Annotated in this window: 54 protein-coding genes and 5 tRNA genes (1 of these 59 cut by a window edge); 25 read left to right on the plus strand and 34 right to left on the minus strand. The window is 61.9% G+C overall.

The features are described from left to right. Positions 1 to 288 precede the first annotated feature (288 nt). The 3 genes from cls (at position 289) to ACFE8X_RS04710 (ending at position 3,562) form a co-directional block, all read left to right on the plus strand. Positions 289 to 1,740, plus strand: coding sequence for a cardiolipin synthase (cls, locus tag ACFE8X_RS04700; RefSeq protein WP_375450301.1), 1,452 nt, complete (start codon positions 289 to 291; stop codon positions 1,738 to 1,740). A gap of 12 nt (positions 1,741 to 1,752) precedes the next feature. Further along, entirely contained in the window at positions 1,753 to 2,469 is a 717-nt protein-coding gene (locus ACFE8X_RS04705; protein WP_375450302.1) for an alanyl-tRNA editing protein, read from the plus strand. Between the two features lie 73 nt (positions 2,470 to 2,542). Beyond that, entirely contained in the window at positions 2,543 to 3,562 is a 1,020-nt protein-coding gene (locus tag ACFE8X_RS04710) for a hypothetical protein (RefSeq protein WP_375450303.1), read from the plus strand. On the opposite strand, the gene ACFE8X_RS04715 is transcribed toward ACFE8X_RS04710, so the two are convergent. The 5 genes from ACFE8X_RS04715 to ACFE8X_RS04735 form a co-directional block, all read right to left on the minus strand. Continuing rightward, the gene (locus tag ACFE8X_RS04715; RefSeq protein ID WP_375450574.1) at positions 3,559 to 4,659 is read right to left on the minus strand and encodes an amino acid ABC transporter substrate-binding protein; all 1,101 of its coding nucleotides are present in this window, start codon (positions 4,657 to 4,659) and stop codon (positions 3,559 to 3,561) included. The genes ACFE8X_RS04710 and ACFE8X_RS04715 overlap by 4 nt on opposite strands. A gap of 73 nt (positions 4,660 to 4,732) precedes the next feature. Beyond that, complete coding sequence (locus ACFE8X_RS04720; RefSeq protein WP_375450304.1) at positions 4,733 to 5,530, minus strand: amino acid ABC transporter ATP-binding protein; 798 nt, start codon at positions 5,528 to 5,530, stop codon at positions 4,733 to 4,735. 2 nt (positions 5,531 to 5,532) lie between these two features. After that, complete coding sequence (locus tag ACFE8X_RS04725) at positions 5,533 to 6,672, minus strand: amino acid ABC transporter permease (protein ID WP_375450305.1); 1,140 nt, start codon at positions 6,670 to 6,672, stop codon at positions 5,533 to 5,535. 9 nt (positions 6,673 to 6,681) lie between these two features. Further along, positions 6,682 to 7,872: an amino acid ABC transporter permease gene (locus ACFE8X_RS04730; RefSeq protein WP_375450306.1), complete on the minus strand. Its 1,191-nt coding sequence runs from the start codon at positions 7,870 to 7,872 to the stop codon at positions 6,682 to 6,684. Between the two features lie 122 nt (positions 7,873 to 7,994). Continuing rightward, the gene (locus ACFE8X_RS04735) at positions 7,995 to 9,011 is read right to left on the minus strand and encodes a transporter substrate-binding domain-containing protein (protein WP_375450307.1); all 1,017 of its coding nucleotides are present in this window, start codon (positions 9,009 to 9,011) and stop codon (positions 7,995 to 7,997) included. Between the two features lie 227 nt (positions 9,012 to 9,238). Here ACFE8X_RS04735 and metC point away from each other — a divergent pair, with 227 nt between their 5' ends. From metC to ACFE8X_RS04755, 4 genes are all read left to right on the plus strand, one after another. Further along, entirely contained in the window at positions 9,239 to 10,453 is a 1,215-nt protein-coding gene (metC, locus tag ACFE8X_RS04740) for a cystathionine beta-lyase (protein WP_375450308.1), read from the plus strand. Between the two features lie 55 nt (positions 10,454 to 10,508). Continuing rightward, positions 10,509 to 10,585, plus strand: a tRNA-Pro gene (locus ACFE8X_RS04745). Positions 10,586 to 10,647: 62 nt separating this feature from the next. Beyond that, complete coding sequence (locus ACFE8X_RS04750) at positions 10,648 to 10,953, plus strand: ETC complex I subunit (protein WP_375450309.1); 306 nt, start codon at positions 10,648 to 10,650, stop codon at positions 10,951 to 10,953. A 98-nt stretch (positions 10,954 to 11,051) separates the two neighbouring features. Continuing rightward, complete coding sequence (locus ACFE8X_RS04755; protein WP_375450310.1) at positions 11,052 to 11,915, plus strand: TraB/GumN family protein; 864 nt, start codon at positions 11,052 to 11,054, stop codon at positions 11,913 to 11,915. Between the two features lie 38 nt (positions 11,916 to 11,953). Here ACFE8X_RS04755 and ACFE8X_RS04760 read toward each other — a convergent pair whose 3' ends face one another. The 8 genes from ACFE8X_RS04760 to ACFE8X_RS04795 form a co-directional block, all read right to left on the minus strand. Further along, complete coding sequence (locus ACFE8X_RS04760) at positions 11,954 to 13,105, minus strand: Gfo/Idh/MocA family protein (protein ID WP_375450311.1); 1,152 nt, start codon at positions 13,103 to 13,105, stop codon at positions 11,954 to 11,956. 11 nt (positions 13,106 to 13,116) lie between these two features. Then, a complete protein-coding gene (locus ACFE8X_RS04765) occupies positions 13,117 to 14,169 on the minus strand; it encodes a sugar phosphate isomerase/epimerase family protein (RefSeq protein WP_375450312.1) in 1,053 nt (350 codons plus the stop codon). A gap of 142 nt (positions 14,170 to 14,311) precedes the next feature. Next, positions 14,312 to 15,454, minus strand: a complete 1,143-nt coding sequence (locus ACFE8X_RS04770; RefSeq protein WP_375450313.1) for a Gfo/Idh/MocA family protein — start codon at positions 15,452 to 15,454, stop codon at positions 14,312 to 14,314. Between the two features lie 5 nt (positions 15,455 to 15,459). Then, positions 15,460 to 16,209, minus strand: coding sequence for a sugar phosphate isomerase/epimerase family protein (locus ACFE8X_RS04775; protein ID WP_375450314.1), 750 nt, complete (start codon positions 16,207 to 16,209; stop codon positions 15,460 to 15,462). Positions 16,210 to 16,389: 180 nt separating this feature from the next. Continuing rightward, positions 16,390 to 17,478, minus strand: a complete 1,089-nt coding sequence (locus ACFE8X_RS04780) for an ABC transporter ATP-binding protein (RefSeq protein WP_375450315.1) — start codon at positions 17,476 to 17,478, stop codon at positions 16,390 to 16,392. A gap of 5 nt (positions 17,479 to 17,483) precedes the next feature. Beyond that, complete coding sequence (locus tag ACFE8X_RS04785) at positions 17,484 to 18,347, minus strand: carbohydrate ABC transporter permease (RefSeq protein ID WP_375450575.1); 864 nt, start codon at positions 18,345 to 18,347, stop codon at positions 17,484 to 17,486. A gap of 58 nt (positions 18,348 to 18,405) precedes the next feature. Then, on the minus strand, positions 18,406 to 19,233 hold the full coding sequence (locus tag ACFE8X_RS04790; protein WP_375450576.1) for a carbohydrate ABC transporter permease: 828 nt from the start codon (positions 19,231 to 19,233) through the stop codon (positions 18,406 to 18,408). Between the two features lie 290 nt (positions 19,234 to 19,523). Further along, positions 19,524 to 20,759 carry an ABC transporter substrate-binding protein gene (locus ACFE8X_RS04795; RefSeq protein WP_375450316.1) on the minus strand — a complete coding sequence of 412 codons (1,236 nt, stop codon included), beginning with the start codon at positions 20,757 to 20,759 and terminating at the stop codon, positions 19,524 to 19,526. Between the two features lie 223 nt (positions 20,760 to 20,982). Here ACFE8X_RS04795 and ACFE8X_RS04800 point away from each other — a divergent pair, with 223 nt between their 5' ends. The 3 genes from ACFE8X_RS04800 to ACFE8X_RS04810 all read left to right on the plus strand — a co-directional run bounded on the left by ACFE8X_RS04800 (position 20,983) and on the right by ACFE8X_RS04810 (position 22,992). Continuing rightward, positions 20,983 to 22,020: a LacI family DNA-binding transcriptional regulator gene (locus ACFE8X_RS04800; RefSeq protein ID WP_375450317.1), complete on the plus strand. Its 1,038-nt coding sequence runs from the start codon at positions 20,983 to 20,985 to the stop codon at positions 22,018 to 22,020. Between the two features lie 81 nt (positions 22,021 to 22,101). Further along, positions 22,102 to 22,178, plus strand: a tRNA-Arg gene (locus ACFE8X_RS04805). 118 nt (positions 22,179 to 22,296) lie between these two features. Beyond that, positions 22,297 to 22,992: a hemolysin III family protein gene (locus ACFE8X_RS04810; RefSeq protein ID WP_375450318.1), complete on the plus strand. Its 696-nt coding sequence runs from the start codon at positions 22,297 to 22,299 to the stop codon at positions 22,990 to 22,992. A 3-nt stretch (positions 22,993 to 22,995) separates the two neighbouring features. On the opposite strand, the gene ACFE8X_RS04815 is transcribed toward ACFE8X_RS04810, so the two are convergent. Together ACFE8X_RS04815 and ACFE8X_RS04820 are read right to left on the minus strand one after the other, a co-directional pair. Further along, positions 22,996 to 23,481, minus strand: coding sequence for a DUF192 domain-containing protein (locus ACFE8X_RS04815; protein ID WP_375450319.1), 486 nt, complete (start codon positions 23,479 to 23,481; stop codon positions 22,996 to 22,998). Between the two features lie 9 nt (positions 23,482 to 23,490). Next, positions 23,491 to 24,090: a cold-shock protein gene (locus ACFE8X_RS04820; RefSeq protein WP_375450320.1), complete on the minus strand. Its 600-nt coding sequence runs from the start codon at positions 24,088 to 24,090 to the stop codon at positions 23,491 to 23,493. 180 nt (positions 24,091 to 24,270) lie between these two features. On the opposite strand from ACFE8X_RS04820, the gene ACFE8X_RS04825 reads away from it, so the two are divergent. The 4 genes from ACFE8X_RS04825 to ACFE8X_RS04840 all read left to right on the plus strand — a co-directional run bounded on the left by ACFE8X_RS04825 (position 24,271) and on the right by ACFE8X_RS04840 (position 25,598). Continuing rightward, positions 24,271 to 24,687, plus strand: coding sequence for a VOC family protein (locus ACFE8X_RS04825; protein WP_375450321.1), 417 nt, complete (start codon positions 24,271 to 24,273; stop codon positions 24,685 to 24,687). A gap of 148 nt (positions 24,688 to 24,835) precedes the next feature. After that, positions 24,836 to 25,306: a YcbK family protein gene (locus ACFE8X_RS04830; protein ID WP_375450322.1), complete on the plus strand. Its 471-nt coding sequence runs from the start codon at positions 24,836 to 24,838 to the stop codon at positions 25,304 to 25,306. 70 nt (positions 25,307 to 25,376) lie between these two features. Further along, positions 25,377 to 25,451: transfer RNA gene (locus ACFE8X_RS04835), tRNA-Glu, on the plus strand. 72 nt (positions 25,452 to 25,523) lie between these two features. Next, positions 25,524 to 25,598, plus strand: a tRNA-Glu gene (locus ACFE8X_RS04840). A 132-nt stretch (positions 25,599 to 25,730) separates the two neighbouring features. Here ACFE8X_RS04840 and ACFE8X_RS04845 read toward each other — a convergent pair. The 5 genes from ACFE8X_RS04845 to ACFE8X_RS04865 form a co-directional block, all read right to left on the minus strand. Next, on the minus strand, positions 25,731 to 26,873 hold the full coding sequence (locus ACFE8X_RS04845) for a class I SAM-dependent methyltransferase (RefSeq protein WP_375450323.1): 1,143 nt from the start codon (positions 26,871 to 26,873) through the stop codon (positions 25,731 to 25,733). Between the two features lie 300 nt (positions 26,874 to 27,173). After that, positions 27,174 to 28,964 carry a single-stranded-DNA-specific exonuclease RecJ gene (gene recJ / locus ACFE8X_RS04850; RefSeq protein WP_375450324.1) on the minus strand — a complete coding sequence of 597 codons (1,791 nt, stop codon included), beginning with the start codon at positions 28,962 to 28,964 and terminating at the stop codon, positions 27,174 to 27,176. A 55-nt stretch (positions 28,965 to 29,019) separates the two neighbouring features. Continuing rightward, the gene (locus ACFE8X_RS04855) at positions 29,020 to 29,481 is read right to left on the minus strand and encodes a cupin domain-containing protein (protein ID WP_375450325.1); all 462 of its coding nucleotides are present in this window, start codon (positions 29,479 to 29,481) and stop codon (positions 29,020 to 29,022) included. Positions 29,482 to 29,544: 63 nt separating this feature from the next. Further along, complete coding sequence (gene glpX / locus ACFE8X_RS04860; RefSeq protein WP_375450326.1) at positions 29,545 to 30,531, minus strand: class II fructose-bisphosphatase; 987 nt, start codon at positions 30,529 to 30,531, stop codon at positions 29,545 to 29,547. 30 nt (positions 30,532 to 30,561) lie between these two features. Continuing rightward, positions 30,562 to 31,902, minus strand: a complete 1,341-nt coding sequence (locus ACFE8X_RS04865; RefSeq protein ID WP_375450577.1) for a homoserine dehydrogenase — start codon at positions 31,900 to 31,902, stop codon at positions 30,562 to 30,564. Between the two features lie 313 nt (positions 31,903 to 32,215). Between ACFE8X_RS04865 and ACFE8X_RS04870 the strand changes: the two genes are divergently transcribed. Further along, positions 32,216 to 32,446 carry a plasmid stabilization protein gene (locus tag ACFE8X_RS04870; RefSeq protein ID WP_375450327.1) on the plus strand — a complete coding sequence of 77 codons (231 nt, stop codon included), beginning with the start codon at positions 32,216 to 32,218 and terminating at the stop codon, positions 32,444 to 32,446. Continuing rightward, complete coding sequence (locus tag ACFE8X_RS04875) at positions 32,443 to 32,859, plus strand: type II toxin-antitoxin system VapC family toxin (protein WP_375450328.1); 417 nt, start codon at positions 32,443 to 32,445, stop codon at positions 32,857 to 32,859. Before ACFE8X_RS04870 ends, ACFE8X_RS04875 begins: the two co-directional genes overlap by 4 nt. 2 nt (positions 32,860 to 32,861) lie before the next feature. Here ACFE8X_RS04875 and ACFE8X_RS04880 read toward each other — a convergent pair whose 3' ends face one another. Beyond that, a complete protein-coding gene (locus tag ACFE8X_RS04880; protein WP_375450329.1) occupies positions 32,862 to 34,073 on the minus strand; it encodes an LL-diaminopimelate aminotransferase in 1,212 nt (403 codons plus the stop codon). A gap of 419 nt (positions 34,074 to 34,492) precedes the next feature. Between ACFE8X_RS04880 and ACFE8X_RS04885 the strand changes: the two genes are divergently transcribed. Beyond that, entirely contained in the window at positions 34,493 to 35,797 is a 1,305-nt protein-coding gene (locus ACFE8X_RS04885) for a glycosyltransferase (protein WP_375450330.1), read from the plus strand. Positions 35,798 to 36,306: 509 nt separating this feature from the next. On the opposite strand, the gene ACFE8X_RS04890 is transcribed toward ACFE8X_RS04885, so the two are convergent. The 5 genes from ACFE8X_RS04890 to ACFE8X_RS04910 form a co-directional block, all read right to left on the minus strand. Continuing rightward, on the minus strand, positions 36,307 to 37,686 hold the full coding sequence (locus ACFE8X_RS04890) for a dicarboxylate/amino acid:cation symporter (RefSeq protein WP_375450331.1): 1,380 nt from the start codon (positions 37,684 to 37,686) through the stop codon (positions 36,307 to 36,309). A 177-nt stretch (positions 37,687 to 37,863) separates the two neighbouring features. Next, positions 37,864 to 38,496 carry a hypothetical protein gene (locus ACFE8X_RS04895; RefSeq protein WP_375450332.1) on the minus strand — a complete coding sequence of 211 codons (633 nt, stop codon included), beginning with the start codon at positions 38,494 to 38,496 and terminating at the stop codon, positions 37,864 to 37,866. Between the two features lie 240 nt (positions 38,497 to 38,736). Next, positions 38,737 to 39,219, minus strand: a complete 483-nt coding sequence (gene rpsI / locus ACFE8X_RS04900) for a 30S ribosomal protein S9 (protein ID WP_375450333.1) — start codon at positions 39,217 to 39,219, stop codon at positions 38,737 to 38,739. Position 39,220: 1 nt separating this feature from the next. Further along, on the minus strand, positions 39,221 to 39,685 hold the full coding sequence (rplM, locus tag ACFE8X_RS04905; protein WP_375450334.1) for a 50S ribosomal protein L13: 465 nt from the start codon (positions 39,683 to 39,685) through the stop codon (positions 39,221 to 39,223). Positions 39,686 to 39,858: 173 nt separating this feature from the next. Next, positions 39,859 to 40,926 (minus strand): COX15/CtaA family protein, encoded by a 1,068-nt coding sequence (locus tag ACFE8X_RS04910; protein ID WP_375450335.1) that lies wholly within the window; start codon positions 40,924 to 40,926, stop codon positions 39,859 to 39,861. Positions 40,927 to 41,002: 76 nt separating this feature from the next. Between ACFE8X_RS04910 and ACFE8X_RS04915 the strand changes: the two genes are divergently transcribed. After that, entirely contained in the window at positions 41,003 to 41,221 is a 219-nt protein-coding gene (locus ACFE8X_RS04915) for a DUF2842 domain-containing protein (RefSeq protein WP_375450336.1), read from the plus strand. Here ACFE8X_RS04915 and ACFE8X_RS04920 read toward each other — a convergent pair. Beyond that, positions 41,218 to 42,261 (minus strand): polysaccharide deacetylase family protein, encoded by a 1,044-nt coding sequence (locus ACFE8X_RS04920; protein ID WP_375450337.1) that lies wholly within the window; start codon positions 42,259 to 42,261, stop codon positions 41,218 to 41,220. The two genes, ACFE8X_RS04915 and ACFE8X_RS04920, sit on opposite strands and share 4 nt — an antisense overlap. Positions 42,262 to 42,279: 18 nt before the next feature. Beyond that, entirely contained in the window at positions 42,280 to 44,628 is a 2,349-nt protein-coding gene (locus ACFE8X_RS04925; RefSeq protein WP_375450338.1) for a Wzz/FepE/Etk N-terminal domain-containing protein, read from the minus strand. Positions 44,629 to 44,777: 149 nt separating this feature from the next. On the opposite strand from ACFE8X_RS04925, the gene ACFE8X_RS04930 reads away from it, so the two are divergent. The 4 genes from ACFE8X_RS04930 (at position 44,778) to ACFE8X_RS04945 (ending at position 49,340) form a co-directional block, all read left to right on the plus strand. Next, on the plus strand, positions 44,778 to 45,326 hold the full coding sequence (locus tag ACFE8X_RS04930; protein WP_375450339.1) for a polysaccharide biosynthesis/export family protein: 549 nt from the start codon (positions 44,778 to 44,780) through the stop codon (positions 45,324 to 45,326). Between the two features lie 3 nt (positions 45,327 to 45,329). Continuing rightward, the gene (locus tag ACFE8X_RS04935; protein WP_375450340.1) at positions 45,330 to 46,463 is read left to right on the plus strand and encodes a glycosyltransferase family 4 protein; all 1,134 of its coding nucleotides are present in this window, start codon (positions 45,330 to 45,332) and stop codon (positions 46,461 to 46,463) included. A 70-nt stretch (positions 46,464 to 46,533) separates the two neighbouring features. Beyond that, positions 46,534 to 48,057, plus strand: coding sequence for an undecaprenyl-phosphate glucose phosphotransferase (locus ACFE8X_RS04940; protein WP_375450341.1), 1,524 nt, complete (start codon positions 46,534 to 46,536; stop codon positions 48,055 to 48,057). After that, the gene (locus ACFE8X_RS04945) at positions 48,054 to 49,340 is read left to right on the plus strand and encodes an O-antigen ligase family protein (RefSeq protein WP_375450342.1); all 1,287 of its coding nucleotides are present in this window, start codon (positions 48,054 to 48,056) and stop codon (positions 49,338 to 49,340) included. The genes ACFE8X_RS04940 and ACFE8X_RS04945 overlap by 4 nt, the downstream gene beginning before the upstream one ends. Here the strand turns inward: ACFE8X_RS04945 and ACFE8X_RS04950 are convergent. After that, positions 49,333 to 50,304 (minus strand): phosphotransferase enzyme family protein, encoded by a 972-nt coding sequence (locus ACFE8X_RS04950; protein WP_375450343.1) that lies wholly within the window; start codon positions 50,302 to 50,304, stop codon positions 49,333 to 49,335. The genes ACFE8X_RS04945 and ACFE8X_RS04950 overlap by 8 nt on opposite strands. A 66-nt stretch (positions 50,305 to 50,370) precedes the next feature. Then, positions 50,371 to 50,447: transfer RNA gene (locus tag ACFE8X_RS04955), tRNA-Pro, on the minus strand. 141 nt (positions 50,448 to 50,588) lie between these two features. Here ACFE8X_RS04955 and ACFE8X_RS04960 point away from each other — a divergent pair. Further along, the gene (locus ACFE8X_RS04960) at positions 50,589 to 51,569 is read left to right on the plus strand and encodes an NAD-dependent epimerase/dehydratase family protein (RefSeq protein WP_375450344.1); all 981 of its coding nucleotides are present in this window, start codon (positions 50,589 to 50,591) and stop codon (positions 51,567 to 51,569) included. On the opposite strand, the gene ACFE8X_RS04965 is transcribed toward ACFE8X_RS04960, so the two are convergent. After that, positions 51,566 to 52,306: a FadR/GntR family transcriptional regulator gene (locus ACFE8X_RS04965; RefSeq protein ID WP_375450345.1), complete on the minus strand. Its 741-nt coding sequence runs from the start codon at positions 52,304 to 52,306 to the stop codon at positions 51,566 to 51,568. The two genes, ACFE8X_RS04960 and ACFE8X_RS04965, sit on opposite strands and share 4 nt — an antisense overlap. A gap of 95 nt (positions 52,307 to 52,401) precedes the next feature. Continuing rightward, positions 52,402 to 53,397: a substrate-binding domain-containing protein gene (locus tag ACFE8X_RS04970; RefSeq protein ID WP_375450346.1), complete on the minus strand. Its 996-nt coding sequence runs from the start codon at positions 53,395 to 53,397 to the stop codon at positions 52,402 to 52,404. Between the two features lie 272 nt (positions 53,398 to 53,669). On the opposite strand from ACFE8X_RS04970, the gene ACFE8X_RS04975 reads away from it, so the two are divergent. Both ACFE8X_RS04975 and ACFE8X_RS04980 read left to right on the plus strand, forming a co-directional pair. Further along, on the plus strand, positions 53,670 to 54,410 hold the full coding sequence (locus ACFE8X_RS04975) for an ATP-binding cassette domain-containing protein (RefSeq protein ID WP_375450347.1): 741 nt from the start codon (positions 53,670 to 53,672) through the stop codon (positions 54,408 to 54,410). A 4-nt stretch (positions 54,411 to 54,414) separates the two neighbouring features. Beyond that, on the plus strand, positions 54,415 to 55,413 hold the full coding sequence (locus tag ACFE8X_RS04980; RefSeq protein WP_375450348.1) for an ABC transporter permease: 999 nt from the start codon (positions 54,415 to 54,417) through the stop codon (positions 55,411 to 55,413). A gap of 6 nt (positions 55,414 to 55,419) precedes the next feature. Here the strand turns inward: ACFE8X_RS04980 and otnC are convergent, their stop codons facing one another. Together otnC and otnK are read right to left on the minus strand one after the other, a co-directional pair. After that, positions 55,420 to 56,076 carry a 3-oxo-tetronate 4-phosphate decarboxylase gene (gene otnC, locus ACFE8X_RS04985; RefSeq protein WP_375450349.1) on the minus strand — a complete coding sequence of 219 codons (657 nt, stop codon included), beginning with the start codon at positions 56,074 to 56,076 and terminating at the stop codon, positions 55,420 to 55,422. Further along, positions 56,069 to 56,392 carry the 3' end of a 3-oxo-tetronate kinase gene (otnK, locus tag ACFE8X_RS04990; protein ID WP_375450350.1) on the minus strand. The gene runs 945 nt beyond the window's last position, so only the last 324 of its 1,269 coding nucleotides appear in the window; its start codon lies beyond the right edge, outside the window; the stop codon is at positions 56,069 to 56,071. The genes otnC and otnK overlap by 8 nt, the downstream gene beginning before the upstream one ends.

Below are 56,392 nucleotides of genomic sequence, written 5' to 3' on the forward strand. Positions count from 1 at the left end.
CTGACAACCAGCCGGATGACGGCTCGACCTGCATCGGACACACTGTCCCAGGCAGTCGGGCTGGAGCATCCAATCCGAAAGGGCGGCTGCTCGATGCGCACGTGTAAAATCCCGTCGCATGCGGCGAGCCGCTGTCTCGCACTCTAAACCAAACCCATGAGGCGCGTCTCGCCGCATGCCGTTTGACTGCCATCCAACCGCCCGGCAATCCCGCGCGGCGCTTCGCTCTGGCCTTTGCCCGCCCATACACCGCTGCTATAGGAAAGCGATGAAACTGGATGGGCGACCGTGATCGGCATCGAATATTTCCTGGGGACGATCTTCGCCGATTTGCATATCGTGGCCGCGGTCACCGGCGCACTCTACATTTTGGCTTTCATCTGCGCGGTGCGTGAAATCATGAACTCACGCACCTCGCAGGGCTCCATTGCCTGGCTGGTGTCGCTGGGCCTGCTGCCCTTCCCCACCGCCCTGCTATACCTGGTCTTCGGCTGGAAGTTCTTTGACGACTATGCCACCGACCGCATCCGCAATGGCCGCGCCGCCCGCCAGCTGCGCGCCAAGGATTTGGCGCTGATCGACCAGGAGACCAGCGACGCCTGGCCGGTCCAGACCAAGGTCTCCGAGGTGCCGTTTCTGAGCGGCAACGAGGTCGAACTGCTGATCGACGGCACCGCGACATTCGATTCGATCTTTGCCGGCATCAGCCAGGCGCGAACCTACCTCTTCGTGCAATTCTACCTTGTGCGCGACGACCGCCTGGGCGCCGACCTCGCCGAGCGCCTGATCGAGCGTGCCAAAGCCGGCATCAAGGTGTTCCTGCTCTATGACGACGTCGGCAGCACCGGCATGCCCAAGCGCTTCCGTACCCGCCTGCGCGACGCCGGAGTCAAGGTCGCGGGGTTCAACCAGCGCCACAAATTCCTGCGCTTTTACGGCCCGACCCAGATCAATTATCGCAATCACCGCAAGATCGTCGTGGTCGATGGCGAGGTCGCCTGGGTGGGCGGACACAATGTCGGCGTCGAATATCTGGGCGAAAACAAGCGCTTCGGCCATTGGCGCGATACTCATGTCCGCGTATCCGGCCCGGCGGCGCTTGGCTGCGCCCTCTTGTTCCGTGAGGATTGGGCCTGGGCGACGGGCGAATTGCTGCCCGCCACCCCACCGGCCCAGGTGCCCACCCCCGGCGATCAATCGGTCCTGGTGATGGGTAGCGGCCCGGCCGACAAGCTCGAAGAATGCGCCATCGCCTTCACCGACGCGATTGCCCAGGCGCGTGAGCGGCTCTGGATCGTCAGTCCCTATTTCGTGCCCGACACCGATGTGCGAACCGCTCTATTCGCCGCCCGGTTGCGCGGCGTCGACGTGCGGGTGATGCTGCCCGAAAAGCCGGATCATCGGATAGTCTGGCTCGCCAGCATCGCGCACGCCGATTCCATGGTGCAGCACGGCATTTCGATTTATCGTTACACCAGCGGCTTCCTGCACCAGAAGGTGGTGCTGATGGACGACAAGATAACCAGCGTCGGCAGCGCCAATTTCGACAATCGCTCCTTCTCGATCAATTTCGAGATCACGCTCTGGTTCACCGATCCCAAGACCATCAATGCCGTCGAGACCATGCTGCTGGACGATTTCAAGAACTGCCGGGAAGTCGCTCTTGACGAGGTCAAGTCCCGACCATTGCTCATGCGGTTTGCGACCCAGGCGGCCCGATTGCTGTCGCCCGTACTTTGAAAGACTTTGCCCATGACTCAATTCCTGTTCCGCGACGATAGCTATCTGCAAGCCACGCCAGCGAGCGTCACCGCCGTGACCCCGGAAGGCGGGATCCTGCTCGATCGCACGCCATTCTATGCAGCGTCGGGCGGACAACCGGGCGATAGCGGCCGCATCGAGCGGTCCGATGGATCGAGCATTGTCATCGTAAGCGCAATTCATCCCGACGGCGACAAGACTGCCATAGTGCACGTCCCTATCGAGGGATCGGCCCTGCCGGTCGTCGGTGAAACCGTCACCGCTAGCATTGATTGGGCGCGGCGCTATGGCTTGATGCGGATGCACACGGCGCTGCATCTGCTGTCAGTGGTGTTCCCATTCCCCGTCACCGGCGGCTCCATCGGGGAAGACAAGGGCCGGCTGGATTTCGACATGCCGGACGTGCCCGAAAACCTCGGCGAACTCGAAGCCGATCTCAACGTCATGGTGCGGGACGCGCATGCGATCACGACGGAGTGGATCAGCGACGCGGAAATGGCAGCCCAGCCCGAGCTCATCAAGACCATGAAGGTCAAGCCGCCGATGGGACAGGGCCGGGTTCGGCTGGTGCGTATCGGGGATATCGACTTGCAGCCTTGCGGCGGCACCCATGTGCGCAACACCAGCGAGATCGGCGCGTTGCACATCGGCAAAATCGAGAAAAAAGGAAAGCAGAACAGGCGCGTAAGCCTGTTTTTTGCCAACTGAACTCGTTCCTTGCGCTGTAGGTTCTGTCACACATGACTTCCACCATAGCGATGAAGAACCGGAGGCTGGTGGCGTGAAGTTCCCAGTCAGGACGACAATCGGATTGGCGACGCTGCTGATCGCCGGCGGCACCATCTATGGTTGGGGGATCGGGCTGTTCTATCCTTGCGGGCCGCTCGACGGCGTTCTCAAACTTAGCAGATGCACCGTAGTGGCGCGCTACGAGGCGACCCGCATCGAAGCCATGCTGGCCGGGCCGGAGGGGCATGTGCTCTCGGTCCTGCGCGGCGACGGCCCGGAGCCTGGCGTGCGGCAGCTTCTGGTGCAAACCGATCTTGCCGATGGCAGCACCGGCAACACTGTCGAGCTCGTCGACATACCGAACGCTGCCTCGTGGATGAGCGCCGCCCTATCGCCCGACGGAACCCTTCTGGCGGCCAGCCTGTTCGACGGGCGGCCAATTGTCATCGATCGCGCCAGTGGCCGCACGCGGGTGACCATCGAGCCGTTCTACAACGTGGCCATGGTCGGCTTTCTCGATGACACCAGGGTGATGATCGACCGCGGCAATACCAGCAGCGGGCGTCCCCCGGCCATGGCGGCGATGGTGTATTCGGCGACGGACGGGACGCGGCTGGCCGATATCAGCGGCTCCCCCACCTTGCCGCTCTATCGGCAGGGCCTGGCCAATGCGGTCTCGCCCGATGGCAAGGTGCTGGTACAACACGAGGAGACCTTGGCTGACAGCGGCGTGATTGCGCTCAGGATTGCCGATAGCGCCTTTGCCGATTGGGCCAATCCGCTGGCGGTCGCGCCGCTGGGCGCCTGGGGGCTGAGCGAGCACATCTGGCCCGAGGTCTGGATCAGCCCGGAGGGCGCTTATGTCGCGGCTTCTTTCGACGGCGCCCGTTCCTGGGGCGAGGACACATCGGCGCTGTTGATCTGGGAGGTGGCGAGCCGCAAGCTGGTGCAGCGCATTCCCACGAACCAGGCGAGCTGGGACCTGTTGGTCTGGCTGCCCGACCGACGGGTCGCGGCGGCACGGTTCAACCTCGATTCGCGACGCAGCGAAATTGCCGTCATCGACTATTAGAGAACGGGGGGTGCATACATCAGGCCGCCATTGCTCCACAGCGCGTTCTGGCCGCGCAGCAGCGCAGCCCCGGTCTGCGGGCCGAAATGACGGTCGTAGAGCTCGGCGTAATTGCCGACTGCGCGAATGACGTCGCTCATGAACTTGGGCGACAGGCCCAGCGATCGCCCGAAATCCTGCTCGAGGCCAAGGATGCGACGGACGCCGGCTGTGCGCGTGGCATTGAGCGAATCAATATTGAGCGAGGTCGCGCCCAGTTCCTCGCCGTCGATCAGCGCGAACATGGTCCAGCGCACGATGTTGAACCACTGATCGTCCCCGCTGCGCACCACCGGCCCGAGCAATTCCTTGGAAATGCGCTCGGGCAGGATACGGTGGCTGGCCGGCTCCGGCAGGTCGCGGCGGATCGCCTGCAATTGCCGACTGGTCGCGGAAACCGCCTGGCACAGGCCCGCCCGATAGGCAATGGCAAGGTCGGCGGCGTCCTCATAGACGACCTCGGTGTAGCTGGCCTGGTTGGTGAAAAAGAACTCCTCCATCCGATTCAGTTCCGAACCGCTATCGACCACGCAGACGCTGACCTTGTCCATTTCGTAGGCCGATACGATGCCCAGCGACTGCGGCACCATGAATGCCTGACCATCAAAAAAGCTGGGAGCAACGAAGCTGGCGCCATAAAGCGTATCGCGGCGCTGCGTCCAGGCGCCATTACGTGTCAACACATCCACCGTCCCGGTCTGCAACCAGGCAAACCGCGCCTCGCCGCGCAGGGAGCGAAACTCGATCTTGTCCGGATCGCCAAACACCGCTGCCGCAATGGCGCGACACAGATCGACATCGAACCCCGACCATTTGCCTGCGGCATCCTGCTGGGCAAAACCGGGCAACGGACTGGTCGCGCCGCAAATCAGAAAACCACGCTCCCGCACCGCTTGCAGCGTCGGAATTTTCGCTCCAGCGCTATCCGGCGCCTGCGCCCCTGCCGGCAAGCCACCCAGAACCAGGAGGACAAAAATACAAACTGCAGCGAACCACGACCGTGCTCTCGCAACGCCAACGAGCGGTGATTGCCTTTGCCCCATCATGGCCGTCAGCATATCCGCCACCGGCTTGCGCCGGTCAAGCAGGCAAGCCGATTGCTCGCCGTTTTCGACAACGCAGGTCAGCGGTTCAATGCAGGATCTGGCTGAGGAACAACTTGGTGCGCTCGTGCCGCGGGTTGGAAAAGAAGCTTTCGGGTTCGTTCTGCTCGATGATCTGCCCCTGGTCCATGAAGATGACGCGGTTGGCGACCTGGCGCGCAAAGCCCATTTCGTGCGTCACGCAAATCATGGTCATGCCCTCCTCGGCCAGCGAGATCATGACCTCCAGCACTTCCTTGACCATTTCGGGATCGAGCGCCGAGGTCGGCTCGTCGAACAACATGATCTTGGGCTGCATGCAGAGCGAGCGGGCAATGGCGACGCGCTGTTGCTGGCCACCCGAAAGCTGGCCGGGAAATTTCAGCGCCTGTTCGGGAATCTTGACCCTGGTGAGATAATGCATGGCCGTCTCCTCGGCCTCGGCCTTGGGAATGCCACGCACCCAGATCGGCGCCAGCGTCAGGTTCTGCAGAATAGTCAGATGCGGAAACAGATTGAAATGCTGGAACACCATGCCCACTTCGCGCCGCACCTCATCGATCCGCTTGAGATCGTTGGTCAGCTCGGTCCCGTTGACGATGATCTGCCCCTGCTGGTGCTCCTCAAGGCGGTTGATGCAGCGGATCAAGGTCGACTTGCCGGAACCCGACGGCCCGGCAATCACTATGCGCTCGCCGCGCATCACCTTAAGGTCGATGTCGCGCAACACGTGAAAATCGCTGTACCATTTATTCATGCCGACCACGTCGATCGCCACGTCGGTCGACGAAACCTGCATCTGAGACATATCGATCGCCCGATCGACCGTTTCGAAATTTTCCGTCATTGCTATCTCTTGTGCCCAGTGTGGAGGCGCCGTTCCATCCATTGGGAATAGCGCGACATTGAAAAGCAGAAAATCCAAAAGATCATGCCGGCAAACACATAACCGGTGACGGCGCGGGTCGGCGTGGCCCAATTGGCATCGGAGCTGGCCGACTGCACCGTGTTCAACAAGTCAAAGATACCCACGATCGAGACCAGGGAGGTATCCTTGAACAGCGAAATAAAATTGTTGACGATGCCGGGAATCGAATGTTTCAGCGCCTGTGGGAGGACAATGAACATCATCGATTTCCAGTAGCTCAGCCCAAGCGAGGATGCTGCCTCGAACTGGCCGCGCGGAATAGCGGCCAGACCACCGCGCACCACTTCGGCGAGATAGGCGGCGGTGAACAAGGTGACGCCGACCAGGGCACGCAGCAATTTGTCGACGGTCATCCCCTGCGGCATGAACAGCGGCAGCATGACCGAGGCCATGAACAAAACGGTAATCAGCGGCACGGCCCGCCACAGCTCGATGAAGCAGACGCACAGCGTCTTGATGATCGGCAATTTGGATCGTCGGCCCAAGGCAAGCACGATGCCCAGCGGCAGCGAACAGATGATGCCGACCAGCGCGATGATCAGCGTGACCATCAGGCCGCCCCAGGATTCAGTCGGAACGACGCTCAGGCCGAACACCCCACCATGCAGCAGATTGAAGGCCACGATTGGGAACACGACAAAGAACAGCAGGGCATTGATGCGCTTGAACGGCGCCCTGGGTACCAAGAGGGGAAGCAGTAGCAGCGCCAGCAGGACGAAGACGGTATTGACGCGCCAGTATTCCGCCGGTGGATAGAAGCCGTAGATGAAAAAACTGAAGCGCGACTGGATGTAGATCCAGCAGGCGCCGACATCGGCGACGCGGCAATCGTCCACCGTTCCATTGAACACGGCATGGCCGATCATGAAATTGTAGATCTGCGGCACGATCCAAAGCACCAGCAGGATGCCCAGGATGGTCATGATCGCGTTGCCAGGCGTGGAGAACAGATTGGCGCGAACCCAAGCTAGCGGTCCCGTCGTATTGCCGGGCGGTGGGCGTTGCGGGCTGAATTGTTCCCGCACGAAGCCATTGGCCGAAGCATCGGTGATATCGCTCATGGCCGCCTCCTATCGCTCGACCAATGCGACGCGCGCATTGTACCAGTTCATCAGCGCCGAGGTGGACAGCGACAGCGTCAGGTAAACCAGCATAGTGATGGAAATGATCTCGATGGCACGGCCCGCCTGGTTGAGCGAAGTGCCCATGAACACCGAGACAAACTCCGGATACCCGATGGCAGCACCAAGCGAGGAGTTCTTGATGATATTGAGATATTGGCTGGTCATCGGCGGAATAATCACGCGTAGCGCTTGCGGAATAACAACCAACCGCAGACGTTGTCCGTTGTCGAGACCCAGCGATTGCGCCGCTTCGGTCTGGCCATGGCTGATCGCCACGATGCCACCGCGCACGGTCTCGCCGATGAATGTCGCATGATAGAGCGACAGGCCAACGATCAGCGCAACCAGCTCCGGCGGAAGCTGAATGCCGCCGCGATAATTGAAACCCTGCAGGACGGGCGTCTGGAATTCGACCTGGGTGCCCGAAATAACGAAGGCCAAGAACGGCAGGACGATCAATATGGTCAAGCTGGTCAGCGTAACCGGAAACTGCTTGCCGGTGGCGAACAGGCGTTCACGCGCCCAGCGCCGAACCAAGACAATCGCCACGATGGCAACCACGACGGCGATCGCAAAGATGAAAAACCGATCATCCACCAGCGGCTTGGGCACATAAAGACCACGCTGGTTCAGCGCCCAGCCGCCAAAAAATACCAGGCTCTGCTTGACCGCCGGCATGGCCTTGAGCACGGCGAAATACCAGATGAACAATTGCAGCAGCAGCGGCACATTGCGGACGAGTTCCACATAAACCGTCGCCAGGCGCGAAATGATCCAATTGTTGGAAAGCCGCGCAATGCCCAAGGTAAAACCGACGATGGAAGCGACGAAAATAGCGATGATGGACACCAGGATGGTGCTGGCAAGACCGGTGACCAGGGCCTGCCAATACAGCGACGAGCGGTTGAAGCCGGTGAGCGTGAAGCTGACTTCAAACCCGGCCGTTCCCCACAGGAAGTCAAACCCGGTGGCCTTGTTTTGTGCGGCCAGGTTCGCCGCAGTGTTGTGGATAACCCAACTGACGAACAGCACGACCGCCAAGGCAACCGCGATCTGATAGACGATCCCGCGGATTTTGGGATCGTTGAAAAACGGGACCTTGGGCGCACTTTGTCGCCCGGCGTCAATTGATGCCACGTACTGCTCCTGTCGTGCCGCGAACCATGCCTTGCTTGCCGCGACCTTTGCGCAGTCCGGTCAACAACCGGACGACGCGAAAGCCTCCGGCGCCATGGACGGCGCCGGAGCAAATGGACCTGTTAGCGGATCGGTGGCGAGTACTGGATGCCGCCTTCGTTCCAAAGCGCGTTGAGGCCGCGTGGCAGGGCGAGCGGCGTGTTGGCGCCGACATTGCGCTCGAAGATTTCACCGTAATTGCCGGTGCCCTTGACCACCTGGTAAGCCCAATCCTTGGTCAGCCCGATCGGGGTACCGAAGTCGCCTTCCACGCCGAGCAGGCGCTTGATGCCGGGATTGTCGGAGCCGAGCATTTCATCGACATTGGTCTGCGTGACGCCCAGTTCTTCGGACTCCAGCAGGGTGTAGTAAACCCAGCGGGTGATCTCGAACCACAGATCGTCGCCTTGGCGCACCACGATGGCGAGCGGCTCCTTGGAAATGATTTCGGGCAGCAACGCATAGTCATCGGGAACGGCAAGCTCGCCGCGGTTGCCCGCGAGCTGGGACGAATCCGAGGTCATGACGTCGCAACGACCATCTTCAAAGGCCTTGAGCACTTCGTCCTGGCCGGTAAAGGTCACCGGATTGAACTCGAGGTTGTTGGCCGAGAAATAGTCGGCGGCGTTCAGCTCGGTGGTGGTGCCGGCCTCGATGCAGACTGCGGCGCCGGAGAGATCGGCCGCCGAAGCAATGCCGTCGGCCTTGCGGACCAGGAAGCCTTGGCCGTCATAGAACATGGTGCCGACAAACATCAGGCCGAGCGTGGTGTCGCGGGTCATGGTCCAGGTCGTGGTGCGGGCGAGCAGGTCGACCTCGCCCGAGCCGAGCACGTTGAAACGATCGGTGGATGTGGTGGGCGTGAAGCGGACGGCCTTGGGATCGTTGAAGATGGCCGACGCAACAGCGCGGCAATAGTCCACATCGAGGCCCGACCACTCATTGTTGGCGTCGGGCAAGCTGAAGCCGGGAACACCTTCGGTAACGCCACACTGGACGAAACCGCGGGCTTTGACGTCGGCGAGCGTATCGGCCTGAGCCGAAGCCGCCACGAGGCCCAAGGCGGCCGTCAAAGCGATCATTGCGAGCTTGTTTTGCATTATGTTGCCTTTGTTCGATTCCTGACGATGTTTTGTCCGCAACTCGATCCGCCTTGCGGCTGGCCGGTCCGGTTGACACCACTGCCTTGACGGCTTGGGTGATGCTGATAACCATCGAAGCGGCTAATGGTGCGGGCGTCAAGGCCCGACAGGCCGTTGCGACAGGAGCGCTGTCGCTTTTTTGGGCTTTATCCCGTGAGTGATTTGATTTTGTGCAGGCTGGTGCGATGAGTGATGAAGACGCAGGCGACTTCGATGCGCTCTCGATGGAGACGCTGCTGACACATTTGGGACGCGACCCGCACGAGCAGTTTGGATTCGTCAACACGCCGGTCTATCGCGGCTCGACCGTGCTGTTCAAAACGCTTGCCGATCTCGAGGCCCAGGACCAGCGCTTTCTTTATGGCCGGGCGGGCAATCCGACGACCGAGGGTGTGGAGGCGATCGTCACCGCCTTGGAGGGCGCGCATGCCACCAAGCTGGTGCCCTCTGGCCTGGCCGCAATTACCATTGCCTTGCTGAGCTGCGTGCGGGCGGGCGACGAGGTTTTGATCTCTGATTCGGCATATGATCCTGGCCGCGTCTTCGCCAATGGTTTTCTAGCACGGATGGGAGTTTCTACACGCTATTTCGACCCGCGAATCGGCGCTGGAATAGCCGGGATGATCGGACCGAAGACCAAGGCAGTGCTGGCGGAAAGCCCCGGTTCGGTGACGTTCGAAGTGCATGACCTTCCCGCCATGGCTGCGGCAACAAAAGCCACCGGCATATGCCTTATTGTCGACAATAGCTGGGCCAGTCCGCTTTTTCATCAGCCGCTGAAATTGGGTGCGGACATCGTAGTGCATGCCGGCACCAAGATGTTCGTGGGACACTCGGACGCCTTTGCCGGCACCATTTCGGCCACGCAGACCCGCTGGGCCGAGGTCGAAAAGACACGCAAGTCGCTCGGCTTTTTTACTTCGGCGGACGAGGCGTTCCTCGTGGCGCGTGGACTTCGGACCCTTTCAATCCGCATGAAGGAGCATGAGCGGCGCGCGCTGGACATCGCGGCTTGGCTGGAAGGCCAGCCGGAAGTCGATGTGGTGCTGCACCCTGCCCTGCCTAGCCATCCCGACCATGCCATTTTCAAGCGGGACTTCACCGGCTCGGGAAGCCTGTTCGGCGTGCTGCTCAAGGCGGCACCTCGCGAAGCCGTGGCCGCCTTCGTTGACGGGCTCAAGCTGTTCACCATGGGCTATTCGTGGGGCGGTTACGAAAGCCTGTGCCTGCCCACCAACCCGGCGCGAATGCGAACGGCAGTGCCCTGGACGGCAAGCGGCAACCTGCTGCGGCTGCATATCGGGCTGGAAGGCGTGGATGACCTCAAGGCCGATCTGAGTGCCGCGCTGCAACGCTATCAAGTGGCACGCTCGCGCGGATCAAGCTCAATTGCACATTGAACGATCGGCACCCTTGCCCTTTGCGATTGAACACGGTAACGGGATGCGGCGATCTCGGAGTGTAGCTCAGCCTGGTAGAGCACTGGTTTTGGGAACCAGGGGTCCAAAGTTCGAATCTTTGTACTCCGACCATCGCAATTTATTGGTGCCTGCTGCATGATCCGGCGCAGCACATCGGTTTCAAGGATCTTCGCATGACGGCCCGCATCTATCGCCCCGCTCCCAATGCCATGCAGTCAGGCAAGGGAAAGTCCAAGGCTTGGGTTCTCGTGCATGAACAGGCATCCGCGCGCGGCATCGATCCGCTGATGGGCTATACGACGTCAAGCGACACGCGCCAGCAGATCAAGCTTTCGTTCGATACATTGGAAGCCGCCGAAGCCTATGCACAAAAGAACGGCATCCCCTATTTCGTGCAGCCGGCGCATGACGCCACGCCCAAGCGCGTCAGTTATCCCGATAATTTCCGCTCCGACCGCAAGACGCCCTGGACGCATTGAGCCTTGCTGCCTGTAGCCGTGGAGCTCACTGATCGTTGAAACGTTGTGCCGTGGCTGCCTTAGCCAATGGTCAGGCGACGGCCAAAAAGGACGGACCGATGACAGCCCTTGCACGTCTGCTTGCCGCCGCTTTAGCCCTGCTCTGCGCCTTACCGGCGAGCGCGGCACCGGCCCTGTGGCAAGTCAGTGATGGTGACAGCAGGATCTGGCTGTTCGGCTCATTCCACGTCCTCCCGCCGGCCCTGGAGTGGCGGACGCCGGCCTTCGACAAGGTGCTTGCGGGCGCTGACAAAGTCTATTTCGAGGCCGACGTGGGAGACGCAGCCCAGGCGTCGATCGTCACCCGGACGTTCGAAATCGGCATGAATGCACTCGGCACCACTCTCTCCAGCCAGTTGCAGCCGGCGGACGCAGACATGCTGCGCAGCACGATCGCCGAAATGCAACTTCCCATGGGCATGCTGCAGGCCATGAAGCCGTGGCTGGCCACGACGACGATCAGCAGTGCCGCCCTTATTGCCGCTGGCTACGACCCCACACGCGGCGTCGACATGCTTCTGCAAAAGCAGTTGCCCAAGGAACGGCAGGCTTTTTTCGAGAGCGCAGAGGAACAACTTGGTTTTCTGGCCAGCGCACCGGAAGACGAGCAGATCAGCATGCTGACCGATACGCTCAAGCAACTCCACGCCTTGTCTGGCATGACCGACGACATGGTCGCCGCCTGGTCCGACGGCGTACCCGAACAGCTGGGGGCCATATTCATGCAGGACTCAGCGGGGTACGACGGGTTCGTGCAAAGGCTCATCTATGACCGCAACAACACTTGGTCAAACAAGATCGAAGCCATGCTGGCGGCCAACGAGCAAAACTTCATTGTTGTCGGCGCGGGTCATTTGATTGGCGATGGTAGCGTCGTGGATTTGCTTGAACGCCAAGGCCATCGCGTCAAGCGGCTGCAATAGCAAAGACGCCACTTGAAGCGGCGTCTTCGCCGTGAGGTTCAGACCTCGCTGAGCTTGGTCCATTTGCCGTCGGATTGGCTGGATTTCACCGATGCGGTGATGAATTCCATGCCTTCAACGCCATCGGCAAGGGTCGGCAACAAGCCGTCGTAAGGCGCGCCATTGCCGCGAATGACCTCGGCGAACTGGCTGTAGAGCGTGGCGAAAGCTTCCAGATACCCCTCGGGATGGCCAGCGGGAACGCGCACGTTCATGGTCGATGCCGCGTTGCCGGAAATGGCGCCGCCACGGGTCAGCAATTGCTTGGGCCTGCCGAATTCGGTGAACCACATGTAATTGGGATTGTCCTGGCGCCACTCGAGTCCACCCTTGTCGCCATAGACGCGCAGTTGCAGACCGTTCTCGCATCCGACGGCTACTTGGCTGGCCCAGAGCATGCCCCTGGCTCCGCCTTGGAAGCGCAGCATGATATGGACATTGTCGTCCAGTTGGCGCCCGGGAACGAAGCTGGTCAGGTCCGCCGACACGGCTTCGGTTTTCAAGCCGGTGACGAAGCGCAGTAGATTGTAGGCATGCGTGCCGATATCGCCAATGGCCCCGCCCGCTCCGGACCGCGCAGGGTCGGTGCGCCAGGAAGCCTGCTTGTTGTCGTCGGCAGCTGGCTCGGTCAACCAATCCTGCGGATACTCGGCCTGGATAACGCGAATCGTACCGAGAGCACCTGACTCGACCAATTGCCGGGCTTGGCGGATCAGCGGGTAGCCCGTGTAATTATGGGTCAATAGAAACTTGGCGCCGTTTTTTGGCTTGATGGCCGCCAGGGCCCGCGCATCCTCGAGTGTCGCCGTGAGCGGTTTGTCGCAGATGACGTGGATACCGGCTTCGAGGAACGCCTTTGCAGGACCGAAATGCATGTGGTTGGGCGTAACGATCGAGACCGCTTCGATACCATCGGGACGGGCCGCCTCGGCGCGTGCCATTTCCTCATAGCTGCTATAGATGCGGTCCTCGGCCAGACCAATATTGCGGCCGGATTCCTTGGCGACTTCAGGTCGCGACGACAAGGCACCTGCCACCAGGTCATAGTCGCCATCGATGCGGGAAGCGACGCGGTGGACATAGCCGATAAAGGCTCCGGTGCCGCCGCCGACCATGCCCAAACGAATGCGCTTCGCGCCGGTTTCAGCCATAGCTGTTCTCCCTAAAGCCCGAGAATCTTGCGGTTTGCCGCCAGATCCGTGCCGGCCGACGCAAAATCGTCAAAAGCGTGCTCGGTGACACGGATAATGTGGTTCTTGATGAATTCAGCGCCCTCGCGCGCACCGTCTTCGGGATGCTTGATGGCACATTCCCATTCCAGCACCGCCCAACCGGCAAAATCATACTGTGCCATCTTGGAAAAAATCGAGGCGAAATCCACTTGCCCGTCGCCCAGCGAGCGGAAGCGCCCTGCCCGGTTGATCCAGCTTTGGTAGCCGCCATAAACGCCCTGTCGGCCGGTCGGATTGAACTCGGCATCTTTGACGTGGAACATACGAATACGCTCGTGATAGATATCGATATAGTCGAGATAATCGAGCTGCTGCAGCACGAAATGGCTGGGATCGTAGAGCAGGTTGGCGCGTGGATGGTTGTTCACGCGCTCGAGGAACATTTCGTAAGTGACCCCATCGTGCAAATCTTCGCCGGGATGGATTTCGTAACACACGTCCACGCCATTCTCATCGAACGCATTGAGGATTGGCGTCCAGCGACGAGCCAGTTCGTCGAAGGCTTCTTCGACCAAGCCAGCCGGACGTTGCGGAAACGGATAGAGAAACGGCCAGGCCAGCGCGCCCGAAAAGGTCGCGTGCTCGGTTAAGCCCAGATTGCTTGAAGCTTTTGCCGCCCACATCAACTGCTGCACCGCCCATTCCTGGCGCCCTTTGGGATTGCCCTGCACCGCGGCCGGAGCGAAGCCATCCAGCATGGTGTCATAGACCGGATGGGCAGCCACCAACTGACCCTGCAGATGAGTGGAGAGTTCGGTAATGGCCAGACCGTGCTTGGCGGCGGTGCCGGCCAACTCGTCGGCATAGGTCTTGGAGGTCGCGGCCTTTTCCAAATCGATCAAGCTGCCGACCCAAGTAGGGAGCTGTACGCCCTTGTAGCCGTAATTGGCCGCCCAGCCGCAAATTGCGTCGAAAGAATTGAACGGTGCCGTATCGCCGGCGAACTGGGCCAGAAATATGGCGGGCCCCTTGATGGTGCGCATATCGTCGTCTCCTCTGTCGGCGCTTTGCGCCTTAGTCTTTCGTTGCCGCTTTGAACGAACAGGCGGCGGATGACCGCCGCCTGAACACGTTTTGGATCACAATCTCGACCGGCACACCTTGCCTGTCAATGAGGTACGCACATCAGGCCTTCAGCAATGCCTGGGAGTCTTCGGGGCTCAACGCCGCGGGACGCTCACAGGTCGTCGACAAGGTCAACACTTGGCCGCTCTCGCCGGCTTTGAGCAGCGACGTCATCACGTCGACGGCATGCAGTGCCACATCGAGACCGCAACGCGCCGGGCGGCCCTGTTCAATCGCCTGCATCATGTCGGCAAGACCGGCCGTGCGGTAATTGGCGCGCGGGTGCTCCTTGTCAAGGTCCTGGTTGGCCTTGCCGAATGGATGCTGCCAGGGCGTAACCGGGGTCTTGGTGCCCGCGATGTCAGTGGTGATCAGATCGCCGCCAAAGAAGTTGGGATCGGGAACATAAACCGTGCCCTCGGTGCCGTAGAGCTCGATATTGTGGTGACCGTGGCTAGCCACGTCCCAACTGGTGCCGATCGTCACGATGGCACCATTATGGAACTCCATGATGCCATGAATGGTCGTGGGCGTGCCCACCTTGACCATCGTGCCCTGATGGGGGCCGGGAGCCGTCACTTCGCGTTCTGCGCGGGCCATCGACGTAAAGGCAGAGACGCGCTTGACCGGCCCAATCAAGTGGATCAGGTCGGTGACATAATATGGTCCGATGTCCAGCACCGGGCCAGCACCGACCTGGAAGAAAAAGTCTGGATTTGGATGCCAGTGTTCCATGCCGCGGCTCATCACATGCGTGGTGCCGCTCATGATCTTGCCGATCTTGCCGCTGTCGATGATGTCGCGAGCCTGCTGATGCGCTCCTCCCAGGAAGGTGTCGGGAGCGCTGCCGACCTTGAGGTTGCGATCGTCTGCCGCTTTCTTGAGCGCCATGCCCTCTTCGAGCGAAAGCACGAACGGCTTTTCGGAATAGGCGTGCTTGCCTGCCGAAATGATATCCATCGATACCGAATAATGCGTCGCGGGAATGGTCAGGTTGACGATCACGTCGAGTTCGCTGTTCTTGAGCAGCTCGTCAGGCGTCTGCGCCTTGACGCCGAACTCATCGGCACGTTTCTGGGCAGCAGCCGGCAGGATGTCGGCCACGGCACGCACTTCAAGCCCCTTGAACAAGGGAGCCAGTTTCAGATAGGCAGCAGAAATATTGCCGGCACCCATGATGCCGACACCATATGTTTTGGCCATTTGGATTACTTCCACTTCTTGGCGGTTGCGATGGAGCGGCTGGCAAAGCGCTCGGCATCGGCGGGATTGTCATGCTCGGCAACAAAGTACTTCGCCTGGGTCTTGGCGGTCACATCCTTGATCAAGCTGTCCCAATTCAGTGTGCCGAAGCCCACATCCGCCCAGCCGTCCTCGTCGGCAAGTTGGCCCGCCGGCGCGAGATCCTTGACGTGAACGGCGGTGATCCGGCTGCCGTACTTATCGAACCAGTCGTTTGGATTGGCGTTGCCGCGCGCAATCCAGGCAACATCGGCTTCCCACTCGATGTTGGTGGCTGTGTCGAGCAGGATTTCCATCGGCGTACGGCCGCTGGTGGTGGGTACAAATTCGAAATCATGGTTATGCCAACCAAAGCCATGGCCTTCAGCCTTGAAGGTTTCAACCAGGCCGCTTAGCGTCTCTGCCAGTTCGATCCATTTGCTCTCATCGGTGCTGCGACCTTCGACGCCGATATGGGGGCAATAAAGCGTCTTCATGCCAAGGGTTTCGGCAATTTTGAGGGCGGAAGCAGTATCCTGCAGCTGTGTCAGGCCGAAATGGCCGGTCGGCATGGTGAGGTTGTTCTGCTTCAGGTTGGCCGCAAGGCCTGCCGCATCGGCGTAAAGCCCGCCATAGCCTTCCACCTGGGTGTAGCCAAGCGCCGCCAGCTTGGGCAAAAACGCTTCCAGCGGGGTAAAATTACGAGCGCTATAGAGCTGAAATGACAAATCGGTCACTGATGGCCTCCTGATTGGTGTCGTTGAAAAGGGCACTTCGACGTGTGCCGGGATAGCGTATTAATTGGGCACTATCGCGCCGGTTCGGCATCCTGGTTGCTTGAAAAGTAACATCGACGATGGCCTCACCGAGCGGTTCACCGCCGGCGTAAGCAGCGCCGCGTTGATCTTGGGTTTTACCTAGATGCGGCAGGTGGTTTCGGCATTGAAGATCGAGCCACGTGCCGGATCGAAACCGACCAGCATTTTCTGGCCGGTGGTAATCACCACGTCGCTGTCGCAACGGAAAGTCACCGCCCTGCCCGCGATTTTGGTCCAGGCCAGCGTGTCTGACCCCATCGGCTCGACGATCTCGATCTCGACTTCCTGATTGAATGGCTTGGACTTGGCCTCGTCGCCAATCACGATGTGCTCAGGTCGGACACCCAGCACGGCCTTGGTCGACCCGCTCACCGGCGCTGCAAACTCATAGGTGTCAACCGGCACGACAGTGCCGTCATCGGCAACGAACGTCTGGTTGGTGGGGTTGAGCGTGCCTTCGAGAAAGTTCATTGAGGGCGAGCCAATGAAGCCGGCGACATAAAGATTGACCGGACGGTTATAGATAGTGTGCGGATCCGCCAACTGCTGGATTTCGCCGTTCTTCATGATGGCGATACGGTCTGCCAGGGTCAGCGCTTCGATCTGGTCGTGGGTGACGTAGATCATTGTGTTCTTGAGCCGATGATGCAGCCGCTTGATCTCGACGCGCAGATCGCTTCGCAGCTTGGCATCGAGGTTGGACAATGGCTCATCGAACAGGAACACGTCCACGTCGCGCACCAGGGCGCGACCGATAGCAACGCGCTGGCGCTGACCACCCGAGAGGTTAGCGGGCTTTCGGCCCAGCAGCGGCTGGATTTGCAGGATTTCGGCGGCACGGTTGACGCGGCTTTCGATTTCCGCCTTGGGCATGCCGGACACGCGCAAGCCGAATGACAGGTTTCGCTCGACGGTCATCTGCGGATAGAGCGCGTAGGACTGGAACACCATGCCGATGCCGCGATCCTTCGGCTCGGCCCACGTAACATTCTTGCCGCCGATGAAGATCTGCCCTTCTGTAACATCGAGCAGCCCGGCGATGCAATTGAGCAAGGTCGACTTCCCGCAACCCGAAGGTCCGAGCAACACGATGAATTCGCCCTTGGCCACTTCCAGGTCCAAGGACTGGAGCACCTTGACGCTGCCGAAATCGAGCGACAGATCTCTGATCGAAACACTGGCTTCCATAGTCGTTATCCCTTCACCGCGCCGGCAGCGATGCCGCGGACGAACCATTTTCCCGAGATGAAATAGACCGCCAGGGGCACGAGGCCCGTCAGGATAGTTGCGGCCATGTTGACGTTGTATTCCTTCACGCCTTGCGTGGAGTTGACGATGTTGTTGAGTTGCACCGTCATTGGATAGTTCTGATTGCCGGCAAAAATCACGCCGAACAGGAAGTCGTTCCAGATACCGGTGATCTGCAGGATCATCGCCACCACAAAAATCGGCAGCGACATCGGCACCATGATCTGGAAGAAAATTCGCCAGAACCCGGCCCCATCGACGCGCGCCGCCTTGAACAATTCGGGCGGCAAAGACGCGAAATAGTTGCGGAACAAGAGCGTCAGGATCGGCATCCCGAACACGGTGTGGATGAGAATGACGCCCTGCAGCGTCGAAAACATCTTGAGCTCGCGCAGGATAATGACCAGCGGATACAGCATCACCTGATAGGGGATGAATGATCCAAACAGCAGGATGACGAAGAAAATCTCCGAACCCTTGAAACGCCAATTGACTAGGGCATAGCCGTTGATCGAGGCAATCAGCACCGAAACGATGACGCTGGGGATGGTGATCTTCATGGAGTTGAAGAATCCAACCTTGAGCCCCTCGCAGTAAAGCCCGGTACATGCCGAGTCCCACGCCTTGAACCACGGATCGAAAGTGATGTTCATCGGCAGCGCGAAAATGTTGCCGGCGCGCGCTTCGTCCAGGTTCTTGAGCGATGTCACGAGCATCACGTACATCGGAAACAGGTAATAAACCGAGACGAAGAACAGCAGCGAATAGATGACGATGTTGCGCGGAGTAAAGAACGGACGCGGTCGCATGCCGCGCGGCTCTACAGTATCGATAGCCATGGTTGGCCTTTCTTGCTGACGCGTCCGGTCAAGTGTTCTTTTTGCGTCCAAATTCGAGATAAGCCCAGGGGATCAGAATGATCAGCACCGTCACCAACATCACGGTGGATGCGGCGAGGCCCTGCCCCAGATTGGCGCGGCCGAACATGTAATCATAAACGTACTTGGCCGGCACATCGGAGGCGAAGCCGGGCCCGCCCTGGCTGAGCGCGATCACCAGATCGTAAAGCCGAACGATGCCGGAGCCGACGATCACCAGCGTGGTGATAATAACGCCACGCATCATCGGCAGCACGATCTGCAGATAGGTGCGCCAGGTTGGAATGCCGTCGACGCGTGCGGCCTTCCAGATTTCCTCATCGACGCCGCGCAACCCGGCCAGCATCAGCACCATCACGAAACCAGTGCCCTGCCAGAGCCCGGCAATGACCAGGCCGTAAATGACCGTGTTGCCATTGTTGAGCAGATCGAAATGAAACCAGGTCAAACCCCAGTCTTGCGCAACCTTTTCGATCCCGTAATTTGGATTCATGATCCACTGCCAGACCAGGCCGGTGACGATGAACGACAGTGCAAAAGGATAGAGCAGGATGGTGCGGAAGGTATTCTCGAAGCGAATTTTCTGGTCCATCAGCACGGCCAGCAGGAAGCCGATCGACATGGTGAAAACCAGCGACATGACGCCGTACAGCGCCAGGTTTTTGGCCGAACCGATAAAGCGCGCCGTGTGGAACAAGCGCTCGTATTGCGCCCAGCCGACGAACTTGCCACTCGGCAATGAGCCTGAATTGGTGAACGAATAAACGATGCTCCAAACACTGCAACCGACAAACACAACCAGAACCGTTATGATCATGGGCAGCGCCGCGATCTTGGCACTCAGGTTTCGCAGCAGGAGATTGCGCAGAAAACCTGGCCGGGTTGCTTGTTCCGGTTTGGATTGTGCGGTCAGGGTCGCATCGGCCATGGATAAATGCCCTATTCTGAGCTTGAGCGCGGATGTTCCAACACTATCGGAGCAAGCGCCACATATTTCGCATCTGAGGGGAAAACGGTCCCATTCTCCCGGTGACGCTCACATTGCAAAGATGGCCGGCCCGGGGTTTGCCCAAGCCGGCCACGCTCAGCCTATGGTCGATGCACCCATCAGTCGGCGGACGCGACGATGTCAGCGAACTGGGCCTGCATGTCGTCGACGGTCATGGACTTGTCGGCAAAGAACGCAAGCACGAGGTCCTGCAGTTGGCCCTGGGTATCGGAGCTGAAGGTCTGATCGCCCGTGGGCAGCACGTTGTCAGGGTTTGCCAGGATGGCCAGGCCCTTTTTCATGCAGTCATTGGCAGCGTTCAGATCGACGTCGCCACGAACTGGCATCGAGCCCTTCTTGAGGTTGAACGCAACCTGCGTTTCTGGGGTCAGCAGCAGCTTGGCCAGTTCGAGCTGCGCGCGGGTCACTTCCGGATCGTCGTTCTTGGGGAAGTAAAACGCGTCGCCGCCAGTATCCACTACGTCATGCAGGCCCAGGCCGGGCAGGCACTCGTAATCGGTGCCGGCGACCTGGTTGGCCACGGCAAATTCGCCTTGAGCCCAGTCGCCCATCACGTTACCGGCAGCCTTGCCTTCAATCACGAGGTTGATGGCGTCGTTCCACTGCGGAACCATGGCGTTGGATTCGGTGGCGTCGCGCACGTCGGCCAGTGCCTGGACCACCGCCTTGAACTCCGGGCCGCGTACGGCATCGGCATTCTTTTCGACATTGACCTGGCGGAACAGGTCAAGCCCGCCAATACCAGCCAGGAGCGAACCCCACATGGTGTTGATCGGCCAGCCCTGCCCGATTGCCATCGGCAGAATCCCGGCTTCCTTGAGCTTGGGGAAATCGGCGACATAGTCGTTCCAGTTCGTTGGCGTCGGAATGCCGGCCTGCTTGAAGGCCGCGTCGCTCAGCCAGAGCCACTGCGTAGAGTGAATGTTGACGGGCACGCAGTACATCTTGCCTTCGAACATGCAAGAATCCATCAGCTTGGCCGGACGAATCACGTCAGCCCACTTCTCGGCTGCTGCGACTTCGCTCAGGTCCTGCATCAGGCCGGCCTGGATCAGCTGCTCGGCATCGCGGCCGGTGTTCATCTGCGTGGCACCCATCGGGTTGCCGCCCAGAATACGGCTGATGATGATGGGGTTGGCAGTGTCACCGCCGCCGGCGATGGCGCCATCGACCCATTTGTCGGTGCCGAGAGCATCAAAGCTGTCGGCGAACACCTTCACGGCAGCGGCTTCGCCACCCGAGGTCCACCAATGCGTCACTTCAAGGTCGGTAGCGTGCGCAGTACCGCACATCAGCGCCGCTGCCATTACGGCAGCCACTGAAAACTTATTCATTTGTAGTCCTCCCAACATCCTCATGGGGCCTAACGCCCCTGCGAAACAGCCAGCCGAGATGTCGCCTTCTTGGGAGGCGCTCCGCTGGCCGAATGTAATCGATTGCATCAAACAAATTTTGCTGGTGCAATCGATTGCATGAGTGTCAAACACTTCTTGCGGTTGTGTCAAGATCGAATTAGACGGTTTGCGCTGCTGACAGCCTGAGGGGGCGTTGCCACGCATGAGCACAACGAGAAGAACGCCGACAATCCAGGACGTTGCACGCTTTGCCCAAGTCTCGACGGCCACGGTCAGCCGGGCACTTTCCAGCCCCGAACGGGTCAGCCAAGATACGCGCCTGCGAATTTCCGAAGCGGTGCTGGCCACCGGCTATACCCTTAACCAAGCCGCACGATCGCTGCGGCAGCGGACATCCAAAACCATTCTGGTGGCACTGCCTGACATTCGAAACATCTTTTTTTCAGCGATTCTAGACGCCATCGAGCGCGAGGCGACGCGACGCGGCTATAGCACATTGGTGTGCAACCGCTGTTCCGGCCCCAACCCCGCACGGCAGCTCGGCGAGTATTTTCGCTCGCATCGTGCGGACGGTCTATTGCTGTTGGACGGCGCGCTTAACCTGTCGCATTTGCTGGAGCTGGCGGGCGAGCCGACAGACGTTCCGCTCGTCGTGGCTTGCGAGGACATTCCAGATGCCCCTTTTCATACCGTCAAAACCGATAATGCGCGCGCGGCCGCATCGGCAACACAGCACCTGATCAATTTGGGACATACCCGAATCGGTCACATTGCCGGGCCGCTTGGAAATGTATTGCGAGATGAGCGGCTTGAGGGTTTCCGGCAAGCGATCCATGATGCAGGACTGTACGTACGTCCGGACTGGATTTTTCCCGGAAACTTTCAGATGGAAAGCGGCTTTGCGGCGGGGCTGGACTATCTGGCCGGGACCGACCGGCCAACTGCAATGTTCGCTGCGAATGACGAAATGGCGATCGGCTTCCTGTCGGCCCTGCGCGAGAAGGGGCTGGAGTGCCCGCGCGACATTTCGGTTGTCGGCTTCGACGATCTGGCTGTCGCCGTCCACTATTCGCCGCCCCTGACCACCATACGCCAGCCCCGCGAGAAACTCGGCCAGATGGCGGCGCAGATGTTGATCGGGCTGCTTGAGGGTAGAGCGGTCGAACCCAGGCGTGTCGTGCTCAGGTCCGAACTGATCCTGCGCTCGAGCACAGCGCGCTTCCATTCGCCGCCTGGCTGAGACACAGCTTTCCCGTACAGCAACGATCATGGGTGTTCACGCGGCCCGGAAATAAGCTAAAGGAGCATTGCACAACACCATGGTCCCGTAGCTCAGCTGGATAGAGCAGCAGCCTTCTAAGCTGTTGGTCGGGGGTTCGAGTCCCTCCGGGATCGCCAGTTTCGTGCTGCAACATGGCCGCCGTAACGAATGACCATTTGTATTCATCCTGCCATCAGATTGCCGTGTGTCGACAATAGTCCCAACGCACCGGCGACAATTGGCCGGCAGGAGACGATGTTGACCGCACCGGACAAGCTGAACGAGACTTATTCCTGGTGGAGCCGCGAACAGCGGCCGTTCACCTTGGCAGAGCTGATCGTCGATGGCGCTGTGCATGTGCTTGGCCTGGTGATTGCCATCGTAGCCGGCTCGATCCTGCTTGTGTTTGCGGTGACCTACACGGCACCGGAGGCGGCGCCCGCGCTTTTGGTCTATGTCGGCTCGCTGGTGGCGGTGCTAGGGGTGTCGCTGGCCTATAATTTGTGGCCGATCTCGCCGATCAAGATGTATCTGGCGCGGCTCGACCAGGCGGCGATCTTTTTGTTTATTGCAGCCACCTATACGCCGTTCCTGGCCATACTGGGTGGAACGCCGGTTGCCACGATCCTGACGGTGTTCGTATGGGGCGCGTCGCTGATCGGCATTGCGCTGAAACTGATCGTGCCGCAGCGCTTCGGACGCCTCGCAATTGTGCTCTACTTGGCTATCGGCTGGAGCGGCATCTTAGTATTCCAGTCGCTGGCCCATACCTTGCCGCCGCTGTCGCTTTGGCTGCTGCTGGCTGGCGGCGTGGTCTATTCGCTGGGGATCGTCTTCCATCTGTGGGAAAAACTGAAGTTCCAGAATGCGTTATGGCATGTATTCGTCGTGTCTGGCGCATGCCTGCACCTATGGGCCGTGCTCGAATGCATGGTGATCAGCCGCCTTTAGCGGCTATTTGGTCTTGCGCACCCGATCGTGCACCATGGTATCGCCGGGTTCGAGACCAATGGAAGCGGCCTGCCCGCCCGGTATCTCCAGCACGAACTGAACCGGCACCTCGGACGGTATCGAGGTCGTATCATGCGGGCGCGCATTGGCATGCACGGTTTTGACCACGCCATCGGTACCGACGAAAATCATGTCAAGCGGGATGAACGTGTTCTGCATCCAGAACCCGACTTCGCGCTCCTCCTTGAAGTCAAACAACATTCCGGCGTCGTTGGCCAGGTCCTGAACGAACATCAGCCCCTTGGCACGGCTTTCGGGTGTATCGACCACTTGCACATTAAAGGCGTGGTCGCCGGTCGCCGTGCGCAAGGTCAGCTTGCCTTCATCGCTGCACGCAGCCAGGGGCGCGAAGACAATCAGGGCCGCGAAAACAAGGCCGACAATGCGGGCCGCACGGGAAGGCTGCCGCCAGGCAATGGACTGCATCATTGGGGTATCCTAGTGGGAAGACGGTGCGTCGCCCCAACCATCGGGCCGAATTTCGGCGACCATAAGGCCCTTGGGTCCATTGCCGTAACGCACCAGAACGAATTGACCCGGCCGCAGTTCGGCGATGCCGAAGCGGCGCAAGGTTTCCATGTGGACGAAAATATCCGGTGTGCCCTCACCGGCCGACAGGAAGCCGAAGCCGCGAATGCGATTGAACCATTTGACTTCCAGCCGCACCATGCCGGAGGTCGCCTCCACCACCACATGGGTGCGCTGCGCGGGCATCTGCGCCGGGTGCCGCGCGGTCGATTCATCCATGGAAACAATACGAAACGCCTGCAGGCCCCCGGGACGGTTCAGCGCCTCGACCACGATACGGGCGCCTTCATAGGCCGTCTGGTAGCCGTCGCGACGCAGGCAAGTGACATGCAGCAGAACGTCGGCCAGACCGTTGTCCGGGACGATGAATCCAAAGCCTTTGCCGGCGTCGAACCATTTGATCGCGCCGCTGATTTCGATGGTGTCGAACCCGGCATCGCCGCTGTCCGGGCTGACCGTATTCGGCATGCCGCCCGGTTCATCGCCGTCGCCAGAAAACTTGGCCCCCATGTTTCCCCAAAGCCTTTTCGTACTCGCCCCGCCGCCGCGAGGTACTCCACCAGTGGTGCCACTGTGTCCGATTCAAGGGGAAAAGTTAAGAAGGCGTTGCGATTTTGTTTGAGTGGTCGCAGTTGCCCCGTCGGCCCTGGATTGATAGGCCTGAGGCACCGATTTCTGGAGGATTTAGCAATGCAATATCTACATACCATGGTGCGCGTTACCGACATCGAGGCGAGCCTGAAGTTCTATTGCGAGGGGCTGGGGCTGGAGGAGACGAGGCGGGCGGACAACGAGAAGGGGCGCTATACGCTGATCTTCCTGCGGGCGCCGGGCGATGTCGGTGGCGAGGTCGAACTGACCTACAATTGGGATCCCGAAGAGTATGGCGGTGGCCGCAATTTCGGGCACCTGGCCTATCGGACCGCCGATATTTACAAGCTCTGCCAACACTTAAGCGAGATGGGCGTAACCATCAACCGGCCGCCGCGCGATGGGCATATGGCGTTCGTGCGCTCGCCCGACGGCGTGTCGATCGAGCTGATCCAGGACGGCACCCTGCCCCCGCAGGAGCCTTGGCTGTCGATGCCCAACACTGGCAAATGGTAGTTATTGCTAGCATCGCGTTAACGCCGACACTCACATTTCGCTAACCACACGCCTTAGCGTGCGGTTAGCGAAACCGATCGTATTTTAGCGACTTCACCACGCCACGTTTAGGTGTTGCATTCCAGCAACATTGGCCACGGAAGACGCCATGAGATCGATCGCCGCCGCACTCCTGCTCGCCGTGACCGTGGCTCTGACAGGTTGCATGCCGCTGGCGATGTTCGCCAGCAGCAGCGGCGCCGCCTACTCGGGCAAAAGTAACAGCTTTGGCACCTTCGTCGCCAGCCGCGAGGTCAATGCGTTCTGCATCACGCCAAAGCTTCGATTTATCATCTGGGACTTCGAAGGCCATTTCGGGCGCAAGGTGATCATGAACTCGGGCTATCGGGATGCGCAGCATAACGGGTCGGCAGGCGGCGCGGACAGTTCCTACCACAAGAAGTGCATGGCGGCCGATTTCTACATCCCCGGCGTCGACAAGAGCCAGCTGATCGCCTACGCCATGGCCAATGACGGTGTAGGTGGGCTGGGATGCTACCCGGGCCGCTCGTTCATTCATGTGGATGTACGCGACCGCCCCCATGGCTATCGCCGGCCCGTGACATTTTCGGGCTGTTGAAAATTTGCGGCGGCTGGCAAAAATGGGTTGCGCATCAAGGATGGGCTGAATATAGGAACCCCACGCTTAGGCGCCCATCGTCTATCGGTTAGGACGGCACCCTTTCACGGTGCAGAGCGGGGTTCGATTCCCCGTGGGCGTACCACCCTCTTGCCCGCCAGGAGCTAAGCGACTATCTAGCAAGAGATGCCGAACCGATCGGCATTTCATGACCAATGCGCCCATCGTCTATCGGTCAGGACGGCACCCTCTCACGGTGCAGAGCGGGGTTCGATTCCCCGTGGGCGTACCAGTCACTCCAGCGCGCCGTGCAGTCGGCAAGAGCCTTCCTGCGATCAGCACATTTCCGTTTGCCGTTCGCGCCGCAAACCACATGCCGCCGTCGGCAATCGGAACGGTCGCTCTGGTGCCAGGCCGGAACCGATCAGGCCGGCTTGCGGTACTGATAGATGCCGACGTCGATGGCGCCCTCGATAAAGCCGGCCTCGCAGTAGCTGAGGTAGTACGCCCATTTGCGCTTGAACTCTTCATCGTAGCCGAGCGGCGCGATCATCGGCCAGCGTTCGAGGAACCGGTCGCGCCAGAGCTTGAGTGTCCTGGCATAGGAGAGGCGGAAGGTTTCGGTGTTTTCCAGCACCAGGCCGACCTTGTCGCCAAATTCTTTCATCACGGTCTTGGTCAGCAGCATGCCGCCTGGAAAAATGTAGCGCTGGATGAAGTCCGGACCGCTCTTGTAGCCGCGGAAATCGGCCTCGTTGATGGTGATGGCCTGGATAGCGGCGGTGCCGCCGGGCTTGAGCCGGTCATGGATGGTCTTGAAATAGCTGGGCCAGTTGTCCTCGCCCACAGCCTCGATCATCTCGATGGAGCCGATATGATCGAACTGGCCCTGCGTGTGCCGATAATCCTCGAAATGCAGGGCCGCGCGCGCGTCCAGGCCCTGGCGTGACAGCCGCTCCTGGCCGAACTTCAACTGCTCGGCAGAAAGGGTAATGCCGCGCAGATTGGCCTTGTAGTCGCGAGCGACGGTTTCGGCGAAACCGCCCCAGCCGCAGCCGATTTCCAGAACGCTGGACCCTTCGGTAATGCCGGCCATGTCGGCGACGCGATGATACTTGGCGCGCTGGGCCTCCTCGAGGCTCTGGTCGCCCGAGGTGAAGACCGCCGATGAATAGGTCATCGAAGGATCAAGCCACTGGCCATAGAAATCGTTGCCCAGGTCGTAATGCTCGGCGATATTCTGCTTGGAGCCTTCGAGCGAGTTGGGACGCGAAATGTGATAGGCGAAGTCCTGGGCCGCCTTGCGGAACAAGCCCGGATTGGCGCCTTCGAGAATATCGCGGTTCTGCAGGAAAAAACGAAACAGCGCCGTCAGATCATCGATCTCGATATCGCCCTGCATATAGGCATGGGCGAAGCCCACCGTGCCGCGGCGCATGGAATCGCGGATGACCTTGAAGTTGTTGAGCTTGAGAACCGTGTGCTCGCCAGTAGTGGCGCTACCGATGGTGCGCGCGCGGCCGTTGGGAAAAATGACGGTAACGGCGCCGTGACGCGGTTCGGCCAACAGGCGAACCCCTACGGATTCGACAAGACGGGATATCAAGTGTGTCCACAGCGTTACACCACCGTGGTCCTGATCGACTGCTGTTTTCGTCATTAAGCCGCGAATTCCAACTAACAGGAAGCTGACGGCGGCTGCTGAGCGGTCGCCGAAGGTGAAATCAGTGGCGCGTCCACCGAGCCACAACAGTAACGCTTCCCAGAAAATAACGGGTGCACTGTACCGCTGATAATTGGATATGCAAGTGGGACTTTCAAGCCCACATCCGAACCTAACCGCCCGCAGCAGCGGCGCAAACTGGCCTCACGCGCGGGGCTTGGCAATGTCCTTCAGGCGAAACTGAACCTGCTCGCGGCCTTGCCAGTGATCGATGGTCAGGGTGCCGGCGAAATGCATGTGCTGATCGTCCGCCCCGAGCAGCAGATCGCCAATCGGGGTGCCGGCGGCGCGAAAGGCGATGGCCTTGAGCCGCGCACCGTCTTCGGACGCAAGCGTGAAGCTGACGTGACCGCCCTTGCCCACGACCTGCGCAAATTTGGCGCGGTGCGCGGGAAACGCAAAGACCGGCGTGGCGTTGCCGGAGCCAAAGGGCCCTGCCCGCTCGACATCGCGCACCAGATCGGGGGTGGCGCCACGAGCCGTCAGCGCCGCATCGACAGGCAGGGCGGTGGCGGCACGAGCCCGTCCGACCGTCGCGGCGAGACGGTCTGCCAAATGCGACCTAAGCGGCCCGATTTGTCCAGGCTTGACCGTGATGCCCGCCGCCATGGCATGACCGCCGCCCTTGGCGATCAGGCCGAGTTCCACCGCCTCGATCACGGCATGGCCCAGATCGACACCCGGCATGGACCGGCCCGAGCCCGTACCGGTGCCATCGGGTTGCAGCGCAATGGCAAAGACGGGCCGCTCGAAACGCTCGCGCAGGCGCGCGGCGATCAGGCCGGCGATGCCCGGGTGCCAGTTGGCCGAAGCCAGCACCAGCACGGGCGGACCCTCGCCGTCGCCGATTTCGGCTTCGGCGACGCGGGTGGCTTCTTCGACGGCTTCGATCTCGATGCGTTGGCGTTCGGTATTGAGCGCGTCGAGCTGGGCGGCAATCACCAGCGCCTGGTGCTCGTCATCCAGCGTCAAAAGGCGCGTGCCCAAGGCTGCATCGCCGATACGGCCGCCAGCGTTAATGCGCGGACCGATGAGAAACCCAAGATGGTACGGGTTAAGCGGACCATTGACGCGCGCGGCCAGCGCCAGGGCGGCAATGCCCTGATTGTCGCCCCGGCGCGCCACGTCAAGGCCGCGCAAGACAAAGGCACGGTTGAGCCCGACCAGGGGCACCACGTCGCAGACGGTTGCAAGAGCGACCAGATCCAGAAGCTTCATCAGATCGGGCATGCGCGTGTCGCCGCGCAGGCGCAGCACGCGGTTGACCGCGACCAGCACCATGAAGGTGACGCCGGCGGCGCAGAGATAGCCCAAGCCCGAAATGTCGTCGGGCCGATTGGGATTGACCAGCGCCGTGGCATCGGGGAGATCGTGATCGGACAGGTGGTGATCGATCACCAGCACGGCGGCGCCGCGGGCGCGGGCATGGGCGATGGGCGCATCGCTGGTGGTGCCGCAGTCCAGCGTGATGATGAGGCTGGCGCCGCTGTCGATCAGCTTGTCCATGGCAGCGATGTTGGGGCCATAGCCCTCAAAGATGCGATCGGGAATGTGCACCTGGGCATCGAGACCAAAAAAGCCCAGATAGCGCGCCATCAAGGCGCAGGAACAGGCACCGTCGACATCGTAGTCACCGAACAACGCGACCGATTCATTGTCGGCGATAGCGGTTGCGATGCGCTGTGCCAGCGCATCCATGGCGGTCAGGGTCGAAGGATCGGGCATGAGGGCGCGAAGAGTGGGCTCGAGGAAGCTGTCGGCATCCTCGATATCCACGCCGCGCCCGGCCAGGATGCGCGCCAGAATTTCGCTGTGGTCGCTGCGTTGCGCGATGGCGGCGGCAGTGCGCGTCATCGCCGGATCGAGCCGGTCGACCCAGGCCCGGCCGGTGGCCGACTGGGTCACGTCGAGAAAGGAGCGCGCGGGTTCGACCATGGCGTCAGAGTTAGGTGATTTGGGGACCACGGTCGAGGGGCAGTACGCTGCGCGATCAGAAGGCAGGAGGCGGCCCGGCGACCTCCATGCCATGCTTGCGGCTCAGCTCGCGAAACGTTGCTGAGGTCGCATCACGCAGACCTTCGGCAAAGAACGCTTCCATGGTTCCCGCAGGTTGAAAGCCCACCATCAGCCGCCCTGTCTCGGTCAGATTGACGAAGGCATGCGGCACGCGGCGGGGACCAAAGATGAAGTCGCCAGGGCCCAGCTCATGGGTGGCATCGCCGATGCGAAACCGGAAATCGCCCTCCTGCACGAAAAACAACTCATCCTGTTCGTGATGAAAGTGCAGCGGCGGGCCACCCCGCGCCATGCGGATCGTATCGATCACGCACAGTGCTCCGCCTGTGTCGCTCGCGGAAATCTTGATGTCGAACCGACCATTCAGGAACGTCACCGGTTGCCCGAACCGGTCCTGGTCGGCAAGGACGCTAAACGAGCCACTGGAACCATGCATCGCTTCGACCCCCGCCACCTTTGGGTCAAGCGTCCTCCCGGCGATGCCCGACGTCAAGAGGCATCAACGCGCGTGCAGCGCCTTGATCCAGCGCACGGTCTGGCTCCAGGAGCGCATGACGATGGTGGAGGTTTCCACCGATTGGCGGCGCAGGCGAATACCGTCGAGCAGCGTGCCGTCGGTGACGCCGGTGGCGGCAAACAGGACATCGCCCGACGCCAGATCGGCAACGTCGTAGATGCGCCCGGCATCGGTGATGCCCATGCGATAGGCGCGTTCGCGCTTTTCCTGGGTGTCGAGGATCAATTTACCCTGCATCTGGCCGCCGACGCAGCGCAGTGCTGCCGCAGCCAGCACGCCTTCGGGCGCCCCACCGGAGCCCAGATAGATATCGATGCCGGTATCGTCGGTATTGGCTGCATGGATGACGCCGGCAACGTCGCCGTCGCTGATCAGCTTGACGGCTACCCCTGAAATGCGCAGCTCCTCGATCAGGGCGGCATGGCGCGGACGATCCAGCACGATGGCGGTAATTTCGCGGAGGGGAACACCCTTGGCGGCGGCGAGCGACTTGACGTTGTCCGTCGCGGTTTGATCGATATGCACCACGTCCCTGGCATATTCGGCGCCGATGGCAATCTTGTGCATATAGACGTCGCGCGCGACATTGAGCAGTCCGCCCCGCTCGGCCATGGCCAGCACGACGATGGAATCGGGTTGATTCTTGGCGCAGAGCGTCACGCCCTCGAGTGGATCGACAGCGATATCGACCTGTGGACCCTCGCCGCTGCCCACGGCTTCGCCGATGTAAAGGTGGTCGATCTCGCCGGCTTCGCCCTCGCCGATCACGATGCGCCCATCGATCTGGACGCGCATGAGTTCGGCTTGCATGGCTTGAACCGCGGCGTCGTCGGCGCTCTTCTCGTCGCCCTTGCCGCGCCATTCGGCGGCGGCGATAGCGGCCCGTTCGGTCACGCGCACCAGTTCGAGCGTCAGAGTGCGATGCAGATTGGCCGCGTCACGGCCACTTCCGGCCTTGCTCAGTCGCATAGTTCCCCCTGCGCCGCGCGGACGGTGCGGTTACAGCATCTCGATCCGGATCAGCTGCGGCTGGCCCACTATGAACCCATCGGCGGCAATCTGCGCAAGAGATTCGCGCACATTGGCCTCCAGGGTCTGCTGGGTGATCATCACCACCGTGCGGGTCGGCACCCCGTCCTCGGGGGCATCCTTAGCTTTGAGATCGGACCGTTGAATGACACTGTCGATGGAGATGGCATGCTCGCCCATGCGGGTGGCGATGGCCGCCAAGGCGCCGGGAACATCACGGGCATTGAGCCGGACATAATAGCCGCCCTCATGGGCCTTCATTGGCGCCTGCTTATAGGGCAGCAACTCGTCGCTGGGCACACCGAGCGGCGGCACGCGGGTGCCGCGGGCAATGTCGAGGATGTCGGACAGCACCGAGGACGCAGTGGGCGGCCCGCCTGCCCCCGGACCGGCCAACAGCAGTTCATGCACATGGTCGGTCTCGAGCGCCACCGCGTTCATCACCCCGTCGACACCGGCAATAGCGCTGCCCTTGGGCACGAAGGTGGGATGCACGCGCTGCTCGATGCCGTCCTCGGAGCGCTGCGCTATGCCCAGGAGCTTGATCTTGTAGCCCAGATCGGCAGCAACCTTGATGTCGTGCTGGCTGATCCGGGAAATGCCCTCGACATGGATTTTGTCCGGCGCGATTTCGTAGCCGAAGCACAGGGTGGTCAGGATCGACAGCTTGTGGGCCGTATCGAAGCCGTCGACGTCAAAGCTCGGATCGGCCTCGGCATAGCCGAGCGCCTGGGCATCCTTGAGGCAATCGGCAAAGGAGATATCTTCGTTGCCCATGCGGGTCAGGATGTAGTTGCACGTGCCGTTCATGATGCCGAACACCTTGGCGATCCGGGCCGAACCCAAGCCCTCGCGCAAGGTCTTGATCACCGGGATGCCACCGGCGACGGCTGCCTCGAACCCAAGCTGGGCGCCCGATTCCTCGGCCATGCGCGCCAGCTTGACGCCGTGCTTGGCCAGGAGGGCCTTGTTGGCGGTGACGACGGGACGCCCGATATCGAGCGCTGCCTTGACCGCGGCCAAAGCCGGCCCGTCCTCGCCCCCGATCAGTTCCACGAACAGATCGATGCCATCGGACTTGGCCAGCGCCACCGGATCGTCGAACCAGTCGAGGCCCGAAATGTCGATGCCGCGATCGCGCGAGCGGGATCTGGCGGCGACGGCGGTTACGACCAGTGGGCGGCCCAGCTTGCGGGTGAGTTCGGCGCTGTCCTTTTGCAGGATGCGCACCAGGGTGGCGCCGACATTGCCAAGCCCGGCCACGCCGATGCGAAGCGGCGTGGCGGTCGCCGCCTCACCGAACTCCTGCATCGCCTTGAGGATGCGCGCGCGCGTGTCGGACCGCGGCTCGCGCCCCTCGCGCAGGTCGAACACGAACAGCGGATCGCCGGCTATGGTGCGTCCGAACCGGGTCGGGGTCCAGCCGCGCCCGGCAATAAAGGCCTCGACCGACTGGCGGAAAGTTTGGATGTCAGACATAGGCACTCCCTGTCGGAAAGCGATATGGATAGGAGTTAGCCTATGCGTCAATAGGATTGATGAAGGTTGCGCATGGCGCTAGCAACGCCTACATTGCTAGCAATGCAGGCGGAGTGGGACCATGGCGGCTCTGACAATCAGGAACTTGGACGACACCACCAAGCGCGATTTGCGCCGTAAGGCGGCCGAAAATGACCGCTCGATGGAGGAAGAGGCTCGTTTGGCCCTGCGCAACTGGGTCAAGACCGAACCACAGCCCGAAGAGGGGCTGGCGACGCGCATCCGCCGTTACGTGGAAAAGTTTGGCGGTGTGGAGCTTGAAATTCCGCCGCGGGGACCAGCCCGACCGCTTCCTGATATTTTCGACGACAAATGATTGTACTCGACACCAATGTCGTGTCCGAGCTCATGCGGACTGCGCCAGATCAGGCAGTGCTGCTTTGGCTGAATTCACAGCCGGTCCCGTCGATATTCATTACTGCGATCACGGTGGTCGAAATGCAAACGGGCGTTGAGAAGCTTTATCCCGGTCGCCGTCGCGATGACATGCAAGGCCTCGTCTCGGCGATCCTGGGAGAGCTGGGCGGACGCATTTTGCCATTCGACAGTGGCGCTGCGCTGCATTACGCACAGCTTATTGGCCCCATCATGCGGACCAAGGCAACGATGGAACCCCTGGACTACCAGATCGCCGCCATTGCCCGTTTCCATGGCGCCGCCGTGGCAACGCTCAATGTCAAACATTTTAAGAGCACCGGGATCGAAATTATCAACCCCTGGTCATCTTGATCCTAAGCGCTCAGCGGCACGACATTGCCCGTGCTGCCATGGCTGCCGAGCAGTTTCTTGATGTTGCGGGCGGCCTGGCGGATGCGCTGTTCGTTTTCGACGAAGGCGAGGCGGATGTACTGATCGCCATACTCGCCGAAGCCGACGCCGGGCGCGACGGCCACGCCGGTTTCCTGGATCAGCAGCTTGGCGAATTCCAGCGAGCCCAGATGGGCGAATTGCGCCGGGATCGGCGCCCAGGCGAACATGGTGGCCTTGGGCGAGGGAATATCCCAGCCCGAACGACAAAAGCTGTCCACCAATACGTCGCGGCGCAGTTTATAGACCTTGCGGACCTCGTCGATCACGTCGTCGGAGCCATTGAGCGCGGCGGTGGCGGCGACCTGGATGGGGGTGAAGGCGCCATAGTCGAGATAGGATTTCACCCGCGCCAAGGCAGCGATCAGGCGTTCGTTGCCGACGGCAAAGCCGACGCGCCAGCCGGGCATGGAATAGGTTTTCGACATCGAGGTGAACTCGACGGAAATATCGATGGCGCCGGGAATCTGCAGGATGGAGGGCGGCGGCACGTCATCGAAATAGATCTCGGAATAGGCCAGGTCCGACAGGATGAAAATGTCGTGCTGCTTGCAATACTTGACCACGGCGGCATAAAAATCGAGATCGGCGGTATAGGCGGTCGGATTGGCGGGATAGTTGAGGACGAGCGCAATCGGCTTGGGGATCGAGTGCCGGACGGCGCGATCGAGCGAGCGCAGGAAATCCTCGTTGGGATCGGCGGGCATCGACCGCACGACGCCCCCGCTCATGATGAAGCCGAAGGCGTGGATGGGATAGGTCGGATTGGGCACCAGCACCACATCGCCGGGAGCGGTGATGGCCTGGGCCATGTTGGCGAAACCTTCCTTCGATCCCAGGGTCGCAACGACCTGGGTATCGGGATTGAGCTTCACCCCGAAGCGGCGGCCATAATAGCTGGCCTGGGCCTTGCGCAGCCCGGGAATACCCTTGGAACTGGAATAACGATGCGTGCGCGGATCGAGCACCGTTTCCTGCAGCTTGGCAACGATGTGGTCCGGGGTGGGCAGGTCGGGATTGCCCATGCCCAGATCGATGATATCGACGCCATTGGCCCGCGCCTTGGCCTTGATGGGATTGATGTGCTCGAACACATAGGGCGGCAGGCGGCGGATGCGGTGAAAATCTTCGGTCATGATCATCCTCGGTGGTCCTTGGTGGACCCAATGGGCCGCGACGCGCCTTGGGCACTGCGCCGCTCCAACAGGAGCGCGCCATTATCGCGGAATTATGGTTGTGAACGGGTTAAACCAGCGCCAGCGCGCCGGGAACAATCATGTTCGGCTCTTCCCTGCCGGCGTGGCACGCGGGAAGAGCTAGCGGGCGCTCGCCCGAGCGCTCGCGGCAAGGCAATTTGGCAGCACGCTGTTGCCGGCGAGCCAGGCTCTGCGCAAAGCAAATGTGTACAGCGGCGGCATGTCTCTTGCCCTTCGGGAGCGATTTTTGTAAGGAAACCAGCAGTCGAGAGCCGTTCTTAAATGCTGTACGGGGTATTGTAAATGGCCCGGGGGACGCCAACCTTCGGCTCCAGAACGGCCTATAGCGAGGTTTAGCTTTGAAGCGCATTGCCCTGGTCACGATCGGCACGCAAGGCGATGTTCAACCCTATCTGGCGCTGGCCATGGCGCTGCAGGAGCGCGGCTATTCGGTTGTCCTTGGCGCCTCGGAGGAATTCGAGGGCATGGTGAGCGACCACGGCATCGAGTTCCATTCCCTCGGGCCCTCGATCCAGGCCTTCCTGATGCAGTCGCGATTCGAGAACGCGATGAGCCAGTCGATGCTGATCAACGGCCCGTCCCTGTTGCGGCAGGGACAGCAAATCGTCGATACGGCGGCGCGCCATGGCTGGAACATGTGCCAGGGCGCCGATGCGCTGATCCTCAACATGAACACCAGCTTCGGCATCGACATTGCCGAGGCGCTGCATGTGCCGGCGCTGATGGTCGCGCTGCAGCCGCTCAACTCGACCAGCGAGTTCCCGCTCTGCATCTATTACGGCGCCGATTTCGGGCCCGCCTTCAACCGGCTGACCTATACGGCCATGACGGTGCAGCAGATTTACTACAACCTGCCGCGCAACAAGCTGCGGCGCGAGCTTATGGGGCTCGAATCGCGCAAGAAGGGCGGCTTCTTCCGCAATACCGACGGCACGGCGCTGACCACGCTTTATGCCTATTCGGACGAAATCTCCCCGCGCCCGCGCGACTGGCCCAAGAACGCGATCGTCTCGGGCTATTGGACGCTCAAGGACCGCAGCGACTGGCAGCCATCGGCCGAATTCCAGAAGTTTTTGTCCGAGGGCGAAGCGCCGGTTTATATCGGCTTCGGCTCGATGCCGTTCGGGGCCGAGCGCAATACGCAGATCCTCAAGGATGCAGTCAAGCTGTGGGGCGGCCGCGCAGTGGTGGCGCGCGGCTGGGGCGGGATCAATCCGAACGATCTGCCCGAGACGATTTTTGCCATCGAGAAGGCGCCGCACGACAAGCTGTTCAAATATGTATCCGCCGTTGTGCATCATGGTGGTGCGGGCACGACATCGGCGGGGCTGCATCTGGGCCGGCCCACCTTTATCGTGCCGCAGACCGTGGACCAGCCCTATTGGGGCCGCCGGGTGTTCGAACTCGGTTGCGGTCCCAAGCCGGTACGCCTGCGCAAACTGACGCCGGACATCCTGGCAGCGGCGCTGGCCGATCTGACCACCAGCGACAGCTATCGCAAGAACGCTTCGGCGCTGGCGGAAAAACTGCATGCCGAGGACGGGACCACCAGGGCGATCAAGGTGATCGAGCGGGTCATGGCCAATTATACGCCGCGTGCAATCAAGAAGAAGCGGAAGCCGGCGTTGAAGCTGGTGGGGTGATTTGAGGCTGTAGTTATCGCGCTCGTAAGGGCGGTGGTTTGCGTATGGCTTGGCATCCTGCCGGTCCCACAGGACGGCTCCCCTCCTGCCAGGGGGAGGGTGGGTGGGGGTGCGAGAGCCCCGATATCGCGGCTGGTCAACCCCCACCTTGATCCTCCCCCTGGTAGGGGGAGGTGTCGACTGGGGTATTTGGCCAGGTGTTCTGGTGATATGCGATAGCCCTCTCCCCGGAGGGGCGAGGGGATTAATCGCATTTGTGCCACTATCGGCGGTCCCACAGGACGGCTCCTCCCCCTGTCAGGGGGAGGGTGGGTGGGGGTGAGAGAGCCCCGATCGGGCTGGTAAACCCCCACCTTGATCCTCCCCCTGGTAGGGGGAGGTGTCGACTGGAGCATTTGGCCAGGTCTGCTGGTCATATGCGATGGCCCCTCTCCCCGGAGGGGCGAAGGCTAGGGTGAGGGGCCGATGGGCGCGACAAGCGCCCGACCGGACTGTGGCCGTTTATCGAGTTATTCGGCAGGAACAGCTCCGGCGGTATCATCGAGCGCTTCGATGCTCTCGCCGCGGTTGTAGATGTCCTGGTCCAGGATGCCCTCGCGCTTGGCAACGATGGTGGGGATCAGGGCCTGACCCGCGACGTTGACGGCGGTGCGGCCCATGTCGAGGATCGGATCGACCGCAAGCAGGAGGCCGACGCCCTCCAGCGGCAGGCCCAGGGTCGACAGGGTCAGCGTCAGCATGACGGTGGCGCCGGTCAGGCCAGCGGTGGCGGATGAGCCGATGACCGATACGAACGCAATCAGCAGATATTGCTGCAAGCCCAGCGGGACGCCGTAGAACTGGGCGACGAAAATCGCGGCGATGGCGGGATAGATGGCGGCGCAGCCATCCATCTTGGTGGTGGCGCCGAGCGGCACGGCGAAAGCGGCATATTCCTTGGGCACGCCAAGATTTTCCTCGGTGACACGCTGGGTCAGTGGTAGGGTGCCGATGGACGAGCGGGACACGAAGCCAAGCTGGATAGCGGGCCAGGCGCCCTGGAAATAGCGCATCGGATTGAGGCCATTGGCGCCCAGCACGATCGGGTAAACCACGAACAGCACAAGGGCGAGGCCGATATAGATGGCGGCGGAGAACCAGCCGAGCTGGGCCAAGGCGTCCCAGCCATAGACGGCGACGGCATTGCCGAGCAGGCCGATAGTGCCGATCGGGGTCAGGCGGATGACCCACCACAGGATCTTATGAACGATCTTGAGGAAGGAGCGATTGAACGCGAGGAACGGATCGGCAGCCGCGCCGACACGCAGCGCCGCAATGCCGACCACGATCGAAATGACGATGATCTGCAGCACGTTGAAGTTGAGGCTGGTCGTCGCTCCGGTATCCTTGACACTGGTCGACGCGGTCAGGCCCAAAATGTTGGAGGGGATGATGCCCTTGAGGAAATCGAGCCAGGAGCCGGTAGAGGATGGCGCCTGCGCGGCGGTCTGGGCGACGGCGGTGTGCAGGCCGGGCTGAATGATCAGACCCAGCGCCATGCCGATGCCAACCGCGATCAGCGCGGTGATGGCGAACCACAGCAGCGTCTGCCAGACGAGGCGTGCGGCATTGTTGAGCTCGCGCAGATTGGCGATCGATGCGACGATGGCCGTGAAGATCAGGACGGGCACCAGGGCCCGCAGCAATGACACGAAGATCGAGCCCACGGTCGCCAGGGTCTGTGTCAGCCAGTTGGCATTGCCGGCCGCATCGGGACCCATGCTGCGGGCGACGTAGCCCAGCACCAAGCCCAGCACCATGGCGGTAAGGACCTGAACGCCGAAGTTGCGATAGAAGGGTTTGGGAGCCTTGGCCGGACGGGTGGCTGTTGAAATAGTGGTGGGCGACATCGTTGACCTACAAAACTGAGTGGCGAAGCTGCCTGCCGATTAAGCGGGTCGCCTCATAATTGATCGCAATCTACGCTTGGCCCGCGCGATATGCTGCGCATGGTTTTGTGTTTGCAACGGGCGATGGGGAAATTCATGTCGCCGCCAATGGGTTCCGTGACAATTTCCGCGCAAAGTCTAGCGCAGCACCAGACTCGCCAAGGCGGCGATCAGTGCGGGAAGCACAACGGCAAGCGCGAAAGCGAGCACCAGGGGGCCGGTATCGGCCGAGGCCCAGGCGAGAGCCAGCAGCCCCGCCCCGGCCAGCCCGAAGCTACAACCGGTGAGGCGATGCACGATGCGCCAGGCGCGATCGCCGGCGATCGGCCATGGCAGGCGCAGACCGGCATAGGTGTGGCGCTCGGCTTCGGCAAAGACGATGCCGAGCACGATGAGAATGGCGCCGAACGCAAAAGCCGTGATCCGGATCAGGTCGAGGTCCGAGCCGATGCCGGTCAGGAGCAAACCGAGCTGGACCGCAACGAGCAAGCCCAGCAGCAGCGTCAATGCCGGATCCAAAATATGGCGCACCTTGGCGAGATGGTTCTTGGTCAAAAGCAGGCCAAGGATACCGAAGCCCAGGAGCAGGATGATGGCGATGGTGGGCGCGGCGGCCAGAGCCAGGTCGCGCGGCCAGAGCCAGTCGGCCTGGCTGGCTCTCCAGTGGGCGGGAAAGGCGTAAGCGGCCGGAATGCGAAAGAGCGCGACGCCGGTGATGGCGATCAGCACGGTCAGCAGCAGCAGGTGGAAGCGGGAGATGAGGTTGAACATGGCTGAATGGGGATGACCGAAAGCGCCGAACCCCTCACCCGCCCTATCCGGCTGAACGCCGGTTAGGTCACCCTCTCCCACAAAGGGCGAGGGAAGCTCAGAGTTTTTTCGACCATCAAGCCGGTTTCTTCACCTGTGGGAGAAGGTGCCCTTGTGGTCGGACAAGAGATAGGTATCGAGGACCCCGCATGCAAAAGAAAAGGGCCGGTTTCCCGGCCCTTTGCAAATTGGATCTGAAGCTTAGCGCTTGGAGAACTGGAAGGACTTGCGGGCCTTGGCCTTGCCGTACTTCTTGCGTTCCACGACGCGGCTGTCACGGGTCAGGAAGCCGCCCTTCTTAAGGATCGGGCGCAGGCCCGGCTCGAAGAAGTTCAGCGCCTTGGAGATGCCGTGACGAACCGCACCGGCCTGGCCCGAAAGACCACCACCGGCGACGGTGACGACGACGTCGTACTGGTCATTGCGGTCGGTGGCGACGATCGGCTGCTTGACGATCAGCTGCAGCACGGGGCGGGCGAAATAGGTCGCGAACTCGCGGCCGTTGATCACCAGCTTGCCCTTGCCCGGCTTGATCCAGACGCGCGCGACGGCGTTCTTGCGCTTGCCGGTGGCATAGGCGCGGCCCTGCGCGTCGAGCTTTTGAACGTGGACCGGCGCCAGGTTGATGGCAGGCGCGACGGCGGTGGTCCCGAGGTCTTCGAGAGAATTGATGGTCTCGGCCATGTTACTTCACCCTCACGTTCTTGGAATTCATCGCAGCCACGTCGAGCGCCTTGGGCTGCTGGGCCTCATGGGGGTGCTCGGCACCGGCATAGACCTTGAGGTTTTTGAGCTGGGCGCGGGTCAGCGGGCCGCCCGGCATCATGCGGCGCACGGCGTTTTCCAGCACGCGCTCGGGGAAACGGCCTTCGAGGATTTCGCGGGCCGTCCGGTCCTTGATGCCGCCGGGGAAGCCGGTGTGCCAATAGAACTTGTGCTGGTCCAACTTGCGACCGGTGAACTTCACCTTGCCGGCATTGATGACGACGATATTGTCGCCCATGTCCATATGCGGGGTGAAGGTAGGCAGATGCTTGCCGCGCAGACGCGAAGCGATGATCGAGGCGACGCGACCGACCACGAGGCCGTCAGCGTCGATCAGGATCCACTTCTTGTCGATCTCGCTCGGCCTGGCAGTGTAAGTGCTCATGAGTGAAATTCCCTGGAGTTGAGTGGCTTACCGGCCCGTTCTCGAAGGAATTGGCGGCTTGTTGCGGTTCGTGTAGAGGCGGACTCGCGTGCCGTCAAGAGGGTTGATAAAGCAAAGCAAAATCAATGCTTTATTGATACGGTATTATAATACCGTAATCTGTTACTCGCCGATCAGCCTCGCCTCGCACGGCGCATATCGGCGATATAGGCCGCCACCGTCCCCGCCAGCATGAAGGCCAGCGCCTGATGGCCCACGGCCAAACCGATCGGGACGGAAAACAGCAGTGTGGCAATGCCGAGGCCGGCTTGCAGCACGACGAGGACGGCGATGCGCGGCAGCCAGCCATTGACGCCGGCAAAGCCGCCACGGCGCGACTGGCGCCAGATGGCGACGGCCAGATAAAGCACGATGGCATAGGCGATGCAGCGGTGGACGAACTGCACCGTCAGGGCGTTTTCGAACAGATTGCGCCAGAACGGCTGCATGACGGTCAGGCCGTTCGGAATAATGGCACCATCCATCAGCGGCCAGGTATTGTAGCCCATGCCGGCGTCGAGCCCGGCGACGAAGGCGCCGGCGGCGATCTGGACGAGGATCAGCAGCAGCAGGACCACGCCAGTCCAGATATTGGCGGGGGTCACGCTGCCCGGCGCCCTGCCCGGCTCCAGAGCGCGCGGCACATAGACCAAGGCGATGAACAACAGCGCCGCCGCGGTGAGATGGGCAGCCAGGCGATATTGCGACACCGAGGTGAGCTCGGACAGACCGGACGAAACCATCCACCAGCCGAGCAGGCCCTGGAAACCGCCGAGCACGAACAGCCCCGACAGAGGCCAGGCCAGCGTCTTGGGCAGGCGGCGTTGCACCAGAAATACGAGGAACGGCACGAGGAAGATCAAGCCCAGCAGGCGCCCGAGCAGCCGATGCAGGAATTCCCAGAAGAAGATGGCCTTGAAGCCATCCAGCGTCATCGCGGCATTGTTGACCTGATATTGCGGAATTTGCTTGTAGGCATCGAACTCGGCCTGCCAATCGGCATTGGTCAGCGGCGGAATGGTGCCCGAAATCGGCTTCCAGCTGGTGATGGACAGCCCAGACTCCGTGAGCCGGGTAATGCCGCCGACCACCACCATCAGCAAGACGAAGGCGGCGACAGTATAGAGCCAGATGCGCACTGGGCGCAGCCGATCGTGGGCAGGCGCGGCAGCAAGCAGTGCGGCATCATGGGCGGTCGTCAAGATATTATCCCGGTATCGGTCGACGGAACGCAGTGGTATGCCCGGCCCTGATGAACCGCAATAGCCGCGATGACGCATGATGACGCAGCGCAAGCGCAAGTTTTTGGGAGTGCTGCTGATCCTGGGCTCGATCGTCGCGTGGCTGGCGATCGGCACCACGATCTATCTCGAGTGGTTCCAGGGCATGGCCTGGTTCGTGCTGATCGTGTTCTTCGCGGTCGTGGGCATGGGATGGATCTATCCGGCCATGGCGATCATCCGCTGGATGGCCAAGGACGACGTGCCAAGAGCCTAACCGGTGACGCGGCCCATCGCGGAAAAGATCGCTCCGGTCGCGAAAACATCGACGTAGCGACGTTTCTGAAACAAACCGTTGAGCGAGACGCGCGGTAGGGCATGCAGCGATCGGGCGTGCCGCGGATAGAGGCCGCCCGGACGCGTGGTGACCCCGGAGCGGAAGCCCAGGTCGCGGGCCATGTCGAACTCGCGCGGACCTGCCGAGAGTGGCCCGCCCAGGGGATAGGAAATGTGGGCCGGGCGCTCGCCCAATCGTGCCAGCAAAATATCGGCGGATTGGGCCATTTCGCTGCGGGCCTGGTCCGGCGACAGCTTGGCCAGTTCGTAATGGTGGACGGTGTGCGCGCCGATGGTGCACAGCGGCTCGTCGGCAAAGTGGTGCAGTTCCTGCCAGTCCATGATGAGCTCGCGGCACTGTCGATCCAGATCGTAGCCGTGGTCTTCGGCGAAGCTGCGGACCAGGGCGATGCGCTCGGCTTCGGGCATCTTGCGCAGCCGCCAATAGAGGGCGTCGTAAGCGGCCTGTTTCTGGGCGGTGGTGGTGGTTTCGAGGCGCTCGACATAGCCGCCTTCGACGATCGCGACACTCTGTTCGCGGGCGATGATGTCCTCGATGGCTTGCCACCAAACCTGTCCTACGCCATCGACCAGTGCGGTGGGAACATAAAGCGTGAACGGACAGCCCTGGCGCTGCAGGATGGGCAGGGCATGCCGCAGGTTGTCCTTATAGGCATCATCGAAGGTGAAAACGACGAATGGCTTGCCCCTGTCCGGCGATGCCAGCCGGACAAGCGCGTCGTCCAGGCTGACGATATCGAGGCCCAGCGCACGAATGCGGGTAATGCAGAATTCCAGAAAATCGGGCCGCACCTGCAGGATTGCATTGGGCGAGAAGGCGGGCGGCGCTTCGGGCAGAACGCGGTGCAAGGTGAAGATCACGCCGCGCGAGGCGGACAGGGCGCGGATCAAAGCCGGCAGGCGCGACAGCCAGAGCGCCTCGAACATGGCGCCGATGGCGGCGTATTTCAGTGAGGGCACGGGATGACCTCGCCCAAACTAAGCTGCGACCAGTTCGGGCGTAGTGACGATTTCGGCGCGGCCGAAACCGGCTTCCGAGAGATGCGTGCGCATGTCCTCGACGGCCTTGAAATCATCATTGTCGCTGGCAACCAGAACCAGGCGGCCATCGAGTTCTGCGAACAAGGGCAGTGTCGAAGCCATGCCGACGTGGCCGGTCATCAGCACCACCACTTCATAGATGTCGCCCAGCGCCTCGACCAGGGTCACCGGCCTGGCGGAGCGATGATCGATGGCGGATTGCTGGCCCCATGGCACCTCGGCAAAAGTGTTGTCGCTGGATTTGTGCACCACATCGCCGAAGCTGGCCTTTTCGACACTGAGATCGGAAAGGCCCGGATCGTCGGACAAGCGAGCGCTGCCGGCATCGACCAGGGCAACGCTGAGCCCCTTGTCCAGCGCATCGGTCACCAGGGCTTCGGCGAGCACTTCGCATGCGGCGTTGGAGCGGTGCCCGGCCAGCAGCACCAGCCGGGTACGACCGAGCGCCAGATCGGCGGACAGATCGGCAAAGGCGGTATAGGCCGGCCGGGGCGCCAGGATGGTGGGAGGGGTTACCGCTTCGATTTCCGCATCGTCGGGCTCGTCGGCAAGCGGCCAATCGGCCGGGATCACGTCCGAGGCGGCCGTCGCGTGGCTCAAGGGCGCGAAGCGCTCGGCCTGATCGGCTTCCGCAATGGGCGGATCGATGATCACCGGTGGCGCGGTCTCTTGCCAATCGAGATCATCGGACGCGACAATATCGTCTTCGGCCTCAGGTTCGGACGCCGTCACCTGTTCGCTGAAGGTCGGCTCGATGGACTGCGCAACAGCAATCGGAGGCAATCCGGGCTCGGCTTCCCAACGCTGGTCCGGCTCGAGTTCGTCTTCCATGAACGGCGCGGTTTCCAGCTCGTCCTGGGGCCGTTCCGGCTGCACAGGTGCGCTGCGGCCTTCCAAGATGGCACGGCCCGACATCAACTCACCCAGCACCACCAGGCCGATCTGACCGGCAGCGGCGACGATGCCAACCGCCATCAGGATCAGCGAGGTCTTGGGCGAGGCCGGGCTGACCGAGGCCGCAGCCAGGGAAATGACGCGAACGTCGGGCAGCGCCGAACTGGAGTCGGCGCGCGACGATGCCTCGCTATAGCGTTGCAGGTAGCTTTCCAGGAGGTCGCGCTGCGCCTTGGCCTCGCGTTCCAGCCCATCGAGGGTGACGGTATTGGTAGTAGCGGCCGATGCGGAGCCCTTGGCGCGGGTCAGCTCGGCGCGCAACGAGGTTTCAAGGCCGGCTTCGATCTCGGCTTCGGACTCAAGGCCCTCGGCGACACGGCGGCCTTCGAGATTGATCTGGTTGTTGAGTTCGTTGATCTGGGCGACCAGCGCCAGAATGGTGGGATGGTTTGGCAGCAGCGTCGCGGCCTTTTGCGCCTGCTCGCCCTGCAACTGCGCTTTTTGCTGGGTCAGTTGCTGAATGACAGCGGAGGCGCGCACATCGGCAATGCCGTCGATCGGCGCGCCGCGTTCCAGCAAGCCCCGGATCAGGGAAGCGCGCGACAGGGCGGCGCTCTTGCGCTCCTGGGCCTCGGTGATCTGGCTGGCGACGCTAGACAGGTCCTGATCGGCCAGGCTGGTGTTGTTGGCGCCCACGAACAGGTCATTGCGGACCTTGAAGTCGGCGACGGCATTTTCCGCCTCGGTGACCGAGACGCGCAGCTTGGCGATTTCATCGCCAAGCCAGCCGGACGCCTCGGCGGTGTCGGACAGCGACAGGCCGGCGCGGCGGACCACATGGGCATTGGCGACACCATTGGCGATCTTGGCCGCAAGCTCGGCATTGGTGGAGCGAACCAGAACGGTGATGATGGCCGAATCGCGTTCCTGGATGACGGTCATCCGGTCGAGCAGATTGGCCAGAACCGTTTCATCGACATTGGCCGGCGCAGCCTTGCGGCCAAGGAATTGCGAGACGATGCCGAGGGGTGACGGACCGGCGCCGGTGCCGTTGAATTCGGGCACCGAGCGCAGATCGAGCTGGTCGATGACGTTGAGCAGGGTTTCGCGCGACTTGATGAGTTCGATCTGGCTGGACACGACGCCCGCCGCCAGGCCGCTGACCGATGACGGCTGCTCGTTGCCCGACCCGGTATAAAGATTGTTACGCGGCTCCACCAGAATGCCGGCCGAGCTTTCATACATGCGCGGCACGAACATCAACAAAACGAACGTGGCGGCAAGCAGCAGCAGCGTCACCACGATGATGCGCGGCAAACGCCTGACCACGGCGCCGCAGACGGCGCCCAAGTCTATTCTGGCATCGCGTAGCGCTTGCGACTCATAGGCCATTGCATACCTCGCCTGTTCGCGAATTTATCGCCTCTGCGTAGTAAGCAATCCGTTAAGGGCTTTGCAGATCGCAATAATACGCGCCCGTTTTAAGGGAATTGTTAACCATCGCCGACGACACTCCCGCCATCAACCCGAGCGGGATTCGCATGCGCTGGCTGGCTGTTTTCACCGTTGCGATCATGTTGCCGCTCGCAGCCTGCGCCACGGTTCCCGCGACCTATCTGGTGGATACCAAGGGCCCCTATCAGCTCGACACGGGCGATGCGGTGCGGGTGACGGTTTACGGCGATGCCGATCTGAGCGAGACCTATCGGGTGGACGATAGCGGCGCGATTGCCTTCCCGCTGGTCGGATCGGTCGTGGTGCGCGGACAAACCACCAAGGTTGCCGCGGCGCGCCTGGCGGCGGCGCTCGCCAATGGCTACATGCGCAATCCGGATGTGGCGGTGGAAGTGGCCGAATATCGGCCCTTCTTCATCCAGGGCGAAGTCGGTAATGCCGGCCAATTTCCTTATGTTTACGGCATGACGGTGCGGGCGGCGATCAGCACGGCCGGCGGGTTCTCCGATACGGCCGACCGGAACCAGGCCATCGTTTATCGACGGCAGGGCACACAGATGGTCAAAGGCGCTGTCGATCTCGATTTCCCGATTTATCCCGGCGATACCGTCGTCGTTCAGGAACGCTGGTTCTAAGCCATGGCAGCGACCGGCAAGTTGCGCATCCTGCAGGTGATGCGCGCTCCCGTCGGCGGGCTGTTTCGGCATGTGGCGGATTTGACGCGCGCGCTGGCCTCACAAGGCCATGAGATCGGCATCGTTGTCGATAGCCTTGCCAACGACGCCCAGACCGAAGGCAAGCTGCGGGCGCTCGAAGAGTTCGCCACGCTGGGCATTCACCGCTTCGCCATGCCGCGCGTACTGGGCGGCGGCGATCTGGTGACGCCGCTGGCCGTGCGCGGTCTTGCCCGCAAGCTGCACATCGATGTGTTGCATGGACATGGCGCCAAGGGCGGGTTTTATGCGCGGCTGGCAGCCATCGGCCAACACGACACCATTGCCGTTTACACCCCGCATGGCGGTGTCTTGCATTTTTCCGCGTCCTCGCCTTCGGGCCGGGTTTTTCACATGCTCGAGCGCCGGCTGATGCAGCCGACGGCAGCCATCATTTTCGAGAGCGCCTTTGCCAAGGGTGCCTATAGCCGGTTGATCGGGGTGCCGAGTTGTCCGAGCCCGGTGATCCACAATGGGCTGGACCGGGCGGAGTTTGTGCCGGTGACGGCCGAAACCGATGCGGCGGACTTCGTGTTCGTGGGGGAATTGCGCGATCTCAAGGGCATTCACGTGTTGGTGGAGGCGCTGGACGGCGTGCGCCGCTCGGACGGATCGCCCGCCAATTTGGTGATGGCCGGCGATGGACCGGGACGGGCGCGGCTGGTCGAGCAGATCGCGCAGCGCGGCATGACCGAGCGGGTGGTCCTGGCGGGCGCGCGGCCGGCTCGGGCCATATTCGCACGCGGCCGCTGTGCGGTGGTGCCGTCGCTGGCGGAGTCCCTGCCCTATGTGGTGCTGGAGGCGGCCGCAGCGCAATTGCCGGTGATCGCGACCGATGTGGGCGGAATCCCCGAAATCTTCGGGCCGACGGCTTCGAGCCTGGTGCCGGCCGAAGATGCCGCGGCCCTGCAGGCAGCGCTGCAGCAGGCGCTGGATGATCCGCATGCTGCGGCCGTCGAAATGCGCCAGCGGCTGGATCACATTGCCCAGGCCTTCTCGCTGGACCACATGGCCGCGTCCATCGAAGCACTTTATGTGGGGCTGCTGGCTAAAAGCTGAGCCGCAGTTTCACCGAGTCTTCATTCCTTAAGCCGATGATGCCGGCACGTGCGAGCATCGGAAGCGTCAAATGTATCGTGTCGATCCCAAGCAGGCCGTGCTGGATCACGTGTCCAGGCAGCCTGAATCCGGCAATGCCGAAGGGCCCCTCTCTCCTCAAGCCGAAGCCATTATCGCCAGGCCCGCGGAGCGGGGCTATTCCGGGGCCGTCATCGTTGGCATTGCCCAGATTATCGAGGCGATGCTCTTGGCCGGCCTGGGCTACGCCATCTATGACGTCTATGTGCAGGTCGGCGATCCGGCGTTCTACGTCCCGGTGATCCTGGCGGCGTGCCTTTTGGCCAACGTGCTGTTCAACGCCGCACGGACCCATCGCATCGTGGCCTATCGCCGGCAGTTCGCCCAACTCGGCCGCGTGCTGGCGGGCTGGACCATGGTGATGGCGCTGCTCACCATCGGGCTGTTCTTCTTCAAGGCCTCGGACCTGGTATCGCGCGGCTGGCTGCTGGGCTGGTTCGTCGGCGGGGCGGCGCTGCTGATCCTTTACCGGCTGTCCCTCCGCGCGATGGTGCAGCGCTGGACCGAGATGGGACGGCTCAAGCGCCGCACCGTCGTCGTCGGCGGCGGCAAGGACGCAGAGACGCTGATCCTGCAGATCGCCAAGGGCGCAGCCAACGACATCAGGCTGCTCGGTCTGTTCGATGACCGGGTCGATGACCGTTCGCCCGAAACCGTCGCCGGCTGCCCCAAGCTGGGCAAGGTGAGCGATCTGATCGAGTTCGCGCGGCGCACCCAGGTGGATCTGGTGATCGTCTCGATGCCGCTGTCGGCCGAAAAACGCGTGCTGGAAATGCTGACCCAGCTCTGGGTCCTGCCGGTCGATATCCGGCTGTCGGCCCATATGAGCAAGCTCAAGTTCACCGACAAGGCCTATTCCTATGTCGGGGACATCGCCGTGTTCGACATGGCCGACCGGCCGATCTCGGACTGGAACCTGGTGTTCAAATGGGTGTTCGACAAGCTGGTGGCGCTGACGGCACTGATCGTGTTTTCGCCGGTCATGCTGGTGACCGCGATCGCCATCAAGCTTGAAAGCCCCGGCCCCGTCTTCTTCCGGCAGAACCGGCACGGCTTCAACAACGAACTGATCAAGATCTACAAATTCCGCTCGATGCGCACCGACATGCTCGATGCGAGCGCCACAAAGCTGGTGACCAAGGACGATCCGCGCGTCACCAGGGTGGGCAAGTTCATCCGCAAGACCTCGATCGACGAGCTGCCGCAATTGCTCAACGTGCTCAAGGGGGAAGTCTCGATCGTCGGACCCCGCCCCCACGCGCTGCAGGCCAAGGCCGACAACCAGCTGTATTACGAGGCCGTCGAGGGCTATTTCGCCCGCCATCGCGTCAAGCCCGGCATGACCGGCTGGGCGCAGGTCAATGGCTGGCGCGGGGAGACCGACACGATCGACAAGATCATGCAGCGGGTGAACCACGACCTGTATTACATCGAGCACTGGTCGATCCTGCTCGATCTCTACATCGTGCTGCTGACGCCCATCTCGCTCGTCTCCAAGACCGAGAACGCCTATTGAGCCTCACCCATCCAACCGGGGGAGCATCGTTCGAGGCCGGCTCAAGACAAGCCGGCCGGGCGTTCATGCGGGCGCAAACGCAGAAAATGCTCGACCTGGTGGTGGGATTGTGGATTTTCACCGGCGGCCTGGTGCTGTTCGAGCCCTCGCCCTATGAGCTGACCTTCCTGGCAGTGCTGCCCATCGCCTTTATGGCGGGGATGGGGATTTACCGCTCGACGCTCGGGCTGCTGGCGATCCTGGTCGGTTTTACGCCATTCGCGCTGATCGGGGCGTTCCAGGTCAGGAGCGAGCCGGTAACCGACGCCATGATTTTCGTGATCGTCACCGTCTTCCTGCTGCTGACGTCGTACTTTGCCGCCAACTACGTGGCCGAAGCCACCGAACGGCGAATGCGGCTGGTGATGAACGCCTATACGGCCGCCGCAGTCTGCTGCGCCATCATCGGCACGCTGGCCTATCTGGGCCTGATGCCGTCGGCCGAGACGTTCTTGCTGTATGGCCGGGCCAAGGCAACCTTCAACGATCCCAATGTGTTCGGACCGTTCCTGGTGCTGCCAGCAATGTATGCGCTACAGCGCATATTGCTGGACCGCGGCAGGCGGATGTTGGTTGCCGCCATTATCTACATGATCCTGTTCATCGGGGTGTTCGCCAGCTTCTCGCGCGCGGCCTGGGGGCATTTTGCCCTGTCCTCGCTGATCGTTCTGGTGCTGTGTTTCTGGCTGGAAGCCTGGGCGCGCGACAAGGTGCGGATCATCATCATGTCGCTGCTCGGCGTGGGCATGCTGGCGGTGGCGCTGGCGGGGCTGCTCAGCATTCCCTCGGTTTCGGCCTTGTTCGAGACCCGCGCGGCGGGCCAGGAATATGACAGCGGGGAAACCGGACGGTTCGGGCGCCAGGGCTATGCGTTCGAGCTGGCACTGGCCAATCCCTGGGGCATCGGGCCGGGCGAATTCCGCAAGATGCGGGTGACCGAGGAGCCGCACAACGTTTATGTCAGCGTGCTGCATGTTTATGGCTGGGGCGGCGGGGCGCTGTATTACCTGCTGGTCGTCCTGACTCTGTGGCGGGGCATTGCGAGCCTGCGCCGGCCTTCGCCCTACCGGCTGATGATGATCCCGCTGGTGGCGACCTACACCATGGTGGTGGGCGAGTCGGCCATTATCGACAGCGATCACTGGCGGCACTATTTCCTGCTGGTCGGCTTGATCTGGGGCATTGCCAGCGCCATCGACAAGGACCCGCGTGGCCGGGTGGCGCGCTCCGAAATGCTTATCTGAGCGGCTCGACAGTGCGCAGATAGGATTGCGCCAGCTGCACGGTCCCCAGGGCGAAGCCGGGTGCATGGGTGCGAGCCAGATTGGTCTCGCCATGCGAGCCGATCCAGGCCAACAGCGCCATGCGCCGCAACATGACCATCGTGTCCATTGCGGCAATATCGGCCCGGGGCAAGGGGCGAATTGCGCTATAGCCCTCCAGCCATGCGGCCTTGAGCGCCGGGATGGCGAGACGGGTTTCGTGAAACGAGATGGCCGCGGCGAAATCATAGGCAAACCAGCAAAAGCCGCAGTCGTCGAAATCGATCAGGGTGACCCGGTCTTCGTCGAGGAGAAGATTGCCCAGCCGCATATCGGCGTGGATCAACCCGAACCGGTCGGCGCCCGTGCCATATGCGGCAAGTTGTTGTCGCAGCGCGCTGTCGACGCGATCGAGCACGGCGGAAAGCTCAGGCGTGACACCGGGCGCAGTGCGCCAATCGCCCCAGAGTCCATCGGGCGCCAGGATGTGCTTGGCGCTCCAGACCTGGCGCGAAAAGCCGGGCGGGCGGGACCAGGCCATGGCGTGCCGGTGCATGCGGGCGGCAAAACCACCCAATGCCGCGAACAGACCGGCAAGATCGCCCGATGCTGAAGGCTCCTGCCCCGGCACATGCGCAAACAGCACCGCTAGACGCGGCTCATGGCCGTCAGAGCTGAAGGATTGCAGCAGCTTGCCGTCGCTTCCGGCAATAGGGCACGGGACCGGCAGGCCGGTATCATGCCGCAGTGCCAGCAGCCAGGCCAGCTCGCTTTGGATCGTGGCACGGGACTGGTAGCCGGGGCGATGGACGCGCAGGCTGAACCGCTGTCCGGATGGCGTATCGATGCGAAAGGTATGGTTTTCCGAATGATTGAGTAGATTGGCGGTGCCGCCAATGGTCTCGGACCATAACTGCAGGGCGCCAACAAGTCCGGGTATGCTCAACGCCACCGCATCCCTAGGGCGATGATGCCGACTGCCTGAACCCGCGCGGCACACCATGGAGAAATTTGGTCGGAGCGACAGGATTTGAACCTGCGACCCTTTGTCCCCCAGACAAATGCGCTACCAGGCTGCGCTACGCCCCGACTGCGCGGAGACATACGGAACCGGGGCTTTTGGCGCAACCCCCCATTTTGGCGAAATGGGAGCAAAGCACGATTTCCTTTGCGCCGCGGTTCGGCAGAGGATCACCATGGATATGCGGGAAAACTGCAATGGAGGGGACTATGCTCGTGCTGGTTACGGGTGCGACCGGCAAGGTCGGCCGGGTATTGCTCGATCGCTTGCTGCAGGATCGGCGTTGGCCCGAACTGCGGATCAGGGCGCTATGCCATAACCGGGGCCTGCCCGGGCACGATCGGGTCGAAACCATCAAGGGCTCGATTGCTGATCGCGACGTGGTGGACACGGCGATGGCTGGCGTTACCCATGTCATCCATATGGCGACGGTCAAGGAAGATCCGCTGTCGGCGATGGATGTGTCGGTCAAGGGCATGTTCTGGCTGCTGGAGGCCTTTCGCACCAGCCCGACAGCGAAACAGTTCATGCTGATCGGTGGCGATTGCGTGGTCGGGCATATCGTCATGCCGTATGACGCGCCGATCACCGAGGCCTCGCCGCGGAAGCCGTATCCCGGCGTCTATGCGCTGTCCAAGGTGCTCGAGGAGGTGATGCTCGAGCAATATTACGTGCAATACGGCATCAACGGCTGCTGCCTGCGCGCGCCGTGGATCATGGAAAAGGACGACTTTCGCTACGTCTTGAGCTTTGGCGCTGACCAGTTCGGTGGACCGAACTGGGACGAGCTGCTGCCGGCATCAGAGCGAGCGCAGTATCATGCAGAGGGGCGCGTGCCGCTGTTGATCGACGCGAAGGGCGCCAGCCTCAAGCGCAATTTCGTGCATGTGAGCGATCTCGTCGGCGCCATGCTGGCCGCCCTGGACAATCCGGTGGCTTATCAGCATCTGTTCAACATCGCCATGAACCAGCCGGTTGACTATGGCGTGGTCGCGCAGCGTCTGCAGCAGACGACAGGAATGGCCCCTGCCCGCATCGAAACGCCCTACCACTCGAACTGGCTGGACAATACCAAGGCCCGGCACGCTCTTGGATGGCAGCCGCACTATGATCTGGAGCGGCTGGTGGACGAAGCCTTCGCCTATCGACGGGCCGATGATGACCCGCGCAAGGTCTGGTATGTGGGCTAGATAAAAGTGCCTTTGGTGCGGCTATAGCCATCCTCGATGGCCTGGCGCATGGCGGCACGGGCAGCTTGGGCATCGCCATCGCGAATGGCCGCGGCAATGGCGCCGTGAACCGCCACGGATCGATCGAATGCCGCGCGGTCCGCGACTGGCGAACTGAGCTTGAAGGATGCCATCAGCGCCAGTTCAACCAGGGCGCTGATCGAGCGCATGAAGGGATTGCCCGAAGCGTCGGCGACGGCACGGTGAAATTCCAGATCGGCGCGCGCGAAAGCTTCGGCCGTATTGGCGGGATCGGCCATATGCCCCGCCCGTTCGACAAGCGTACTTGCCTGCTCGTTGGTTCGGCGCAAGGCGGCATGGGCAGCGGCTTCCGGCTCGATAGCCAGCCGCATTTCGGCAAGGCTGCCGAGAAAGGCCAGGTCGGCGCCAGCGTCGAAGTGCCAGGCCAGCACATCGGCATCGAACAGGTTCCAATGTTGGCGCGGCCGGACTCTGGTGCCGATCCGGGTGCGCGCCTCGATCAACCCCTTGGCGGCCAGGGTCTTGAGCGCCTCGCGCACGACGGTGCGCGACACGCCCTGCTCGCGCTGCAATTGCGCATCGTTGGGCAGCGTCGCCCCTTCGGCGTAAAGACCGCCGACGATATTGACGCCCAGCGTCCAGATGACCTTGTTGTGGAAATTGCGGGAAGCGACGCGGCCCAGGATCGGGACCGCCGGTGGCTCGTCGCTAGTCATGGCTTGTGGCCCCCTAAGCCCATGCGGCATCTGCCCGAGGGAACGGCCGGTCGCAACAAGAAGGGCGCACCACTGCTGGCGCGCCCTGCCGAACGTTATTTCTGGATGCAGGTGTCAACGGTATCCTTGGTGCATTCATCGAGGCCCGTGAATACCGGATCTTCGACCGGCTTGCCTTCGATCAGGTCGATCATCACCGAGGGAGCCTTGTAGCCCATCTCGAACGGCCGCTGGCCGACCAGCGCGGTCACGAGGCCTTCCTTGGCAATGGCAACTTCGTCGCCGATGGTATCGGCGGCGCCGATGGCGAAGTCGTTGCTGGCGATGCGGTCAGCCAGGGGCTTGAACAGGTCGCGATAGGGCTGCGGCGCCCCAAACAGCGGCCAGCCACCCATGATGCCGAAAGCGTCGAGGTCGGGATTGGCCGCGAGGATATCGCTCATGGCCTGCACGCCCTTGGCGCCATCGTCATTGGTGAACACCGGGCAACCGGCAACTTCGGTCCAGCCGCCTTCGCCGGCAAGAGCCGCAAGGCCTTCCTGGCCGGTCAGGGCGTCACGCATGCCTTGGGCACGCTGCAGGATATTGTCGGCGGCAGCGTTGCCTTCGATGGTGCAGATGGTGCCGCCATCAGGCTTGGCGGCCTTGATGTATTCGCCGATCTTCTTGCCCATCAGGTAGTTGTCGGTGCCCAGATAAGTCATGCGCAAGCCGGCGTCGGCTTTGCTCAGGTCGGCATCGAGCGTCATGATCGGAATGGTCGGCGCGGCGCTCTTGATCGTATTGGCGATCAGGGGAGCGTTGGATGGCGAGACGGCAACGGCGGCCGTATCGGGCTTGCTCAGGATATCCTGCAGGATCTGGGCTTCGCCCGCTTCGTCCGAGGTAGACGCCGGGCCGGTATAGAAGCACTCGTATTCCGAATCGGCGTTTTCGGAGTTCCACTTCTGGCACCCCTGGTTGATGGCCTCGAAGAACGGATTGTCAAGGCCCTTGACCACGATGACCAATTGCTTCTTGGCCTGGGCAAAGCTGGGCGCCGCGCCGAGCGACAGCGCAGCGACGGCAAGCAGTAAGGCGGCTTTTTTCATGTCTTTCTCCCGATTGTCGGCGCGTCCACCCGCGGGCTGGCATGTTCCAGCGTCGCGGCCTCCTCGGTGCGCCGACACACAGCTAATATCGGCGCGATGCTGCCGTCAACGAATAATAGTATTAATCTGCGGATCGTGCGTTGACGCGCGCGCAAGCATTTGCATAAGCTGACGCAGGTTTTCGTCCTGGGGAGGAGAAACCCACAGCATGGCTCTTGCAGCAACCCGTCCAGGCTGGCCGGAGCACTGGCGCATGCGCGGAGGTAAAGTCTTTGGCTATTCTTGAACTCTCGAACATTTCCAAAAACTTCGGCGCCATCCAGGCGGTCAACGACGTGTCGTTTTCGCTCGAGGCCGGCGAAGTCGTCGGCCTGATGGGGGACAATGGCGCGGGCAAGTCGACCCTGGTCAAGATGATTGCCGGCAATTTCGCGCCGAGCAGCGGCACCATGCAGATGGAAGACCAAAGCCTGGTCATGCACCGGCCGGTGGACGCGCGCCACCACGGCATCGAGATCGTTCATCAGGACCTGGCGCTGTGCAACAATTTGACGGCAGCGGCCAATGTGTTCCTTGGTCGCGAAGTGCACCGCTGGTTCGGGCCGCTTCGAGTGCTGGATTACGCGACGATGTACAAGCGCGCCGGCGAAATCTTCGCCGAGCTCAAGTCCGAAACGCGGCCGCGCGACCTGATCAAGAGCATGTCGGGCGGCCAGCGCCAGGCGGTCGCCATCGCGCGCACCAGGCTATCGAAGGCCAAGGTGGTGCTGATGGACGAGCCGACGGCGGCAATTTCGGTGCGCCAGGTGGCCGAGGTGCTCAACCTGATCCAGCGCCTGCGCGACCAGGGCGTCACCGTGGTGCTGATCAGCCACCGCATGCCCGACGTGTTCAGCGTCGCGGATCGCGTGATCGTGCTGCGGCGAGGACGCAAGGTGGCGGACAAGCGGATCGCGCAAAGTTCGCCCGAGGAAGTAACCGGGCTCATCACCGGCGCAATCGAACAGGTATAGGGCCATGGCAATCACACTCGACCAGACGATCGCGCAAAAGACCCATACGCCGCTCGCCCTGTTGTTCCGCAGCCAGGTCTTCTGGGTGTTCGTCGCCATCATCGCGGCGTGCATCTTCCTGTCCCTGGCCACCGACTCGTTCGCCACGTCCAAGAACATCTTCAACATCACCCGAAACGTGACGTTTACCGCGATCATCGCGCTCGGCATGACCATGGTGATCATCATCGGCGGGATCGATCTGTCGGTGGGATCGGTCTTGTGCCTGTCCAGCATGGTGCTGGCGATCACCATGCATGCCGGCTATGGGCTCGAAGTGGGCATCCTCGCCGCCATCGTCACTTCGCTGGCGGTGGGCGCGTTCAATGGCGTGCTGATTGCCTATCTGGGCTTTCCGCCCTTTGTGGTGACGCTGGGCATGCTCTCGATCGCGCGCAGCCTGGCCATGGTGGCTTCCAACAACACGGTGGTGTTCGAGTTCGGGCCCGATCATGCAAGGCTGCTCGATCTGGGCGGCGGCTCGTGGTTCCTGGGTATCGCCAATCCGGTCCTCTACATGATTGGGCTGGCGCTGATCGTGGGGTTCGTCCTGCGCTGGACCAAGTTCGGGCGCCACCTCTATGCCATCGGCGGTAACGAAAGCGCGGCCACGCTGACCGGCGTTCCCGTGCGCGTCATCAAGGTGGCCGTCTATATGCTCTCGGCATTGTCGGCGGGCATCGCGGGCATCATCCAGACCGGGTGGCTGGGCGCAGTGACCACCAATATCGGCACCGGCATGGAATTGCAGGTGATCGCGGCGGCGGTGATCGGAGGCGCGAGCCTTGTGGGCGGCGTCGGCACGGCGTTCGGGGCGCTGGTCGGCGCGGCGCTGATCGAGGTGATCCGCAACAGCCTGGGCCTGCTCGGCATCAACGCGTTCTGGCAAGGCGCCTTTATCGGTGGCTGCATCATCATCGCCGTCGCCTTCGAACGCGTCCGGCAGCTGCGCTCGTCCGATTGAGCCTGCCTACTGCAGATCGAAACGCTGGCGCAGGTCCGCAACCTGCGCCGGGGTCAGCGGCTTGATCGCCATGCCGCGCAGCATGAGGAACAGCTTGGCGGTTTCCTCGAGTTCCTCGGTGGCATATTGCGCATTGGCCAGCGTCGTGCCCGCCACGACCGGCCCGTGATTGGCCAGCAAGACGGCATGGTGCGCGCCGGCCAGCTTGCCGACCGCCCTGGCCAGTTCCGGATCGCCGGGCGGCAGGTAGGGCACCAGCGGCAATCGCCCGACACGCATGACATAATAGGCGGTCAGGGGGGGCAGCACGTCCTGGGGATCGACCCCGTCGATCAGGCTGACGGCCACGGAGTGCGTGGAATGCAGATGAACCACGGCGCCGGCGTTCTTGCGTTGCCCGTACATGGCCAGATGCAGCACCGCTTCCTTGGTCGGCACATCGCCATCGATATGGCGGCCATCGGCGTCGAACAGCGACAGGCGCGCCGGGTCGAGTTCGCCCATCGACACATTGGTGGGCGTCATCAGCCAGCCGCCAGTCTCCAGCCGCACGCTGATATTGCCGGTGGAGCCGAAGGTCAGGCCGCGCTCGAACAGGGATTTGCCGACCTTGGCGATGTCGGAGCGCGCCTCGTTTACCGCATGGCGGATGGAGTCAGTCATCGAGCAGGTCCCAGGCCGTGAGGAAAAAGTCCGGGGCGCCGAAATTCCCCGATTTCAGGGCCATCGCCAGATCGGCCTGGCCAAGGCTGCGCGTCCAGGGTACGCCCGGCGCGATTTCAGGGCCAATCTGCAGCGCCCGGACCCCCAGTGCCTCGACCACCGCGCCGGAGGTTTCCCCGCCGGCGACGATGAACCGGGAAAAGCCGTTATTGGCCAGAGTAACGCTGACCTCGGCCAGCACCTGCTCGACCAGTGCCCCTGCCCGGTCGCGACCCAACTGGTCCTGGATGGCCTTGACGGCCGCAGGATCGTCGCT

This window comes from uncultured Devosia sp. (assembly GCF_964244875.1).
GTDB lineage: Bacteria > Pseudomonadota > Alphaproteobacteria > Rhizobiales > Devosiaceae > Devosia.

Coding starts and splice junctions, on each gene's coding strand:
- ACFE8X_RS04705 (WP_375450302.1), top strand. CDS start 1,753: ATGACTCAATTCCTGTTCCGCGACGATAGCTATCTGCAAGCCACGCCA.
- ACFE8X_RS04715 (WP_375450574.1), bottom strand. CDS start 4,659: ATGCTGACGGCCATGATGGGGCAAAGGCAATCACCGCTCGTTGGCGTT.
- ACFE8X_RS04720 (WP_375450304.1), bottom strand. CDS start 5,530: ATGACGGAAAATTTCGAAACGGTCGATCGGGCGATCGATATGTCTCAG.
- ACFE8X_RS04725 (WP_375450305.1), bottom strand. CDS start 6,672: ATGAGCGATATCACCGATGCTTCGGCCAATGGCTTCGTGCGGGAACAA.
- ACFE8X_RS04735 (WP_375450307.1), bottom strand. CDS start 9,011: ATGCAAAACAAGCTCGCAATGATCGCTTTGACGGCCGCCTTGGGCCTC.
- metC (WP_375450308.1), top strand. CDS start 9,239: ATGAGTGATGAAGACGCAGGCGACTTCGATGCGCTCTCGATGGAGACG.
- ACFE8X_RS04750 (WP_375450309.1), top strand. CDS start 10,648: ATGACGGCCCGCATCTATCGCCCCGCTCCCAATGCCATGCAGTCAGGC.
- ACFE8X_RS04755 (WP_375450310.1), top strand. CDS start 11,052: ATGACAGCCCTTGCACGTCTGCTTGCCGCCGCTTTAGCCCTGCTCTGC.
- ACFE8X_RS04760 (WP_375450311.1), bottom strand. CDS start 13,105: ATGGCTGAAACCGGCGCGAAGCGCATTCGTTTGGGCATGGTCGGCGGC.
- ACFE8X_RS04765 (WP_375450312.1), bottom strand. CDS start 14,169: ATGCGCACCATCAAGGGGCCCGCCATATTTCTGGCCCAGTTCGCCGGC.
- ACFE8X_RS04770 (WP_375450313.1), bottom strand. CDS start 15,454: ATGGCCAAAACATATGGTGTCGGCATCATGGGTGCCGGCAATATTTCT.
- ACFE8X_RS04780 (WP_375450315.1), bottom strand. CDS start 17,478: ATGGAAGCCAGTGTTTCGATCAGAGATCTGTCGCTCGATTTCGGCAGC.
- ACFE8X_RS04785 (WP_375450575.1), bottom strand. CDS start 18,347: ATGCGACCGCGTCCGTTCTTTACTCCGCGCAACATCGTCATCTATTCG.
- ACFE8X_RS04790 (WP_375450576.1), bottom strand. CDS start 19,233: ATGATCATAACGGTTCTGGTTGTGTTTGTCGGTTGCAGTGTTTGGAGC.
- ACFE8X_RS04795 (WP_375450316.1), bottom strand. CDS start 20,759: ATGAATAAGTTTTCAGTGGCTGCCGTAATGGCAGCGGCGCTGATGTGC.
- ACFE8X_RS04800 (WP_375450317.1), top strand. CDS start 20,983: ATGAGCACAACGAGAAGAACGCCGACAATCCAGGACGTTGCACGCTTT.
- ACFE8X_RS04810 (WP_375450318.1), top strand. CDS start 22,297: ATGTTGACCGCACCGGACAAGCTGAACGAGACTTATTCCTGGTGGAGC.
- ACFE8X_RS04815 (WP_375450319.1), bottom strand. CDS start 23,481: ATGATGCAGTCCATTGCCTGGCGGCAGCCTTCCCGTGCGGCCCGCATT.
- ACFE8X_RS04820 (WP_375450320.1), bottom strand. CDS start 24,090: ATGGGGGCCAAGTTTTCTGGCGACGGCGATGAACCGGGCGGCATGCCG.
- ACFE8X_RS04825 (WP_375450321.1), top strand. CDS start 24,271: ATGCAATATCTACATACCATGGTGCGCGTTACCGACATCGAGGCGAGC.
- ACFE8X_RS04830 (WP_375450322.1), top strand. CDS start 24,836: ATGAGATCGATCGCCGCCGCACTCCTGCTCGCCGTGACCGTGGCTCTG.
- recJ (WP_375450324.1), bottom strand. CDS start 28,964: ATGGTCGAACCCGCGCGCTCCTTTCTCGACGTGACCCAGTCGGCCACC.
- ACFE8X_RS04855 (WP_375450325.1), bottom strand. CDS start 29,481: ATGCATGGTTCCAGTGGCTCGTTTAGCGTCCTTGCCGACCAGGACCGG.
- glpX (WP_375450326.1), bottom strand. CDS start 30,531: ATGCGACTGAGCAAGGCCGGAAGTGGCCGTGACGCGGCCAATCTGCAT.
- ACFE8X_RS04865 (WP_375450577.1), bottom strand. CDS start 31,902: ATGCAGGAGTTCGGTGAGGCGGCGACCGCCACGCCGCTTCGCATCGGC.
- ACFE8X_RS04875 (WP_375450328.1), top strand. CDS start 32,443: ATGATTGTACTCGACACCAATGTCGTGTCCGAGCTCATGCGGACTGCG.
- ACFE8X_RS04880 (WP_375450329.1), bottom strand. CDS start 34,073: ATGACCGAAGATTTTCACCGCATCCGCCGCCTGCCGCCCTATGTGTTC.
- ACFE8X_RS04890 (WP_375450331.1), bottom strand. CDS start 37,686: ATGTCGCCCACCACTATTTCAACAGCCACCCGTCCGGCCAAGGCTCCC.
- ACFE8X_RS04895 (WP_375450332.1), bottom strand. CDS start 38,496: ATGTTCAACCTCATCTCCCGCTTCCACCTGCTGCTGCTGACCGTGCTG.
- rpsI (WP_375450333.1), bottom strand. CDS start 39,219: ATGGCCGAGACCATCAATTCTCTCGAAGACCTCGGGACCACCGCCGTC.
- rplM (WP_375450334.1), bottom strand. CDS start 39,685: ATGAGCACTTACACTGCCAGGCCGAGCGAGATCGACAAGAAGTGGATC.
- ACFE8X_RS04915 (WP_375450336.1), top strand. CDS start 41,003: ATGATGACGCAGCGCAAGCGCAAGTTTTTGGGAGTGCTGCTGATCCTG.
- ACFE8X_RS04925 (WP_375450338.1), bottom strand. CDS start 44,628: ATGGCCTATGAGTCGCAAGCGCTACGCGATGCCAGAATAGACTTGGGC.
- ACFE8X_RS04930 (WP_375450339.1), top strand. CDS start 44,778: ATGCGCTGGCTGGCTGTTTTCACCGTTGCGATCATGTTGCCGCTCGCA.
- ACFE8X_RS04935 (WP_375450340.1), top strand. CDS start 45,330: ATGGCAGCGACCGGCAAGTTGCGCATCCTGCAGGTGATGCGCGCTCCC.
- ACFE8X_RS04940 (WP_375450341.1), top strand. CDS start 46,534: ATGTATCGTGTCGATCCCAAGCAGGCCGTGCTGGATCACGTGTCCAGG.
- ACFE8X_RS04960 (WP_375450344.1), top strand. CDS start 50,589: ATGCTCGTGCTGGTTACGGGTGCGACCGGCAAGGTCGGCCGGGTATTG.
- ACFE8X_RS04965 (WP_375450345.1), bottom strand. CDS start 52,306: ATGACTAGCGACGAGCCACCGGCGGTCCCGATCCTGGGCCGCGTCGCT.
- ACFE8X_RS04970 (WP_375450346.1), bottom strand. CDS start 53,397: ATGAAAAAAGCCGCCTTACTGCTTGCCGTCGCTGCGCTGTCGCTCGGC.
- ACFE8X_RS04980 (WP_375450348.1), top strand. CDS start 54,415: ATGGCAATCACACTCGACCAGACGATCGCGCAAAAGACCCATACGCCG.
- otnC (WP_375450349.1), bottom strand. CDS start 56,076: ATGACTGACTCCATCCGCCATGCGGTAAACGAGGCGCGCTCCGACATC.